This window comes from Sapientia aquatica, from assembly GCF_004358105.1.
Lineage (GTDB): Bacteria > Pseudomonadota > Gammaproteobacteria > Burkholderiales > Burkholderiaceae_D > Solimicrobium > Solimicrobium aquaticum.
Window position 1 is genome coordinate 731,971 of the sequence record NZ_SMYL01000002.1, and the last position, 57,671, is coordinate 789,641.

At 48.9% G+C, this 57,671-nt stretch carries 39 protein-coding genes and 2 tRNA genes; 20 read left to right on the plus strand and 21 right to left on the minus strand.

The features are described from left to right. The first annotated feature begins 11 nt into the window (after positions 1-11). Both E2I14_RS07300 and E2I14_RS07305 read left to right on the plus strand, forming a co-directional pair. Positions 12-5,090: a beta strand repeat-containing protein gene (locus tag E2I14_RS07300; RefSeq protein ID WP_227544651.1), complete on the plus strand. Its 5,079-nt coding sequence runs from the start codon at positions 12-14 to the stop codon at positions 5,088-5,090. A 108-nt stretch (positions 5,091-5,198) separates the two neighbouring features. Continuing rightward, a complete protein-coding gene (locus E2I14_RS07305; RefSeq protein ID WP_227544630.1) occupies positions 5,199-7,007 on the plus strand; it encodes an O-linked N-acetylglucosamine transferase, SPINDLY family protein in 1,809 nt (602 codons plus the stop codon). Positions 7,008-7,063: 56 nt separating this feature from the next. Here E2I14_RS07305 and E2I14_RS07310 read toward each other — a convergent pair whose 3' ends face one another. From E2I14_RS07310 to E2I14_RS07320, 3 genes are all read right to left on the minus strand, one after another. Continuing rightward, positions 7,064-8,164, minus strand: coding sequence for a DegT/DnrJ/EryC1/StrS family aminotransferase (locus tag E2I14_RS07310; RefSeq protein ID WP_133326904.1), 1,101 nt, complete (start codon positions 8,162-8,164; stop codon positions 7,064-7,066). Continuing rightward, on the minus strand, positions 8,161-8,574 hold the full coding sequence (locus E2I14_RS07315; protein WP_133326906.1) for a sugar 3,4-ketoisomerase: 414 nt from the start codon (positions 8,572-8,574) through the stop codon (positions 8,161-8,163). Before E2I14_RS07315 ends, E2I14_RS07310 begins: the two co-directional genes overlap by 4 nt. Before the next feature lie 223 nt (positions 8,575-8,797). Next, the gene (locus E2I14_RS07320) at positions 8,798-9,805 is read right to left on the minus strand and encodes a glycosyltransferase family 61 protein (protein WP_133326908.1); all 1,008 of its coding nucleotides are present in this window, start codon (positions 9,803-9,805) and stop codon (positions 8,798-8,800) included. Between the two features lie 114 nt (positions 9,806-9,919). Between E2I14_RS07320 and E2I14_RS07325 the strand changes: the two genes are divergently transcribed. Then, positions 9,920-10,795, plus strand: coding sequence for a glycosyltransferase family 2 protein (locus E2I14_RS07325; protein WP_133326910.1), 876 nt, complete (start codon positions 9,920-9,922; stop codon positions 10,793-10,795). A gap of 2 nt (positions 10,796-10,797) precedes the next feature. On the opposite strand, the gene E2I14_RS07330 is transcribed toward E2I14_RS07325, so the two are convergent. The 5 genes from E2I14_RS07330 to E2I14_RS19885 all read right to left on the minus strand — a co-directional run bounded on the left by E2I14_RS07330 (position 10,798) and on the right by E2I14_RS19885 (position 15,510). Further along, complete coding sequence (locus E2I14_RS07330) at positions 10,798-11,403, minus strand: glycosyltransferase family 2 protein (RefSeq protein WP_133326912.1); 606 nt, start codon at positions 11,401-11,403, stop codon at positions 10,798-10,800. Between the two features lie 29 nt (positions 11,404-11,432). Then, on the minus strand, positions 11,433-12,113 hold the full coding sequence (locus E2I14_RS07335; RefSeq protein WP_133326914.1) for a glycosyltransferase family 32 protein: 681 nt from the start codon (positions 12,111-12,113) through the stop codon (positions 11,433-11,435). 26 nt (positions 12,114-12,139) lie between these two features. Further along, positions 12,140-13,099 carry an NAD-dependent epimerase/dehydratase family protein gene (locus E2I14_RS07340; RefSeq protein WP_133326916.1) on the minus strand — a complete coding sequence of 320 codons (960 nt, stop codon included), beginning with the start codon at positions 13,097-13,099 and terminating at the stop codon, positions 12,140-12,142. 7 nt (positions 13,100-13,106) lie between these two features. Beyond that, positions 13,107-14,750, minus strand: coding sequence for a glycosyltransferase family 2 protein (locus E2I14_RS07345; RefSeq protein ID WP_133326918.1), 1,644 nt, complete (start codon positions 14,748-14,750; stop codon positions 13,107-13,109). A 259-nt stretch (positions 14,751-15,009) separates the two neighbouring features. Beyond that, positions 15,010-15,510: an acyltransferase gene (locus E2I14_RS19885; RefSeq protein ID WP_133326920.1), complete on the minus strand. Its 501-nt coding sequence runs from the start codon at positions 15,508-15,510 to the stop codon at positions 15,010-15,012. A 206-nt stretch (positions 15,511-15,716) separates the two neighbouring features. Between E2I14_RS19885 and E2I14_RS07355 the strand changes: the two genes are divergently transcribed. The 3 genes from E2I14_RS07355 to E2I14_RS07365 all read left to right on the plus strand — a co-directional run bounded on the left by E2I14_RS07355 (position 15,717) and on the right by E2I14_RS07365 (position 17,332). Further along, entirely contained in the window at positions 15,717-16,052 is a 336-nt protein-coding gene (locus E2I14_RS07355) for an ArsR/SmtB family transcription factor (RefSeq protein WP_206105592.1), read from the plus strand. Then, positions 16,045-16,521, plus strand: coding sequence for an SRPBCC family protein (locus tag E2I14_RS07360; protein ID WP_133326924.1), 477 nt, complete (start codon positions 16,045-16,047; stop codon positions 16,519-16,521). The genes E2I14_RS07355 and E2I14_RS07360 overlap by 8 nt, the downstream gene beginning before the upstream one ends. Before the next feature lie 316 nt (positions 16,522-16,837). Continuing rightward, entirely contained in the window at positions 16,838-17,332 is a 495-nt protein-coding gene (locus tag E2I14_RS07365) for a PEP-CTERM sorting domain-containing protein (protein WP_133326926.1), read from the plus strand. Between the two features lie 289 nt (positions 17,333-17,621). Here E2I14_RS07365 and E2I14_RS07370 read toward each other — a convergent pair whose 3' ends face one another. Then, complete coding sequence (locus tag E2I14_RS07370; protein ID WP_133326928.1) at positions 17,622-18,149, minus strand: hypothetical protein; 528 nt, start codon at positions 18,147-18,149, stop codon at positions 17,622-17,624. A gap of 645 nt (positions 18,150-18,794) precedes the next feature. Between E2I14_RS07370 and E2I14_RS07375 the strand changes: the two genes are divergently transcribed. The 4 genes from E2I14_RS07375 to E2I14_RS07390 all read left to right on the plus strand — a co-directional run bounded on the left by E2I14_RS07375 (position 18,795) and on the right by E2I14_RS07390 (position 26,288). Beyond that, the gene (locus tag E2I14_RS07375; protein ID WP_227544653.1) at positions 18,795-21,578 is read left to right on the plus strand and encodes an efflux transporter outer membrane subunit; all 2,784 of its coding nucleotides are present in this window, start codon (positions 18,795-18,797) and stop codon (positions 21,576-21,578) included. 85 nt (positions 21,579-21,663) lie between these two features. After that, positions 21,664-23,808, plus strand: a complete 2,145-nt coding sequence (locus tag E2I14_RS07380; RefSeq protein ID WP_133326932.1) for a peptidase domain-containing ABC transporter — start codon at positions 21,664-21,666, stop codon at positions 23,806-23,808. Continuing rightward, positions 23,805-25,223, plus strand: a complete 1,419-nt coding sequence (locus tag E2I14_RS07385) for an HlyD family type I secretion periplasmic adaptor subunit (protein WP_227544631.1) — start codon at positions 23,805-23,807, stop codon at positions 25,221-25,223. The genes E2I14_RS07380 and E2I14_RS07385 overlap by 4 nt, the downstream gene beginning before the upstream one ends. A gap of 42 nt (positions 25,224-25,265) precedes the next feature. After that, positions 25,266-26,288 carry a hypothetical protein gene (locus E2I14_RS07390; protein ID WP_133326934.1) on the plus strand — a complete coding sequence of 341 codons (1,023 nt, stop codon included), beginning with the start codon at positions 25,266-25,268 and terminating at the stop codon, positions 26,286-26,288. Positions 26,289-26,335: 47 nt separating this feature from the next. Here the strand turns inward: E2I14_RS07390 and E2I14_RS07395 are convergent, their stop codons facing one another. From E2I14_RS07395 to E2I14_RS07405, 3 genes are all read right to left on the minus strand, one after another. After that, a complete protein-coding gene (locus tag E2I14_RS07395) occupies positions 26,336-26,650 on the minus strand; it encodes a hypothetical protein (protein ID WP_133326936.1) in 315 nt (104 codons plus the stop codon). A 225-nt stretch (positions 26,651-26,875) separates the two neighbouring features. Further along, positions 26,876-26,951 (minus strand) — tRNA-Asn (locus E2I14_RS07400). A 142-nt stretch (positions 26,952-27,093) separates the two neighbouring features. Beyond that, entirely contained in the window at positions 27,094-28,104 is a 1,011-nt protein-coding gene (locus E2I14_RS07405; protein ID WP_133326938.1) for a site-specific integrase, read from the minus strand. Positions 28,105-28,893: 789 nt separating this feature from the next. Between E2I14_RS07405 and E2I14_RS07410 the strand changes: the two genes are divergently transcribed. Together E2I14_RS07410 and E2I14_RS07415 are read left to right on the plus strand one after the other, a co-directional pair. Then, positions 28,894-30,777, plus strand: coding sequence for a potassium transporter Kup (locus E2I14_RS07410; RefSeq protein ID WP_133326940.1), 1,884 nt, complete (start codon positions 28,894-28,896; stop codon positions 30,775-30,777). Between the two features lie 130 nt (positions 30,778-30,907). Then, positions 30,908-30,997 (plus strand) — tRNA-Ser (locus tag E2I14_RS07415). Between the two features lie 125 nt (positions 30,998-31,122). Here E2I14_RS07415 and E2I14_RS07420 read toward each other — a convergent pair. Continuing rightward, entirely contained in the window at positions 31,123-31,845 is a 723-nt protein-coding gene (locus E2I14_RS07420; RefSeq protein WP_133326942.1) for a PEP-CTERM sorting domain-containing protein, read from the minus strand. An 836-nt stretch (positions 31,846-32,681) separates the two neighbouring features. On the opposite strand from E2I14_RS07420, the gene E2I14_RS19890 reads away from it, so the two are divergent. Then, a complete protein-coding gene (locus E2I14_RS19890; RefSeq protein WP_133326944.1) occupies positions 32,682-34,238 on the plus strand; it encodes a methyl-accepting chemotaxis protein in 1,557 nt (518 codons plus the stop codon). Between the two features lie 110 nt (positions 34,239-34,348). Here E2I14_RS19890 and E2I14_RS07430 read toward each other — a convergent pair whose 3' ends face one another. Both E2I14_RS07430 and E2I14_RS07435 read right to left on the minus strand, forming a co-directional pair. Further along, a complete protein-coding gene (locus E2I14_RS07430; RefSeq protein WP_133326946.1) occupies positions 34,349-36,631 on the minus strand; it encodes an ATP-dependent DNA helicase in 2,283 nt (760 codons plus the stop codon). After that, complete coding sequence (locus E2I14_RS07435; protein WP_133326948.1) at positions 36,628-38,277, minus strand: VRR-NUC domain-containing protein; 1,650 nt, start codon at positions 38,275-38,277, stop codon at positions 36,628-36,630. The genes E2I14_RS07430 and E2I14_RS07435 overlap by 4 nt, the downstream gene beginning before the upstream one ends. Before the next feature lie 262 nt (positions 38,278-38,539). Here E2I14_RS07435 and imuA point away from each other — a divergent pair, with 262 nt between their 5' ends. From imuA to E2I14_RS07450, 3 genes are read left to right on the plus strand one after another with little or no spacing between them, the layout of a single operon-like run. Next, the gene (gene imuA / locus E2I14_RS07440) at positions 38,540-39,364 is read left to right on the plus strand and encodes a translesion DNA synthesis-associated protein ImuA (protein WP_227544633.1); all 825 of its coding nucleotides are present in this window, start codon (positions 38,540-38,542) and stop codon (positions 39,362-39,364) included. Further along, positions 39,297-40,766 carry a Y-family DNA polymerase gene (locus tag E2I14_RS07445; RefSeq protein WP_133326950.1) on the plus strand — a complete coding sequence of 490 codons (1,470 nt, stop codon included), beginning with the start codon at positions 39,297-39,299 and terminating at the stop codon, positions 40,764-40,766. Before imuA ends, E2I14_RS07445 begins: the two co-directional genes overlap by 68 nt. A 2-nt stretch (positions 40,767-40,768) precedes the next feature. Continuing rightward, positions 40,769-43,903, plus strand: a complete 3,135-nt coding sequence (locus E2I14_RS07450) for an error-prone DNA polymerase (protein WP_133326952.1) — start codon at positions 40,769-40,771, stop codon at positions 43,901-43,903. Positions 43,904-44,090: 187 nt separating this feature from the next. Here the strand turns inward: E2I14_RS07450 and E2I14_RS07455 are convergent, their stop codons facing one another. Next, complete coding sequence (locus tag E2I14_RS07455) at positions 44,091-44,471, minus strand: hypothetical protein (protein ID WP_133326954.1); 381 nt, start codon at positions 44,469-44,471, stop codon at positions 44,091-44,093. A 290-nt stretch (positions 44,472-44,761) separates the two neighbouring features. Here E2I14_RS07455 and E2I14_RS07460 point away from each other — a divergent pair, with 290 nt between their 5' ends. Then, on the plus strand, positions 44,762-45,808 hold the full coding sequence (locus E2I14_RS07460; protein ID WP_133326956.1) for a fatty acid desaturase family protein: 1,047 nt from the start codon (positions 44,762-44,764) through the stop codon (positions 45,806-45,808). A gap of 41 nt (positions 45,809-45,849) precedes the next feature. Then, positions 45,850-46,353: a DinB family protein gene (locus E2I14_RS07465; RefSeq protein ID WP_133326958.1), complete on the plus strand. Its 504-nt coding sequence runs from the start codon at positions 45,850-45,852 to the stop codon at positions 46,351-46,353. A 91-nt stretch (positions 46,354-46,444) separates the two neighbouring features. Here the strand turns inward: E2I14_RS07465 and E2I14_RS07470 are convergent, their stop codons facing one another. The 4 genes from E2I14_RS07470 to E2I14_RS07485 all read right to left on the minus strand — a co-directional run bounded on the left by E2I14_RS07470 (position 46,445) and on the right by E2I14_RS07485 (position 51,438). Next, positions 46,445-47,431 carry a GGDEF domain-containing protein gene (locus tag E2I14_RS07470; protein ID WP_133326960.1) on the minus strand — a complete coding sequence of 329 codons (987 nt, stop codon included), beginning with the start codon at positions 47,429-47,431 and terminating at the stop codon, positions 46,445-46,447. A 61-nt stretch (positions 47,432-47,492) separates the two neighbouring features. Then, on the minus strand, positions 47,493-48,545 hold the full coding sequence (locus tag E2I14_RS07475; protein ID WP_133326962.1) for a permease: 1,053 nt from the start codon (positions 48,543-48,545) through the stop codon (positions 47,493-47,495). Between the two features lie 169 nt (positions 48,546-48,714). Further along, positions 48,715-49,419, minus strand: coding sequence for a pirin family protein (locus tag E2I14_RS07480; RefSeq protein ID WP_133326964.1), 705 nt, complete (start codon positions 49,417-49,419; stop codon positions 48,715-48,717). A gap of 108 nt (positions 49,420-49,527) precedes the next feature. After that, on the minus strand, positions 49,528-51,438 hold the full coding sequence (locus E2I14_RS07485; RefSeq protein WP_133326966.1) for a flavin monoamine oxidase family protein: 1,911 nt from the start codon (positions 51,436-51,438) through the stop codon (positions 49,528-49,530). A 211-nt stretch (positions 51,439-51,649) separates the two neighbouring features. Between E2I14_RS07485 and E2I14_RS07490 the strand changes: the two genes are divergently transcribed. Then, positions 51,650-53,611 (plus strand): CocE/NonD family hydrolase, encoded by a 1,962-nt coding sequence (locus tag E2I14_RS07490; protein WP_133326968.1) that lies wholly within the window; start codon positions 51,650-51,652, stop codon positions 53,609-53,611. A gap of 53 nt (positions 53,612-53,664) precedes the next feature. On the opposite strand, the gene E2I14_RS07495 is transcribed toward E2I14_RS07490, so the two are convergent. Beyond that, positions 53,665-56,745, minus strand: coding sequence for an EAL domain-containing protein (locus E2I14_RS07495; protein WP_165967781.1), 3,081 nt, complete (start codon positions 56,743-56,745; stop codon positions 53,665-53,667). Positions 56,746-57,073: 328 nt separating this feature from the next. On the opposite strand from E2I14_RS07495, the gene E2I14_RS07500 reads away from it, so the two are divergent. After that, entirely contained in the window at positions 57,074-57,499 is a 426-nt protein-coding gene (locus E2I14_RS07500) for a CBS domain-containing protein (RefSeq protein WP_133326972.1), read from the plus strand. The last annotated feature ends 172 nt before the right edge of the window (positions 57,500-57,671 follow it).

The window sequence follows — 57,671 nt, forward strand, 5'->3', positions numbered from 1 at the left end:
ATACCGCTCAAGTGGCCGCATTGAACAGCAGCGAAGTCAAAGCCTTGACCACCGCGCAAGTGGCTGTGTTGAGTACAGCACAAATCACAGCGCTGGGCACTGCAGGCGTGGATGCGTTGACGACCAAACAGATTGCCGTCTTAACGACCAATCAGGTTCAAAACGGTTTAACCACCGATGAAGTGGCTAGCCTGAATTCGTCGCAAATCCAAGCGATTACGACTGCCGATGTGCAAGCGTTGAATACGGCTCAAGTTGCTGCCTTAGGCACTGCCGGTGCTGATGCCTTGACCACATCGCAAATCGTGGCCTTGACAACGAACCAGATCAACAATGGTTTAACGACAGCTCAGGTTAATTCGCTCTCGACAGCGCAAATTGCGGCCTTGACGACTAACCAAGTCCTCAACGGCCTCAATACCGCTGACATCGCTAATTTGACTAGCAGCGAAGTACGCGCCTTAACTAGTGCTCAAGTGAGCGTGTTGAGTACAGCGCAAATCACTGCCTTGGGTACGGCGGGTGTGGATGCGTTGACGACTTCACAAATTGCGGTCTTAACGACTAACCAAGTCCAAAACGGTTTAACCACCGATGAGGTCGCTAGCCTCAACAGCGCGCAGGTGAGAGCGATTACGACTGCTGATGTACAAGCGTTGAACACCGCTCAGGTCGCGGCCTTAGGCACTGCCGGTGCCGATGCCTTGACCACATCGCAAATCGTGGCGTTGACAACCAACCAGATCAACAATGGTTTGACGACAGCTCAGGTTAATTCGCTCTCGACAGCGCAAATTGCGGCCTTGACGACTAACCAAATGCTCAACGGCCTCAACACCGCCGATATGGCAGCGTTGACCAGCAGCGAAGTTAAAGCATTGACCACTGCACAAGTGGCTGTATTGAGCACAGCGCAAGTTACTGCTTTAGGTACAGCGGGTGTGGATGCGTTGACGACTTCACAAATTGCGGTCTTAACGACTAACCAAGTCCAAAACGGTTTAACCACCGATGAAGTCGCTAGCCTCAATAGCGCGCAGGTGAGAGCGATTACGACTGCTGATGTACAAGCGTTGAATACGGCTCAAGTTGCTGCCTTAGGTACTGCCGGTGCCGATGCCTTGACCACATCGCAAATCGTGGCGTTGACAACGAACCAGATCAACAATGGTTTGACGACCGCGCAGGTCAATTCCTTGTCCACTGCGCAAATTGCGGCCTTGACGACTAACCAAGTGCTCAACGGCCTCAACACCGCCGATATGGCAGCGTTGACCAGCAGCGAAGTTAAAGCCTTAACCACCGCACAAGTGGCTGTATTGAGCACAGCGCAGGTTACTGCTTTAGGCACTGCTGGCGTGGATGCGTTGACGACGTCGCAAATCGCAGTCTTAACGACAAATCAGGTCCAAAACGGTTTAACCACCGATGAAGTTGCCAGCCTGAATTCGTCGCAAATCCAAGCGATTACGACCGTCGATGTACAGGCCTTGAATACCGCCCAAATCGCTGCCTTAGGCACTGCTGGCGCGGATGCATTGTCCACGAAACAGATTGCTGTTCTAACGACTAACCAAGTTCAAAACGGTTTAACCACCGCTGAAGTCGCGAGCTTGAGTTCAGCCCAAGTTCAAGCGATTACGACAGTTGATGTGCAGGCGTTGAATACCGCTCAGGTCGCTGCCTTAGGTACTGCCGGTGCCGATGCCTTGACCACATCGCAAATCGTGGCGTTGACAACCAACCAGATCAACAATGGTTTGACGACAGCTCAGGTTAATTCGCTCTCGACAGCGCAAATTGCGGCCTTGACGACTAACCAAGTGCTCAACGGCCTCAACACCGCCGATATGGCAGCATTGACCAGCAGCGAAGTCAAAGCCTTGACCACCGCGCAAGTGGCTGTATTGAGCACAGCGCAAGTTACTGCACTGGGTACTGCAGGTGTGGATGCGTTGACGACCAAACAGATTGCCGTCTTAACGACCAATCAGGTTCAAAACGGTTTAACCACCGATGAAGTGGCTAGCCTGAATTCGTCGCAAATCCAAGCGATTACGACTGCCGATGTGCAAGCGTTGAATACGGCTCAAGTTGCTGCCTTAGGCACTGCCGGTGCTGATGCCTTGACCACATCGCAAATCGTGGCCTTGACAACGAACCAGATCAACAATGGTTTAACGACAGCTCAGGTTAATTCGCTCTCGACAGCGCAAATTGCGGCCTTGACGACTAACCAAGTCCTCAATGGCCTCAACACCGCTGACATAGCTAACTTAACCAGCAGCGAAGTACGCGCCTTAACCAGTGCTCAAGTGAGCGTGTTGAGCACAGCGCAAATCACTGCCTTGGGTACGGCGGGTGTGGATGCATTGACGACGTCGCAAATCGCGGTCTTAACGACGAATCAGGTTCAAAACGGCTTAACCACTGCCGAAGTCGCCAGCTTGAGTTCATCCCAAGTTCAAGCGATCACCACGCTCGATGTCCAAGCATTGAATACGGCGCAAGTAGCTGCCTTAGGCACTGCTGGTGCGGATGCCTTGACCACGTCACAAATCGTGGCCTTGACAACGAACCAGATCAATAACGGTTTAACGACTGCTCAGGTTAATTCGCTGTCCACCGCGCAAATTGCGTCCTTGACGACTAACCAAGTCCTCAACGGTCTCAATACAGCTCAAGTGGCGGCATTGAACAGCAGCGAAGTCAAAGCCTTGACCACCGCGCAAGTAGCGGTGTTGAGTACAGCACAAATCACCGCCTTGGGTTCTGCTGGTGTGGATGCCTTGACGACTAAGCAGATTGCTGTCTTAACGACCAATCAGGTTCAAAACGGTTTAACCACCGAAGAAGTGGCTAGCCTGAATTCAGCGCAAATCCAAGCGATTACGACCGCTGATGTACAAGCGTTGAATACGGCTCAAGTCGCGGCCCTAGGCACTGCTGGTGCCGATGCCTTGACCACATCACAAATCGTGGCCTTGACGACTAACCAGATCAACAATGGTTTGACGACAGCGCAGGTTAATTCGCTCTCCACAGCGCAAATTGCTGCGTTGACGACTGGTCAGGTCCTCAATGGCCTTAACACCGCCGATTTGGCAGCGCTGACCAGCAGCGAGGTCCAAGCGTTCACGACAGCTCAAGTAGTCGTATTGAACACTGCACAGGTCACAGCTCTGGGTACGGCGGGTGTCGATGCCTTGACAACCAAGCAGATCGCAGTCTTGACGACGAATCAGGTTCAAAACGGTTTAACCACCGATGAAGTAGCTAGCCTGAGCTCATCGCAAATCCAAGCGATTACAACGGCTGACGTGCAAGCGTTGAGCACGGCGCAAGTCGTTGCTCTAGGAACTGCTGGTGCCGATGCCTTGACCACTTCACAAATCGTGGCTCTGACCACCAAGCAAATTGCTAGTGGCTTGACCACGCAACAGGTCAATTCGTTAGCTACCGGTCAAATCGCGGCACTGACGACCAACCAAGTTCTTAATGGTCTGAACACAGCGCAAATCGCAACGTTGACCAGCAGCGAGGTGCAAGCCTTTACCACAGCGCAAGTGGTGGTATTAAGCACCACGCAAATTACCGCGTTGGGAACTGCTGGAGCGGATGCGCTGACGACAAAACAGATTGCGGTGTTGAGTACTGCTCAAGTTCAAAACGGGTTAACCACCGCTGAAATAGCGAGCTTGAGTACCACGCAAATTGATGCCTTGACGACCAGCCAGGTTATGAACGGTCTGAGCACTGCCCAAGTGGCCGCTTTGACGACCAGTCAAATTCAAGGACTCACCACGGCTCAGATAGCAGCGTTGACCACCAATCAAATCGTCAATGGATTGACGACCGATCAAGTGGCAGCGTTGACCAGTACTGAAATCCGTACATTGAGCACCTCTCAATTGGTGGCCTTGAGCACGGCGCAAGTCACGGCCTTGGGTTCGACTGGTGTTGACGCGTTGACCACCAAACAGGTCAATGCCTTAACCACTAATCAGGTTCAAAACGGGTTGACGACTAACGAAGTTGCGTCCTTAAGTACCAGCCAAATTCAAGCGTTGACGACCAACTCGATAGCCGCATTAACTACCGATCAAACTCTGTCTCTGGGTACGACTGGTGTGGCGGCGTTGACCACGGCTGAAATATCGGCGTTGACTACTAACCAGATACCAACTGGTCTGACCACCGATCAGATCGTGGCGTTATCAACCTTGCAGATCGCGGCTTTGAGCTCGGTACAAGTGCATTCGTTGACGACTGAGCAGTTCCACGTGCTGGGCTTCGATCCGTTAGTCTTGAATTTGACCGACACCAAAGTGACGACCGTGAGTGTGGCCGACGGTACTAAGTTCGACCTGTACAACACCGGCACGCAAGTCAGCACCGGTTGGATTACCAAAGGCGAAGGTATCTTGGTCTGGGATCCAAGCGGCGGGGCGGTGACTAACGGTAGCCAATTCGTAGGCAGCTATGCTGAGCTGAATGCCTTGACAGGAACCCAAAACGGGGTAGTCAATAGCAGTAGTTCGGGCTGGTCTAACTTGCGGGTCTTGGTCGATACGGGAAGCGGACCAGGTCAGTTATATACTCTGGATCAATTGGGTATTACCTCGATTAATACCAATGCGACTGGCGGACCGGTAACCGATCACGGTAACTTTATCGGACAAACCTCAACCTTCACAACGGTTGGCGGTGGAACGGGACAAATTGCCGATGTGGCCTTTGCGGCGGCGCATAACTCGACAACTAAACCAGTAACAATGGCAGCGCCAAGCAACACCTTGCAAAACAAGGTCGGGGCGATGGTACGAACGATGGCCAGCTTTAATGCTGAGCCAACGGTGGCTGACTCAACTCCGAAGTTAAAAACGGATTTGACAAGCAGTACTCTATCTCCTACTGTTCATGTGACAACTAATGTTTCTAGTATGGTAAATGTTCTGAATCAGTACGACTCACAAGGTCAACTGGCAGTCACAGGATCGATTGGCATGGGCGTACCGACGAAGCTCAATATTAACGATCCGCTAAAAGATCATCACTTAGCGGGAACCCTGACCACAGGAAAATCGTAGTAAAAAAGCTAGAAAATTAGAAGTCGGCAGTGGGCAAGGCGTGATGTGCGCTTTGCTGGCTGCCGACTTTTTTATTGCTCGATAATTGCCTAATGGAGAACTCGGATTGTGACGATAGAAGCAAAGTTTGCAGAAGGTATACGCCAAGCACTGCAAGGCACGATGGCCGTCATGGAGCTGTTTACCTTAGCGGCAGAACTAGACGCGGCGCAGCAACGCGGCTTGAGCATCGTGCTCTACCGAACTTGGCTCAAACACACCAAATCCGATTACGCTCATGCGGTCAATTTCAATCTCGGAGCGGCTCTTAGTAACGAAGGTGATCTAAGCGGTGCCGAAGAGGCGTACAAAGAATCGATTAAATTGTCGCCTGATTTTATTTATCCACGAGTTAATCTGGGCTTGGCGTATGAGCGCATGAAACGCCATGATTTAGCGATTCTGGAATGGAAAGCGGTTGAGCATAATATTGCGATGGATGAAAAAAATAAGCCGATGATTTTGACGGCGATTAATCATCTTGGTCGCCTATTTGAAAGCAATAAACAATTCTACGATGCCTTAGCCACGCTGACCAAAAGCCTGGACATCGAACCCAATCAACCCGATGCGATTCATCATTGGGTATCGCTGCGCCAAAAACAATGTGTGTGGCCGATCTATACCGATATTGCCGGAATTGATGCTGCCTATTTGCGCGACGCGACCTCGGCGTTGGCGATGATTAGCATTACCGATGATCCGCAAGAACAGCTACAAGCAGCGCGCAATTTTGTGAAGAAAAAGGTCGCGACTGACTTGCCCGCGCTAGCTAATCCCAAGGGCTATCAACACAAAAAAATCCGTATCGGGTATTTGTCGTCCGACTTTAGCTTGCATCCGGTATCGATGTTGACGGTACAAATGTTTGAGTTGCACAACCGCGACCAATTTGAAATTTACGGTTATTGCTGGAGCCCCGAAGATGGTTCGGATATGCGCGCCCGTGTGATCAAATCTATGGATCATTTTGAGCGTATTAACCTACTGGGCGACGATGCCGCGGCTCAATTAATTCGGCGCGATGAGATTGATATTTTGATCGACTTGCAGGGGCAAACGGCGGGCGCGCGCGCTAATATCTTGGCCCATCGACCTGCACCGATCCAGATTACGTATTTAGGTTTACCTGCCACTACCGGATTTCCCTTCATCGATTATGTGATCGCGGACCGTTTTTTAATTCCCGAGCATTTAACCCAGTTTTATTCTGAAAAAATGCTGTACATGTCTGACGTGTACCAAGTCAGCGATCAATGGCGACCAGTTGGTCCTGTGCCGAATAGAGCAAGCTGCGGTCTGCCGGAACAAGGCTTTGTGTTTTGCTCCTTGAATAGCTGCTCCAAATATACGCCGGAAGTTTTTGATTCGTGGATGCGGATTTTGCAGCAAGTGCCGGGTAGCGTGCTTTGGCTGCTGGCGGATAACGTCTGGGCGGAGAAAAATCTGCGCCGCGAAGCACGGGCGCGTGGGGTTGCTGCAGACCGTTTGATCTTTGCAGGACGGGTTGCGCCGCACGAATACTTAGCGCGTTATGGTGCGGCGGATTTGTTTTTGGATACCTTTCCGTTTAATGCTGGCACCACCGCTAATGATGCTTTATTCATGGGATTGCCGGTGTTGACCCGCGCGGGACAAAGCTTTTCTTCTCGTATGGCTGGCGCCTTGCTCACGGCGGCAAAGTTGGAAGAGTTGATCGTCTATTCCAGCAGCGACTACGAAGCCAAGGCAATCGCCATTGCGACAGACGGCACAAGTTGTGCCCGTTACCGAGCGCATCTCAAAGAAGTTAAAGAGAACGGTGTGTTATTCGATACGCCGCGATTTGTGCGCACGCTTGAACAAAAGCTAGTGGAGTTGGTGCAGCAGCTTAATTAGTTGCAAGTACTTTTAGGTGCTCGCCATACAATCGTTTGCAAAGTATTTGAGTAAAATTAGCGCGACGCTTTTTGAACGGCATCAATCACCGTGCCCACCTGCAGCGCATTGAGATGCGGCCCAATTGGCAGGCTAAGGACTTCACGATGAATGCGCTCAGAAATAGGGAATGAGCCGAGCGCATAATTGAGTTCCGCGTAAGCGCCTTGCCGATGCGGTGGAGTAGGGTAGTGAATGTTAGTGCCTATTCCAGCGTCAGCCAATTTAGCGATCAATTGATCGCGCTCTAAGCTGCGTACCACAAACAAGTGCCAAACCGGATCCGCCCAATCCGGCACCAACGGCAGCACCAAGTTGGTTTCGGACAAGGCCGCCAAATAGCGACTCGCCACCGCTTTGCGACGCTCATTCCACTCATCGAGTTTGCGCAGCTTTTCACGTAAAAAGGCCGCTTGTAATTCATCTAAGCGAGTATTAAATCCCTTGGTCTCGTGCTGATATTTAATCTGTGAACCGTAGTTGGATAAAGCGTGCACCTTCTTCGCCAACTCCGCGTCGTTCGTTGTCACCGCACCTGCATCACCCAAGGCACCTAAGTTTTTACCAGGATAAAAACTAAACCCGGCCGCGTCGCCCAAGCTGCCAACTCGTTGGCCTTTGTAATGCGCGCCATGTGCTTGTGCGGCATCTTCGATGACTTTGAGATGGTATTTTTTTGCCAGAGCGATGATCGGGTCCATGTCCGCTGGTTGGCCGTATAAATGCACCGCGATAATCGCTTTGGTGCGCGGTGTAATCGCTGCTTCGATTAATTCGGGATTGATGTTATAGGTACGCGCATCTGGTTCGACGGGAATCGGCGTAGCGCCCACAAAGCTAACGGCCAACCACGTAGCGATAAAGGTGTTGGACGGCACGATGATTTCATCGCCTGCACCGAACTCATAGGCGCGCAAAATTAAGTGCAAAGCATCCAAGCCATTGCCTACGCCTACGCAATGATTGGCGTGGCAATAGCGCGCAAACTCTTGTTCAAATTGGGTAACTTCTGTGCCATGAATAAACCAACCCGATTCCAGCACGCGCTCAAATGCGTTGTGCAGCTCATGTTTTAATTCTTGCAGTGGCGCTTTGAGATCGAGGAAAGGAATCGTCATTTTTTGCTAGTTACTTGGGCTAGAAATTCAGGGTAGTCGCGGATGTAATCTTGCTCATTATAGTGGCTGGACGCTAATACCATGCAAACCGAGCCGGACGAGAAGTTATCCAAATCACGCCACATCATCGGGCAAACATACAAACCGTTATACGAACGATTGAGGTGGAAGCGGCGGGTTTCGTGCCCATCATTGAGCACGACGTCAAAACTGCCCGACATGGCGATAATAAATTGATGCAGCGTCTTGTGCGCGTGCGAGCCGCGATCCGAGCCGCCTGGCACGTCATAGAGGTAATAGACGCGTTGGATTTCAAACGGAATGTGCTGACCGCTTTCGATAAACGATAAATTACCTCTTGGATCGGAAATCTTAGGTAGTTGAATTATTTTGCAATCATCTACGGGCATATCACATTCCTTTGGCGAATAAATCCACGATGTCACTCTCTAGGATAGGTGCTGGACAGGGCGACGAAAAGGACGATTTGTGTTGAAAATCGAATAACGGCGACCTGACTGCAATCACAGCACACTCTCGTACCGCTATTTACCAAGGGTAGCGCAATTGCCAACGAGCTAATTCGCTAAACAGCGCGGTAAAAGCACCTGAATTAGCGCAAATCAGGCAATGTTATTCGTTGAGTAGGCGGGTAAAGGTCGGCAGATCTACAGTAAAGTCAGAATGGATAGGTTGGTATGGATTGACTTTAAGGGCCTCGAAATAATGCTCGGTGACTGCTACATCGAAAATGCTGCCCAGTTTCCACCAAAACGAGACCGACGCTTTGCACGTGTGGGGATATAAAACCTTAACCTTGACGCCTGCGCGCACAAACAACAAATTAGCCAGCCACGCGCCAGTCGGGCCCACGATGATTGAGGCAGAGCGGAATAAATCCACTTGCTGAGCGAAGGTGAGCTTTTCTGGTTCGATCACAATAAAACCCTGTCCTTGGGCTGCTGCAATCAGCGCATCATTGTTGAGGATGTTTCGCTGCCCTGAGCGGCGCACGATGAATACTTTCAGTTGCGCTGGTGCTCGCATGGGAATGCGTTGCTCGAACAGCTCGCGCAGAGCCAGTAAATTCGCGTCGTTATAGTGAAAATTCTCGAGCATTTTGCCGCTAATCGGTTCATTGCCCACAAACGAATCCTTAGCCACAATCGTTTTGCTTGATTTAACTGCCGTCAACAGATTGAGTTCAGCGAGTTGAAAACGATTATCGGTCGCAATTTTAAAAGCGTGCAGCATATTGGCATGCAAAATACCGGAAATAATTATGTGATCGGGCGCGATAAATTGCGCGCGAATCAAGGCCAATAGCGACGGCAACGCCTCAATCAAAAAATGAAAATAGTTATACGGATGGATGAGATTAAACGGCACGCTCGTACCGCTAATTTGGAGCGTGGAATTCGGCTGGGTGGTGAAGTTGAATTCAAAATCGGCAGCACTGCGCTCAGGTACGCGACTAATGCGCTTAGCGACTTCTTCGGACAGGTATTCGGTCGTTGGGTCAAACGGATTTAAGTGAAAGGCCGCGCTAAAGTGTTCGTCGTAGATCAATGACGAACCCACCACCAAATTTGTTTGATTAATTGCATAGGCTTCATTGCCGCTGAGAGGAATTAGCTTCATTTTTTACGTTGGCCTTCCATTTTGCATAGAGATAAAAAGTCATTTAATTGAGGTCGACAAAGCAAGGTTTAACTTGTATTCTGGAAATCAATACTTGCTCATAGAAAGCGCACGATGACTTTGCCACTCGTTTCTATCGTTATTCCTAGTTACAAGTCAGAGTTTTTTGAACAAACTCTGCGTTCAGCTATAGGCCAGACTTATCCAAATATCGAGATTGTGGTCAGCGATAATTGTCCAACCGAAGCAATTAAAGATATCTGCGCCAAGTTCAACCATGTTGAGTACAGTCGCAATCCCGAAAAAGGCGCGGGTAACGTCATCAAGTCGCTATACGCGGGCCGCGGCGAATTCATTAAGCCGCTATTTGATGACGATCTATTGCACCCTTTTTGCATCGAAAAAATGGTCCGTGCGATGCAATCCAATCCCGCGATTCAACTAGTCTTTTCGGCCTCCGCCATCATCGACAACAACAATAACAAAACCAGCATCCGCAAACCGAATAACGGTAGCGCTTTAATTTCTGGGCGCGATATGCAACGTCAAATCGTATTGAGCTTTATTAATATGATCGGCGAGTTTTCGTCCGTGTTATATCGCCGCAACCGAATTCAACAATTCACTCCCAATGAATTATTTAATCTAGCCGGTAAAGACTATGCGCTAGGCCTGGCCGACATTGCTGCCTTCTTTAACTTAACGCGCGATAACAGCATTTATTACTACGACGAAGAGCTAACTTACTTTAGGCACGACACGCAACTGCAATCCAATTCCAACCCAGCCGCTAATAAAAACTTTGTCCATTGCGTCACCGAATGGGTCGATTTATTACTCCATGCATTCGATACCAACGCCATCAGTTTGGCTGAGCTGAGTAATGCGAACGCCGTGGTAACTAACTTTTTGAACAGATGGCGCAGTACTTATCCCGTGGTGGATCAATACCAAGCCAAATATCTACAAAAGATTGCCGATAATTCCTAAACTTAATTGTGGTAAAACAAAATCTGCGGCACTTTGACATACACCCCGTCACTCGCCACACGTAAAATATCTTCAAAATACGTCGCGTCTCCCGCGTAACCTTTATCCCTAAATCCGACCTGTTTGGCATAGCTCGTTTTGGTAATAAAGCAGCCGATATCAACCGAATTAATTTGTGGGAAAGTCTCAAAAAAAGTATGTGCTAATTGAGGCCGATTGCCCGGATTAGTGTGGCCATGCACCATGTCGCACATCGCAATCGATGCATTGGTTTGCTTGATGGCTTTGAACATGATTTCTAAAAAATCAGGACAATAATAATTGTCGTCGTTGGTGATTAAGATGTATTCCGATTCCGCCATTTTGATACCGATGTCGCGCAACGTGTGGCCGTAATCGTTGAAGCGTTGCTCAGAAAAATAATAATCAAACTTGTCGGGATGCTTAACTTTGAACTCATCCAGCAGCGTGTGCATTTGTTCATCGTAGCCATCGTGCAAAACCAGTAATTTAAAGTTTTGCAAGGTTTGCGCTAAGAAGCAATGTATCAATATCGGAATCAAATGATAACGTTTGTAGGCCACACAGACGATGGTGATTTCAGGCATGGTAGGTTCAATCCATTCAGCGGTTGCGGTCAACGGTAGTTTTCAAACGACGGTGCCATATCAGCATGCGCGATTTGGTCGGCGTATTGATAAACCAAAGGATGAAATAAATCACCGCCCACGGCAGTCCACGCAAACGGATATTCAGAAACACTGCCATCGGTAAAAGGTGCGCCGAAGCGATCTTGTGGGTGGCGCGCGGGATGTTGCAGTAATTGCTCGGCCTTGCTATCGATGAGCTCGGTCAACTTGCGAAACCATAGTTCGGTGAACTCGGTTTTGGGGCGAAAAATCATGGCGCATAAGCCGATTAATTTGGTGTAGTTCTGTTTCATTTCAATTTCAAGTTCGCCGCCCACCGTTGCCACGCCGTGTTCACCGACTTCGGTATAACCAACTCCGTAGGCTGCAGAGCGTTCTAATTGATCGAAGAACGGATGCCAGCTTTTTTGCGTATGTTTAACGTCGGCATATCCACCGCCATGCACATGCAGCATATAGCAGCGTAAATAGTCGCATTTATGCACGGCACTCAATAGATTAAATAGTGGATGAAACGGGTAGGCAGGATCTATCCAGTTAGCCAAGGTATTGGTGGTTAAATGCATTTGCGGACAGCCGGTATTACGCACCAAGGACAGCAAAGCTTGTGAGCGCGATTCTGTCATTTCATTGGGGCCCATCCAACCAGAAAAAATAATTCTACGCATGCTGTAAATCCCTTTTGTTCGCTTGATTAGTCTTTATTAGTCAACGCTAAAACATGCTGCCATGTGTCGTTTATTCCGTCGCTTAAGCTGATCTTTGGTCGCCAGCCAGTTAGTTGGTATAGCTTGTTGCAATCCAAAATATTGCTCGAAACGTCAAACGGTCGCAGCGGATGTTTGCTTGCGTTGATCTGATAGTCGGTGCCGATTGCGCCCTGTAATACGTCTAAAACGTCGGCATTATCCGAGCCTACTCCACTGCCAATGTTATAGGTTTCACCCGGCACGCCTTGCTCAATCAAGATCGCCAACGCATCGGCCAAATCATTGATATAGACGTAATCCCGCACCGTACCGCGCTCGCCAAAAATATCGATGTTGAGATTATTTAAAATCGCATACATCGCCACACCAATAAAACCTTGTGGGCTGGAGCCGTATTGTCCTAAGCCATATGCATTGCTAGGGCGAGCAATCACGACTGGTAAGCCTTTCATTTGAAAGAAAAAGCCGGCGTATTTTTCAGTCACCAATTTGGAAATGCCATACGGTGAAATCGGGTTATTTGGATGCAGTTCATCGATCGGAAGATACTTTGGCTGACCGTACACCGTTCCACCCGACGATACCAATACATACCGACTAATATTGCGCTCGCTGGCCATGCGCTGTAAGGACACGGAAGCGGGTAGGTTGGCAATGACATCCATCACCGGATCATCAAAGCTGGTTTTTGGTGTTGTGCCGTAGGCCAGATCAACCACTATTTGGGCGCGGTCCAGCAGCGGGCCGATGAAGTTCGTATCACTAATATCACCGGCGCAGTATTCCACCGATGTGGGCAATACAAATTTGGGTGAGCTGGAACGGCCAACGGCGATGATGTGTAGTTCTGGTTGGCTGATTAATTTTTCGATCAATGCATGACCAATAAACCCGCCACCACCGACGATTAAGATTGTTTGTTTGGATGAGTGTGTCGTTGGCATGATGGCTTTAATCCGCCGCTTTTACGAGTAAATCATCCAAATTCAATCCGATGGACGAGAACAACTCTTTTCGCAAGGTCGTGAGATGTTCATTGGGCGAAGGATGTTTGGTATAGATGGCCAAATAACATTCCAATAACGACGGATCGTTCGATTTGCCGCGCGGCGCGACGTCGGCGGAATTATTTTTGTGTATTCGCGGGCCGTTGATGGCTAAATGCCGCAACGGGATTTTTTTGCAGGCGCTTAGAATAAAGTCCCAATCTTCATAGGCAATCGTGCTATCAAAGCGGATTTCTTGCGCCAAGCGTTTGGGATAAATCAGGCAGTTATTGGGGATGAAATTTTTAACATAGACCCGGTCCGCGTCCTGCTCTGCGATATCTCGCGCATCAGTTTGCAAGAGCGTGATTTGGTTGCCGACCACCGCTTCATTAACGGTTTCAAAATTGGTGTAGTACACGTTGGCGGGAGAAAAATTACGCGCCAAGTTCTGTAATTGCTCGGTCAACTTTTGAAAAAAATCGGGCGAAAAACTATCATCATCATCAAGAAATAAAAAGTAATCGCCCCTGATTTGCGCCATGCCGATATTGCGGCTTTCAGACGGGCCAGCAACGCCGCTACGTTCAATAAATACGCCGCCCGCCCTTAACTGTTGCGTGGCAGCTTCGTAGGTGGCGCTATTGTGTTCGTCTGAAATAACGATGGTTTGAATATGTGGATAGCTTTGGTCGTGTATCGATTGCAGTGCGCGGCGCAATAAGACGGGGCGATTGTGGGTTGCGATGACCACGCTAAATAACGGCGCTTGGATTTTTTTGTCGAGCGACTCAAACACGGCTTTTAATAGCTCAGTTTGAGTGCGTTGTGAGAAGGCATTGCGGCTGCTTTCTTCCGCCACCTTGCGCAACTTCTCGTCCTTCACATAGCGCACCGTGGTTTCGATCAGCTTGTCGTATTCCACGCCGATAATCACACTGCGAATAAACGGATCAATATCGGTCTCGTAATCGACTTCAGAAATCACAACTTTGTGATTGTTGAGCAGATAGCTAACCCGCACAATTTCAAAAATCTTGGTTTCATGAAAATGCAAATTAAGAATGGTTTTGCTGCGCCCAATATAGTGATCCAACTCTGGCCCAAATACGCCAAGCAGATTAACCACATTTAGCCCCGCAGCTTTTAAGCCATCCAACACCTTTTGGCGACGTTCATTCAGTGCGCCATAAAACAGCACATCAATATCTTGGATTTCTGGTTTGGCAATGCGGGTGAGGGCGGGTGAGTAGCCGATGTGAATCAATACCGCATCGGGATTGATGCGATTGGACTTGAGGTAGTCGATATTTTTTTGACTGTAATCCCAGACCGTATGTGTTTTTAAGCAGTTGAAGTATTTTTCGTCGCAATAGCGCGAGTTGGAATCCAACTGCTCTAAATTAAAAATGATGCTGTTGGGTGGAATATTGCGTTGATCTTGGATTAGGTGCGCGCCAAACAAAATATTGGTCGCCTCCACAATTATCGTGCTTTGGCTCAAATGCGACTGAAAACCCAACTCCAGTAAACTGGCATGAATCGACCGAGCCACGTCTTCAAAAATAGGCAAGACATAACAAATATTAAACACGGTCGTGGTGTTCATCTTGATGTGCTGTCCTAGTTAAGAGAGTTGGTGGCGAAAGTTGCGGCTGCTTAGTCGAATTACAAAATTATTCCCTACTGAGTCTAAAGACCTTTGATAAATACAAAGCGCGTAGCAAACGCGGAAAAACACCTTAAATCCTTTTTAATGTTGCAACTGTTTAGGGATTGATGTGCAAATGCTATTTTTTTTGGTGGTGATCGAAGCGGACGATTTTTAAACCGATTAATGAAATGTTCGCGCCAGAAAAACTAAGCCGTTATTCGTTGAATGTGGCTTTTACCCGCGCCGCATCGCCGTACACCACCGCATTGTCCGGCACATCTTTAGTCACAATCGCGCCAGCACCGATCATGGCGTGTTCGCCTATGGTCACACCGGGAAGAATCACCGCGCCACCGCCTATCGACGCGCCCGTTTTAATCAGCGTCTTAGGAAATTGGCTAGGATAGACTTTGGAACGTGGACGTTTATCGTTGGTAAAAGTGACATTCGGGCCGACTAAGACGTTGTCTTCCAAGGTAATTCCATCAAACAAGGAAACCCCATTTTTGACCGTAACGTTATCCCCGATCACGACCTCGTTTTCAATAAAACAGTGCGAACAAATATTGACGTTGGCGCCGATCTTGGCCCCTTTGAGAACCACGCAAAACTGCCAAACCGTACTACCGCTGCCAATTGCCGTGCTTTGGACATCCGATAAATGATGAATAAAGTAGTCAATCAGTGGCGCTTGGTTGGGCGTATTGTTGGTCATCAAATTCTCGTGGTCGGTCTAAGGAGTCACCTTACAGGGTTCAAATTGGCTCTGACAATGCGCTTAACAAGTTGCCAGCATTGAGCTTTGTTTCAAAAAGAATAGGCGCTGCATAGCACTTTCGCAATGTAATTAAAGAAGGGCGGCTTAACTTTTATTTTTTTCTGCACATTGACACGGGCCTAAAATTCCACAACAATATGGTTGTGGATAATCTAGGAACTATCTTTTTGGCGTTGTCTGACCCAACCCGTCGGGCAATTATTGAGCGGCTTTCTCAAGGTCCTGCGACCGTGAACGAATTAGCCGCGCCTTTTGACATCTCGCAACAGATGATCTCAAAACATATCGCCTACCTAATCCGCGCTGACATCGTCGTCAAAACCAAGCGTGGCCGCGAAAGTGTTTGTCAATTGCAGCCAGAAGCAATCAAATTAGTGAGCGACTGGACGCATGAATACCGCCGGTTCTGGGATGAAAGCTTCGATAAATTAGATGCAGTACTAACTCAACTGAAAAAAACGGAGGCACGTGATGACTGAACGCACAACCAACCTGCTGGAGAACCTAGAAATAACCCGCATCTTCGACGCCCCGCGCGAATTAGTGTGGAAAGCGTGGACCGACCCCAAGCTCGTGATGCAATGGTGGGGCCCCAAAGGCTTTACTTCGCCCGCCTGCAAAATCGATTTCCGCGTAGGCGGTCAATACCTGTATTGCATGCGCTCACCCGACGGCTGGGAAGGTTGGAGCGGCGGTGAGTACACCGAAATTATCGCGCCAGAAAAAATCGCCTCGGTTCTTTTCTACGCCAATGAACATGGCAAACTCGAGCCGGCAGACAACAATGACGTGGAAGTGCGTGACGTCGTTACGTTTGAAGATATTGGAAATGGCCAAACCAAAATGGTCTTCAAACGCAGTCACTGGGATGAAGGCGAGGATGAGGGAATGATGCAGATCTGCGATAAATTAGTCGCGCTGCTGGTGGAGTTAATAAAGCGCGGTTAACAACAATAAGGCTGGGTTCAAACCAGCCTTTTTTGATGCTTGTTGGCCCACCTCAAACAGTAGGGCGATGCACTTCGAGCAGGAAATTCAATGTTCTCAGCTAGCTTGGAAGTCGCCAGCCTAGTTCAATCGGCTAGATTGTTTGATGTCGGATAAATTTACAATCGCCTCCAAAGGATTGGGGGTAATTTTCATTAACTCATTGTATTTAATGAGATATTTTATCTGGGCATACTAATTGCTGTTAAACATTAAAAATTGCGTTTGGCAATGATTTAGCAGTTTGATTAGTACAACTTAACCTGAGGAAATAGCAATGAAATTCAAATCTATCGTTGGCGCGTCAATTCTCGCAGCCTCCATGATCGGCAGCGCGTATGCTTCACCCGTCTATGTCGGTAGCTGGGAAGTCGATAATGGTCCAGATTGGGGTACAGTTCCACTGGCATACACTGGTCAAGAAGCTGCCGCGTTATTGTTCGGCGGTGTAGCGTCGGATTACGTGATCTCAACAGTTGATAGCTCGGTTGCTGATATCAATTACTCAAATTGGGTTAGCACTTGGGGTGGTGCTTGCAACGGCGTATCTCCATGCGGGACTATCGTTGCGGACGATTTTGCCATAAGCACTAACGGTCAATATGTGAATCCTGGTGACACCTCGAGCTATGTCAGGGATTGGGCTAATGGAAGCCAATTTACCAATTACGCTTTCCGTGTCGATGCCAACGATGTTCCAGAACCAGCAAGTATCGCGATTCTGGCGTTAGGCCTTGCCTGCCTGAGCTTGTCACGCCGCGCCAAGCGTTAATGGTTTGAATTAGTCAGTTCAGCAAAAGAATGGCCACGGATATATTCGTGGCCATTTTTGTTTGTAGTGGGAATACAGCGCATATCCAAACTGCGAGTTGGGACTAGCGCGGAGGTTGGTATGATGCTGATCTGCGAAAAATTAGCGCTCCGGATTTTGGGGTTGGCCTAGCGTGGTTGGAAGGGATTTGGTGGGGGTGAAATTAGGCTAGTTTTTTGTGGCTGTCTGGTTTGTGCCCTTTGGAGTCGGTCGAGGTTCTACATAGCAGTCAGTCAAATTATAAATACAGTTATTTGTTAAGCGATATTGGGTAGAGCTGGATATTTACTCTTTCTTGGAACATGGTTCCAACATTAGTTTGTCTATTCACTTTCGGTTCTTTGAGCGCCAAATATACGAAAATTTGAGAACCAAAAATATTAAAATAAAGATCGGTACCGTCGATGTTTTTAGGTAGTACCTGACGCAAATCAATATCCTTAGAATAAATTTCATGGGTCAAATCGTCTTGCCATTTCACATATAAATTAGTTGGTCTAATGTACTGGTAGCCCAAACCATTTCCATATGTACCTCGACCAGTATCGGCAAAATCAGGCGAAGGGGCGGCAATTATAGTTTTTTCTTCAGAAAAGTCTTCCTTTTCGCCGGAGAATCTATAGTCGAGAATGGTTGCATGTTGATCGTCATAACTCATATTAAATTCAAATCCTCTTGGTAACTGAGGCGACCAAAAAGGATTAAAGAAAAAAATAAAAGCGTAGGCCAATAAAAATAACACGCCCAAACAAATTGCAATTACTTTGAAAGATTTCATTTTGAGTTCGCTCTATTTTTGTAATTGCATGATCGATGGACATGAATAATCTCTGCTTTCATTCATGGTTGTCTAAGATTCCGAAGATATAACACTTAATTGAGTAGAGATTTCAGTTCATCGAAACTAAACGGGTAATTCTCTTGTGAAATTTTTCGCTGACTCAACTTAAATTGAAACACAGTCGCACTGACTGGTTTGTGCCGAATACTGCCAATCACCTATTCAAGGCAGCCAATAAGAACGCACAAACCGTTCCCACCGCAACAGTAGATTAAAACTTAATAATTGGCAACGTATTGCTTTCCATGCATGAATTTTGTCGTTTTAGGTGTAATTAAACTCCCACCCACACTCGCAAAAAATCGCCTCAATGACAGCGCTGACCGCCTAAACGTCCGCAATTGACCCGCGTTATTGAAATAGATCGACTGGTGACTTCGGCCGCTAATCCGTTGCTACCGAAGAAATAGCCGGTTTTTTCACCTCTAAAGTCAGCATGGCAATGTTGAAAAATAACTTACTGTGTAACGATCTGAGGCTGAACTTTGAAGGCGCATGTCATTTAACTATTACTTTTTCCATTCTCAACTTCAACTTCGGACTATCCAGTTGAATGGGGAAAGGGATGCGTATTTGAAAACTGTGTGGCGATTTTTGCTGTCGGCGGTGTTGCTGCTATTGCTCACGAGTTGTGCAATTAAGCGGTCGAACTACGACGTGCCGGTGTATCAATTGCCAGCCCAGTTTAAAAATCAGCTTCCGACTGAGCCGGTGTCTAAAGCCGCTTCGCAAGGTGAGGGCGCGGGAAGCGAGGCTACCAATGTGCAAGCGGACGCGATGGCACTGAGCGCATCGAAATCCGATGCAAAAGATGAAGTAAAGAATGACGCAAAGGGTAACTCAGAGGCCAACCCAACAGCAGAGGAAAACCCTAGCAGCAACGCCGTGACAAGTCCGGCCGCAACCCCAGCCGCAACCGCGTTTAGCATCAACGAATGGTGGTTGTTATTTGGCAGTGATGAACTATCCGCTTTGATTGATCGAGGTATGGCGAATAATCCTGACATCCGCATCGCTACTTTGCATATTTCGCAGGCCAAGCTGCGTTCTGAGCAGGCGCACGCGGGGCAATTGCCCACGCTCGATACCTCGTTTACTGCCGGACCGCAAAAGGGCAGTTCGCCCGCTTCCAGTGTTTCGGGCGCGAGTGTGAATTTGAATTGGCAGTTGGATGTGTGGGGCGAGCAGGCGGCGTTGTCTCAGGAAGCCGACTTTCAGTTATGGCAGACGATTTTTGACGCCAACAATATGAAGCGCAATATTGCCGCTAGCATTGCCACCAGTTACATCGAATATTTGCTCAGTTGCGAGCGCTTAAAAATCGCCCGCGATACCGAGAAAATTCTGAGCGATTTGCTCATCACGATGGAAAAGCGTGCTTCGGTGGGCGACGCCACCATGTTTGAATTAGAACAGCAACGCTCGGCGATTTATTCCGAGCGTTCCTTAATTCCCAATCTGGAACAGCAACGCGAAGAAGCGATTGAATCGTTGGCCTATTTGTTGGGAACGGTGCCCAGCGCCTTGACCCTATCCGACGCCGATTTAGACAGTTTGCATTTGCCGGACACAGTGCCGAATTTGCCGTCCACCATGTTGTTGCGCCGCCCCGATGTGCGTTCTATGGAGGCACGCTTGTTGGCGGCTGACGTCGATATCGATGTGATGCGCGCGCGCTTGCTGCCCCAGGTCGGTTTAACGGCGCAAACCGGCTACAGCGGATTGGTGTCGCAATTATTTCGACCTGAGACCTTTTTCTGGAACATGTTTGCCAACGTGACCGGTAATGTGTTTGACGCAGGCAAGCAATCGGCCATGGTTAAACAATCGGTTTTGATGCACGAAGAAATGGTCGAGAGTTACGCCAGAACGATATTGCAAGCGGTGCGCGAAGTGGAACGTGCTTTATATAGCATTCGCGTTTCTGGTCAGCGTACCAAGCTACAAAATGAGGCGATGTCATCCGCCCAAAAAGCGTGGGACATCAGTAATAAAGTCTACAGTGTGGGCGGGGTTGATTTCATGTCGCTGCAAGAAACCCAGCGCACGTATCGCCGCTATATCGAAGATTATCAACATGTGCGCGCCGATTATTACCACGCCTATATCAATCTATTTCAAGCGCTGGGCGGTGGCGAGGATGTCGATAGCGCGTTGCCCGGCAAAGGCGCACGCCCTGCAATGCCCGCGACCGTCTTGGCTAGCAACGCGACGCCACCAGTGTTTAGTTCGGCAACACAGACTGACAAGGCAAAGGTTAAGTGGCAAGCCAATATAAAGGACGACAAAAATCAGCAAGAATATTGGCAGGTCGCGTTGGCAGGGCATTACCAATTAAAAACAATAGACGCTGTGGCGCGCGATTTGCAAAAGCGCTTTCCAGCACAAATGGAGCAGCACGATATTTATCCAGTGTTAGAAGGCCAGTTGGGCGACGCTAAAGTCGGGCAGCAATCGTGGTACCAACTCAATATTGCTAAGTTTACTTCTGCCGAAAAAGCGCACGAGCTGTGCAAACTGCTGCGTGCCGATTTACAGCGGTGTTCGGTCACTTCTAGCCGCAACGTTGGACAAGTCGCCAATCAACCGGCAGAACGTCCCAAAGAATTAATCGTCGCCAGCGCAACACCTGTTGCCACTGAAGCGCTACAAGATAGCGTGGCAAGCGCGCCGCCCAAAGAGCCACCGACAACGTCCCACATTACCTTGGTTGACCTCACCAAAACTGAGGCAAAACCAGAGCTGCCATCGACTGCATTCGCGCCCGCGCAGCCTGAAGCTATCCAGCCGATTCAAATTTCAGCTTTACCTAAAAATGATAATGCGCCAGCAAGTGCCCCCGTCGTTGCAGAAACTGGCAAGCCAGTGCAGGCGGCAGAAATGCGTAAGCAAGTACCAAACGAATTAGCCAAAGTCGCTCAACAGCCGCTAGAAAATGCCGCGCCCAAAGAACCTGAAAAAGTCCAAGCGCCAGCGGTCATGAGCACCCCATCAGCTGAAATAGCGAAAGAACCAGAAAACTCAGCGCCGATGGAAGTTGCCGAACAATTCGACACACCAGAAAGCTGGACGATCGAGCTAACCGAGCGCGTGCCACGCAGACAAATCGGCGCTGTCTTGCGCGATTTGCGACTACGTTATCCAAGCCAAATGGCACAGAAAAAACTGTATAGCGCCGCCGAAGAACTACTTGGCGGCAAAAAGAATTTGCAACAACCGAATTACAAACTAACGTTGGATAACTTTGACAATGCCAAAGCGGCGGTCGATTTTTGTGCCGCACTACGAACTGATTCGCAAGGCTGTCACGTGTATTCCAACCGCTCGCAAGTGCCGCTGCCCGAAGCGGTTTTGGCAACGCAGTAGTGCAAGTAGAAATGATTATCTTGGTGAATGTGCTGTTTAACTTAGGCCGCGTTGCAGGTTTGCGCAACGATTAACGCAGAAAATTATGGAACCTAAATTTACTCATACCGTAGTTCAGTGTTTGACTGCAATCGCCCAGCATCACGGGGTGCAGATTAATCCTGACCGGATCATTCACGACTATGCGCTAAGCAATGAAGAACCGTCGTTTCCACAAGTTTTGCGCATCGCTGCCGAGATCGGATTAAAAGCTAAAGACTATGAATTTTCGTGGGAAACCTTGCTGGCCCAAAAAGGCGTATTTCCAATCTTGGCTAGGAAAAAAGACGGCACTGCCGTCATCGTGGTTGGAGTAAGAACAGAAGAATCCGTGCATCAAGTGGCGGTGCTAGATCCTCTGGGCGACATGGGCTCGCTCAATTTGATGGATAAAGCCAGCTTTACCGAGATTTGGGATGGAAGCGTGATTCTGCTTAAGCGCAATCACTCGGTAACCGACCCCAATCAACCATTTAGTTTGCGCTGGTTTTTGCCTGAAATTTTGAAACAGAAACAGGCGTTTAGAGACATTATTTTTACTGCCTTGGCGATGCATTTGTTGGGCTTGGCATCCCCGTTATTTTTCCAAGTGGTGATCGATAAAGTGCTGCTGCACGAGAGCACATCCACTTTATGGGTGCTTACCGTTGGTATTTTGATGGCGATGTTGTTCGAAACCGGCTTCAATTTTTTACGCCAAACATTGCTGCTGGCGGCGACCAATAAAATTGATATGAATTTAACGCGGCGGGTATTTAAGCGCTTGCTCTCGTTGCCGATTGATTATTTCGAAACTACTGCCGCCGGCGTGGTAACCCGACAAATGCAGCAATTAGAAGGCATTCGCAATTTCTTAACTGGACGCTTATTTTTTACCGCACTGGATGCAACGGCCTTGATTATTTTCTTGCCGATTTTATTCATGTATTCGTTCTCACTGGCCTTGATCGTGCTTGGCTTTACGTTGGCCATTACGGGAATTATTACGCTGTTACTGCCAACTTACCGCAATCGTTTAAATGAATTAAATATGGCTGAAGGTCAGCGCCAATCGCATTTGGTGGAAACCGTGCACGGCATGCGCACGGTCAAGGCGTTAGCGATCGAACCGGCGCAGCGTAAGCGTTGGGATCAATACTCTGCCAACTCAATTTCGCGTCATTTTAAAGTCAGTCAAATCGCCATTGCGGGCAATGCAGCCACCGACTTGCTCGGTAAATTGCTACCGATTGTGATTATCGTGGTCGGGGCGCAAAGCGTGTTTGATCATACTTTGTCGGTGGGTGTGTTGATTGGTTTTCAAATGATTTCGGGGCGCGTGATTAGTCCATTGATTCAAATTGTGGGCCTGATTAATGAGTACCAACAAACAGCGATGTCGGTCAACATGCTGGCCGATGTGATGAACCGGCCATCCGAGGGACGTCAAGGCTCTGCTGGTTTGCGCCCCGTGTTGCAAGGCGTGATTACGTTCGATAACGTGACCTTCCGCTATCCGGGCGCGACTATTTTGGCGTTGGACCATGCTTCCTTCACCATCGATGCCGGCAAAGTTATTGGGATCGTTGGTCGTAGCGGATCGGGTAAAACTACCTTGGCTAAACTGATCCAAGGCTTATATCCGGTTGAGGACGGCATTATTCGCTTCGATGGCGTCGACGCGCGTGAAATTGATTTAGCCTATTTGCGCCGTCATGTGGGCGTCGTTTTGCAAGAGAATTTTTTATTCCGTGGTTCGGTGCGTGACAATATTTCTATCGCTAAGCCCGATGCCACGTTTGACGAAATTGTCGAAGCCTGTCGGGTGGCTGGTGCGGATGAATTTATTGAGCGCCTGCCTCAAGGTTACGACACGATGTTGGAAGAAAATGCCTCCAACCTAAGCGGTGGGCAAAAGCAGCGGCTATCGATTGCGCGCTCGATTTTGACTAATCCGCCGATCTTGATTTTGGACGAAGCCGCCAGCGCACTTGATCCAGAGAGCGAAGCTATTTTTATTCAGAATTTATCCAAAATTGCTGTGGGTCGCACCGTGATTATGATTTCGCATCGACTATCGACCTTAGTCAACGCGCACAGTATTTTGGTGATGCATCAAGGACGTTTATCGGATGCGGGCAAGCATTCAGAATTGCTCGAGCGTAGTTCAACTTATCAACAGTTGTGGAACCAACAGACGAGTCACTTGTGAAACTATTCTTTACTGCTAAATCGAAGTCGAAATCCGCACCGACCTCGAAACCTAAATCCAAATCGAATTCGAAATCGAAGTCCAAATCGAAATCGAACTCGGAAGGCCCGATCGCGGACTTTTTGGCTGATGCCGATGAAATTGAGCTGCGTCCGATTCCTCCGTATCTGCAGCGCACCTTGCACATCATGTTGTTTGCCGTGGTGTGCTTTTTTACTTGGGCTACGTTTTCTAAGCTCGATATCAACGTCACCACCACGGGCCGCTTAATTACTCTGCAACCGAATATCGTGGTGCAGCCGCTGGACACGGCCATTATCAAAAAAATCAATGTTGGTGTCGGCCAGATCGTCAAAAAAGGCGATCAACTCGCGATGCTAGATCCGACGTTTACCGAGGCGGATGAAAACCAATTAAGAAACCGCTTACAAAGCTACGAAACCGAAATCGCGCGCTTAGAAGCTGAAATGGAAGGCAAAGGCGAGGGCGACAAAGCAGGTGCGGATTCAGACAGCAAATTACAAAACCGCTTATCACGCGAGAGCCAAGCGAACTACCAAGCGCAAATGCAGCGCAGTAGCGAAAACATTTCACGCTTAATGGCATCGATGGAAACCAATCGCCACGATCAAGAAGGCTTGGCTGCGCGGGTTAAAGTGTTGAAAGATTCCGAGAAAATGATTTCGGATTTGGTCGATCAAAAATACGCCGTTCGGGCGCGTTTATTGGACGCGCAAGATCGCTTATTAGAAGCGCAGCGTAGTTTGGAAATGAGTAAAAATCGTCAATACGAACTGCAACGTGAACTCGCTGCCGCGCAAGCAGATCGACGTTCCTACGATACAGGTTGGCGTCAAAAAGTGATGGAGGAAATGCTCAACGTGCAGCGTGACCGCGATGCTATCAAAGACCAACTGCAAAAAGCCGACCTGCACAATAAATTAGTCATCTTGACCGCGCCCGCTGACGGCGTTGTGTTAGAAATCGCCAAACTGTCGCAAGGCTCTATCGTGCGTGGCACTGAGACATTGATAACTTTGGTGCCCTTGGATTCTGAGTTGGAGGCCGAAGTGCAAATCGATGCGGCCGACATCGGTTACGTCAAGCTGGGCGATGTTGCACGCATCAAATTGGATGCTTATCCATTCCAAAAACACGGTACCTTGGAAGGGACATTACGCACGATCAGCGAGGATTCATTTAAACAAGATGTGACGTCACAGAAAAAAATGGATGGCTATTATTTAAGCCGCATTCATTTAAATACCGTAAGACTCAAGGGCATGCAAAAAGGAGCGCGCTTGTTGCCGGGTATGACTGTGACGGCGGAGCTTAATGTTGGTAAGCGTTCGGTGATGTCTTATATTTTGTGGCCGTTGACGAAGGCGCTTAACGAATCGATACGCGAACCATAAGGCGAGCGTCGGTTAATTGCTAGGAGGGGAGTTGCAAAAATCATGAAAAATTTAGCCAATAAATTGAGTCGAAAAACATTACTCAAATGCCTGATGTGTTGTGCGGCTTTGCTGTTCTCGTCGCTCTCATTGGCGGCAACTCCGGCGCATTGCATTAACAACGCGGATGATGTTGTGTTGCGCGGTACTGCCACCAAAGAGCCGTTAAAAATGAGTGATGGCAGAGTAATTTCGGTCTGGATTTTAACAACCGAGACCGCTGTGTGTATCTACGAATTTAACGATACCGATACGCTAAAAAAATCGCCGGTCAATGTCAGTCGCATTCAAATCCTCGGCGCGGCGCCGCCAACGGGCGTTTTGATTGAATTACACGGCATGCTGAGAACAGGCAATTTCACGCCGTATTACGCGGTGCCCAATTCCATTTCCGTCAGTAGCGGAATTCGAGTGCGTAAAAAAAGCGCTGACGAGGCAACAACGCCAAGCAGCAGTAAGCGCAGCGATGATGGCGACAACCGAATTGCGCTGGAAGCAATTGCGCTTCCATTGGAATTAAAACGCGCTGAAGAACCCAAGCTCAAAAAAAATACCGATAACGCCAGTAATGCGTTCACGCCCGATAGAACAGTGCGCCAGTCGCCCATTCCCACCCAAATCATGACGGCCTTAACGACGGCAAAACAAAAAGCCATGCTATTTAATGTGGATCTAATGGAAGTTGAATCTGACGACACGCCCGGCGCATCGGGCTATTCGATCTATATTCGCTATAAAAAAGAATCGTTCACCGGCAATTGGCTGGGACGGGAAGCGGTGGTGTCCTACGACGATCAATACAATTTGGCGACCGAGATCGTCAAACAGCTCGTCAAAATCGATCAAGATCCAGGAATGAAAGCGCATTCCAGATATGTCAGCGTGTGCAGCGAATTGGATGGCGCAACTTCGGCGGCGGGTAAGCCAGTAGTAGAGTTTTTGGGCTGCGCCAATTACAGCCCAGACAAAGATGTGGTGGATAGAGATTTCACCAAAGTATCCACCAAGTTCGCTTCCGCGCGCTAAGGAAGAACTCCGCACTGATCAAATACGCTGCGCAAATCGACGCGGCACTAATTGGCAATCATTTCGTCCTGAGCTACGCGCCTGAATTCAGGGAAGCACATCGAAATCTCGCTCCAAGCTCCTCTGCGCCACAATTCCAGAAAAACCAAACCATCTAGCCCTTCCATATTGATGGCGAAGTCAATCGCACTGCAATATTGCGCCGCGGTTCGTTGCGAGTAGGGCGCGCCTATCATCGTGGATGCTTGGTACAGCGGCGGCAATTTTTTATTCACCAAAGGCAGATTACCCACCTCAGTCCCATCAGGCCGCACCGCTTGCTGCGCCGACAACCAGTCGCCAGTATCTTTATTAATCATCATAGTTCCTCGCGTAGATGCACAATTGCTGAATAATTTAGCCGCTAATTTGTTGAAGATAGTTAGCTGTTTGGGGCTTATTGCTAGCAATGTAATTTAATGCGGGAATGGCTTATTGATTTGGCTTAAAGTTTGGCCGTTTGAGGATTAGGCCGGGGATTTTTTAACAAAGAACTTAATTCGGAAATAAAAAAGGGGCTGCAATCGCTTGCAACCCCTTTCGAATTTTGGCTCCCCGACCTGGACTCGAACCAGGGACCTGCGGATTAACAGTCCGTCGCTCTACCGACTGAGCTATCAGGGAATAGTCTTAAAAATCAATGTGTTAGAAATCGTGCTTGCGTTGATTTGTCTAACTGATTTTCACAACAGAACGAATTATATCAGAACTTTTTGTCACGAAGTGGAAATTTATCGTCACTTTTTGAGGGATAACGCAGGTGTATTTAGCTTTGGGGTAAATTCAAGAAGCGTTGTGTACTTGCCATGGTTGAGTGGCCGAGCAAATCGTGCACGATTTCGATTGACGTTCCGGCGGCGATTAAATCCAAGGCGCCTTTGATTTTGATGTCTTGCAAACCGAACGAGTTGACTTGGGCGACTTGCTGATAGCGGTGCAACATCGCTGCGATGCCGCTGGTGGTGTAGGGCTTACCTAGGCGGGACATTAAGATAACAGCAGAATCGGTGATGCTCGATAAGTCGCTAAGGCCAAGTGCGGCTTTTAATTGGTCTTGCAATTGCTGGTTGAGCGCAATGCTGAGCGGTTTGCCTGATTTGGGATGGGCGAATTTTAAATACACGCTGTCGTTGTCCGTCTGAATTGCAGTGCGGCGCAGCTTGATAATGTCAGCCGGATTTTGCAGTGTGTAATAGGCTAAATCCATCGCTAGTTGAATTGCGGGAATGGCTTGTTGGCGCACGGATTGAAATTGCTCATTACTTATATAGCGACGTTGAGGCGATTCCTGATTGCGGGCGATGTCGCGGCAGGGATTGGCGCTGACGTTGCCTTTGTTATTCGCGATCAACCATGAAAAAACGGCGGACAATAAAGCTTTCTCGCGGTTGGCACGCACGCCGCGGCCTAACTGTTGATTGCTGGTCAGGTAGGCTTGAATTTGTTTGGCTTGAATCTGTTCGGGCAGTAAATCGCCAAATGCCGCTTTGAGTTGCTTGGCGTAGTTCTGATAATCGAGCAAAGTGCGTGGTGCTTTTTGCTGGAGTTCGACTAGTTTTTCAAAATGAAGTAGGTAGGCATCGATATGCCAACTCATTGCCTGATCGGTGGCCGAATCGCGATTGTAGTGCTCGGCTTTGAGGCGCGCTTTGTTGACATCCGCACCAAGATTTTCCCATTTACCAGTTTGTGCATGGATGTACCAAAACGCATTGTGTTTAAAGTGACAGCGCGCCGGTAGGTTGAGGGGATTGCCGTCTTTTCGCTCTTTTTGCATGGGTTGGTCGATCAACAAGGTGTTAGGCGTCCGACCGAATTATCTTCACTAATTCTGTGCGGTGCAGCATCGATATTCGGCAATTTCTCACATTAATAGTGCATTTGGTCATTGTAACTTTCTATTTGCGAACTATAGTGAATTTATCCCGAATTCCGAATAAGGTGAATCTGGGGTATAAAAATAGTGTTAACTTAACTTTTTGGTGACTTATTAATCAAGGTTGCCGAAAGTTATACCTGTCTGCTGAAAATTTAAGCTTTTTATTAAAAGCGCTATGAATCAATGATTTACAGAAACTTTTTTGTTGGAAATGGCAACTTATCCACAAATAGTGTGCAAAACTTTGAATTCGCAAAATGATCGATTTTTACATTCACCAATACGGGGCGAACTTAAAAAACACGTGTTCAAAATAGTGCGGCTTGCGTCATCATCGGGTCATAATGTCATCCTATCATTGCCATGTATCCACATTCTTTCCAAAGAGAATTTGCCCGTAATCGCGAAGTTACGGGTTTTTTTTTGCCAAAAATAATGTGTTAGCGATTAATACTGTTGCGTATTGTTAACTTTAATCGATGCTATTTGGCCAGGGCAAAATTGAATTTTCATCGGTTTTACGCGGTTTTCAAGGCTAAATGTTTGAATTTTCACAGCTTTATTTTGTGATTGTTTTTTTGGTCAACTAAGAGGATGCTGCAAGATGTAAATTTTGTATAAACAACGCTTGATTTGGGTTTCTGATTAGCATATTGTGCATTGCACTAATTACTTCAGGGTATTCAATTGTCATCTCAATTTCAGTCTACGAAAAGTAGCACGGCAGCTCTCACCATCGCTGCACTCGGTATCGTGTACGGAGATATTGGTACTAGTCCGCTGTACACCATGCAAACCATTTTTTCCCAAGAATACGGATTAGAACTAACGTCCTTTAATGTGCTGGGCGTGGTGTCGCTTATTCTGTGGGGCTTGTTCACTATTGTTGCGCTTAAATATGTCACCCTGATTTTGCGCGCGGATAACCGCGGTGAAGGCGGCATTATGGCTTTGATGGCCTTGGCGTTGGAGTCGGTCGGCAAGCAATCGCGCTGGCACTATATATTGCTGTTGCTTGGCTTGTTCGGCGCGGCATTGTTCTATGGCGACGGCGTCATCACGCCCGCGATGTCGGTGATCTCGGCTATTGAAGGTTTGAATGTTGCCACGCCAAATTTCAGCACCTATGTTGTGCCAATTACGGTGGTGGTATTGATCGCGCTGTATTCGTTTCAGCACAAAGGCACGGCCGGTATCGGAATATTTTTTGGCCCAATCATGTTGCTATGGTTTGCTGCCTTGGCTGTGATGGGAGTGATTAATATTGTTAAAGCGCCGGTGATTTTGATGGCCTTAAATCCGATGCATGCGATTGACTTTTTGTTGTTCCATGGTTGGATTGCCTTCGTTGCGTTGGGCGCTGTCGTGCTCGCTTTTACCGGTGCGGAAGCCCTGTACGCCGACATGGGGCATTTTGGTCGCAAGCCAATTCGCTTTGCTTGGTTTGGTGTAGTGTTCCCGGCATTAATGCTTAATTACTTGGGGCAGGGCGGTTTGTTGTTGACCAATCCTGCTGCGGCCGAAAATCCGTTCTATAACCAGTTAGGCGCGTGGAGTATTTATCCTTTGGTGGCGTTATCGACTGTGGCTGCCGTGATTGCGTCGCAAGCGACGATTTCTGGTACGTACTCGATGACTAAAGAAGCGATCTCGCTGGGCTTGTTGCCACGTTTATCGATCATTCATACTTCCACCAAAGAAATCGGGCAAATCTATATGCCGATGGTGAATTGGATTCAATTGGTGGTTGTTTTGGCGGCGGTCGTCGGCTTCGGTTCGTCGGCAAATTTAGCGGCGGCATACGGAATTGCGGTGACCGCGACGATGTTAATCACCACGATTTTGACCTTCTTTGTGATTCACTATAAGTGGAAGTACAACCTGTTGTTGTGTGTCGCTTCGACCGGATTTTTCTTTGTGATCGACGCCTCGTTTTTCTCCGCCAATGCGCTCAAAATCTTGCACGGCGGTTGGTTCCCGCTGGTGTTAGGCGCCTGTATGTTTACGGTGATGTTGACTTGGCATAAAGGTCGCGAATTGGTGTTCTTTAATTTACGCAACCACGCGATTCCATTAAAAGACTTCCTCACGTCCTTATTCGTTGCGCCTCCGCACCGAGTGGGCGGAACAGCGATTTTCTTGCGCAGCGCTTCAGAAGGCGTTCCTCACGCGTTGCTGCATAATTTGTCACACAATAAAATCCTGCATGATCGCGTGATTTTCTTAACCGTCTATAACCAAGAAATTCCTTGGGTGCCGTTCGATGAGCGTGTCCGCGTGACTTCCTTGGGAAATGAGTGTTATCAGTTAGACGTATTTTATGGTTTCAAAAATGAACCTGACATTCCGCAAGCACTGGAATTAGCGGCCAACAAAGGCCTCAAGTTTGAAATCATGGAAACCTCGTTCTTCGTGACCCGCCAAACCATCGTCTCGCGCCCTGAACATCAAATGTCGGCCTGGCGTGAATGGTTATTTGTTACCATGTCGCGCACCGCACGCGATGCCGCGGATTACTACCGTATTCCAAGTAATCGGGTGATCGAAGTCGGTTCGCAAGTTGAAATTTAATCGATTTGGTAATTGCATTTAAGCACCCAACTCCGTATAATTGCGCGCTTCGGGCTGATTCGTGAATACAAGCGTTTCAGTCCAAGCAGCAAGCAATGTAGTTTAAGGCTTATGCAAATTTGACCAAAACGGAGAGGTGGCAGAGTGGTCGAATGTACTTGACTCGAAATCAAGCGATGGGGCGACCCATCCGAGGGTTCGAATCCCTCCCTCTCCGCCAATATTAGGTTTTTAGAAGTTCTAGAAACACCGCAAAACCCGCATAAAACCCAGTGTTTATGCGGGTTTTTTTGTTGCCAGTAGCATTTTTAAGGTTTGTTGCCACCGACCACGTTTGAATTAATGCTACCGATCGCGTTTGCGGCGCACTGCGGCGAAGGCAAGCAATGTTGTTGCAAATAACGCGAGTGTGCCAGGTTCCGGCACCGTTGATTCGCTGCTGTGGGTTGATATGCTGGTTAAGCGGCCGCCGTCGAAACTGCCAGAGCTGAAGAATACGGTGCCGTCTGATCCATTAATCTCAAAAGTGGAAGACCAACTTTCGCTCCCTGTTGGTATGTAGGACCAAGTTTGATCAAAATCTAGCGTTAGCCCAAAGTCGGCAACCCCGAATATCCATTGGTATCCAAGTAGATACGAGCCATCCGCTGTGTAGCCATATTGGTCTTGCTCGGCAAGATTGTCACCGTTACCGCCGTACACCTGTCCGTAAGTATAAAGATAGCTGCCAGAGAAGGTGGTGACTCCATTAAATGTCTTTGTGACGTTATTCAAAGTCACCGTTTCTGAGAAGGGGATAGGGTTGTTGCCATAGTCAGAGTTGTAGCCTATTCCATGCGCCGGGTTTGGTTGCAACATTGGGTCAATTGTGGTGACCATGGTGAAATTTAATCCACTTAGATTGTTATATGTACTGCCATTGATAAATGTGCCGGTCCAATCGGTTCCCTGTCCAATAATGCCGGATGTAGTGATTGTCCATGGCGTCGCATTGGCTTGAGTGGAGTGGACGGTTCCAATCAAAGTGAGCACTGCAGTAAGTAATATTTGGGCAATTTTCGAGTTCATTTTATTTCCTTTAAATAGCCACTTTTGGAATGTTTGAATTTGAAGCAAATCCTATCCCGAAAATATTTTACTTAATAAAAACAATCGCTTACGAATATTTTTTGCTGGCTAATTTTGTGGAATGTAAAATTTTTCGACAGCCTAGACGTTGATTAGGTAGGAGTAAAAGTCGTGCGGTTAATGTGCTATGAATAAGCGCACAAAACAGGATCCTGAGCGGGTGGCCTAAATGTCAGAAAATCGCGTTAATGTTTGAAGCTAATAAGAGCAGTGCGCGCGCAACGACAAATCACCGGTTCAAGATTGGGCTTAGGATTGATTATTGGCGGTGCCAAACGACGGAGCTGTGACCAGAGCACTGTGCCTATTTATTATGCAAATATCCTTGAAGAATTTAGGGTTAATTCTCATTGCAAATTTTTTCACGCCAGAAATGTGGCGTCGCAAATCAAATTCCTCCTCCTTGATTTAGACCAGGTTGTTCTTTTTGAATAGCTTGCAGTCGTAGAGGTGTCAGCGGTTCAATTTATGTGCCAATAAAGCGCTAGAAATATCAATTTTGTGTACTAGACTAAATTGGTAGTTTGAATTTGTGCAGTGCATAAATATCGGTTCGTTTTTTGCCCCGTATTGACCGCCTCAGTTAATTTTATTTCGGTGATTGGCTTCGGTACATTGATCTGTTTGTGCGTGTTTCATAGCTGGCAATCGGGCGAATGGGCAAGTCAAACGATCAACGGCAAGATTCGTCCCTAACTATTTTTAGATCATCCGGCATTGTGCAGTGATGTTTAGATAGCTCTACTTACATGACTCAACTGTTTTAAGGAAAAAAGATGAATCTTTCTAACCTAAAAATTGGGGTTCGATTAGGGATGGGCTACAGCGCAGTACTTCTCTTGCTGGTCGTCGTGATGGTGGTCAGCATTATTAATTTAACTAGTTTGAATACGGGAATTAATTCCTTGGTTAAGGACCATTGGGTCAAAGCAAAACTAGCCAACCAAGCGCTGGATGCAACCCGTGGAAGTATGTCGCGGGTATTTCAATTAACCATAGCCACGGAAGCAAATGAGGTGGCGGTGGCATCAAAACGTTTGCGTGAAAATACGGAAATTTTTGACGGCGCGCTGGCAAAGTTAGATGCCATGCCACAGTCCGATGAAAATCGGGCGGTACTGGATAAAGCTAAAGCAAGCCGGAACGCTTATGTGGCGGCGTATCAAAAAATATTGGTGTCAGTGGAAGCCGGAGATCGTGCTGGCGCTGGTAAATTAGCAGGTAGTGAAGGGTACGCTGCGATGCGTGCGTTTGCTCAAAATTTGCGTGATTTAGCGGATATTCAAGAAAAGCGGTTTGAGGAAACGGGTGAAAATAGTATTCAAACTTACTTATCAGCCAGCAGAAACACGATCATATTGGGCATCGTTGCCGTGGCCATTGGTATTTTCGCCGCGGTGGTAATTACCCGTTCAATTGTATTGCCGATTCGTGCTGCGGTAGTGTTTGCCAAATCGGTAGCCGCTGGCGACCTTACCAATGACCTAGATTCTGCAAGTGGCGACGAAGTCGGGCAGCTATTGCATTCACTCAAAGAGATGAATGAAAGTCTGGTTAATATCGTCAGCCAAGTGCGCGCAAGTACTGAGACGATGTCAACGGCGACTTCACAGATTGCGACCGGAAATATGGATTTATCTGCACGTACCGAAGCGCAAGCGGGAGCGTTGGAAGAGACCGCATCATCGATGGAAGAACTCACCAGCGCGGTGCAGCAAAATTCGGATAACGCACGTCAAGCAAACCAGTTGGCGACATCGGCTTCTGACGTTGCCGAGCGCGGTGGGAAGGTGGTTGCAGAAGTCGTCACGACGATGAATTCAATTAACGAATCCTCAAAAAAAATCGTCGATATTATTAGTGTCATCGACGGTATTGCGTTTCAGACCAATATTCTGGCGTTGAATGCCGCAGTCGAGGCAGCGCGTGCTGGAGAGCAGGGGCGAGGATTTGCCGTGGTGGCTTCCGAAGTGCGTAACTTAGCGCAGCGCTCAGCCACTGCAGCCAAAGAAATTAAAGAGTTAATCGGTAACTCAGTTGTGCAGGTCGAGGCCGGCACCAAACTAGTCGATCAAGCTGGTGTGACGATGGGTGAAGTGGTGGAGAGTATTGCCCGAGTCTCGTCCATCGTGGCTGAAATTAGTGCTGCCGGTCGAGAGCAGACGACCGGCATTCAACAAATCAATGTCGCTATTGTCGAGATGGATAATGTGACTCAGCAAAATGCAGCGCTGGTAGAACAGGCCGCCGCTGCTGCTTCGTCGTTGGCTGAGCAAGCGCATGGTCTGACTGAGTTAGTCGGAGTCTTTAAATTAAAGACCGCAAGAAATTAAAACGTCACAAGAAGCACCGCTCGCAGCGATGCTGCATCCCTTGATATGGATGATGCAGAGTTTGCTCTGTAGCTCGACAAATTAAGTCAAAATTCTGATCTAGCTCGGGGCTATTTTTTACCTAATTCCCACCAAGTTGGCATCAATTGCTGAATCTGCGCTTGCCCAAAGCGATCATCAATTAAATAAATCACGCCCCGATCATTAGTCGTGCGTATTACACGACCAGCCGCTTGCACGACTTTTTGAATTCCCGGATATAGATAGGTGTAGTCGTAACCCGCGCCAAACAATTGCTGCATGCGTTGTTTGATTTGCTCGTTGATCGGATTAATTTGCGGCAAGCCCAACGTGGCGATGAAGGCCCCGATCAAACGTGCGCCGGGCAGGTCGATGCCTTCCGCGAAAGCGCCGCCCAATACGGCAAAACCTATTCCTTGGCTGTGGTTGGTGAAGTTAGCTAAAAACTGTCGTCGCGCATCTTCATCCATACGTCGGGTTTGCGGCCACAACGTGATGCTGGGGAAGCGTTGTTGAATCACGTTTGCGACCTGATCCATGTACTCAAAGCTGCTGAAAAAAGCCAAATAATTGCCGGGCTGCTGTTGGTATTGCCCAGCGATTAATTCTGCGATTGGCGCTAAGGAATGTTGGCGTTCGGTGTAGCGGGTTGAGATGGTGTCGACCACATTGACCGCTAACTGATCGGCGCTAAACGGTGAAGCAACATCGATCCATGCGGTCTGGTCGGGCATGCCGAGTAAATCGGCAAAGTAATTCCACGGACTTAGCGTGGCCGAAAATAGCGTGCTGCTATGGCTTGCGGCCCAGCGCGGCTTGAGGAAGGGCGCGGGGACGATGTTGCGTAGGCACAGCGTTGTGTCGCTGTGGGTTCGGCTCAGATCAACGATGGAGTGATCGCCAAAGCTCTCCGCCAAGCGCGTGAATAACAAGGTGTCGAAATAGAATTGCTGCAAATCTGGGCTAACTAGCGTGGGATTGTCGGCGAAGTAGCCGCCAATGTCGGCACACAACGTGGTTAATGCTTGGATAAATTTATCGGGCAATTCGGGCAATACAGCGTAGTTATTTTGCGCAAGGTGCGTCTCATCCGCGGTTTTATCAAACTGATTCCATTGCCGATTAACTCGATCCAATGATTTTTTTAACACGCTCGGCGCGAGCTTACGCACCGCCTTAAATGCGCGCTGGCTGAGTTGCGCGGAATACATATCGCGCGCACGTGACACCATGTTATGTGCTTCATCCACCAAGACGCCGATCTTCCACGATTCACTCAACGTTAGCCCATACAACATCGCATTCAAATCAAAGTAATAGTTGTAGTCACCCACAATCACATCGCACCATTTCGCCATTTCGGTGCTGAGATAATAGGGGCAAACTTGGTGCGCTAAGGCGAGCGCGCGTAATTGGTTTTGATCGAGTAATGGCGCTGCAGCGGCGGCTAGACGGGCAGCGGGCAGGCGATCATAAAAACCTTTGGCTAGCGGGCAAGAATCCCCGTGACAAGCGTTTTCGGGGAATTCGCAAGCATTGGCTTTAGAAACTAATTCTAAGGATCGTAAGCTGGTCGGTGGCAGTTGCTCTTGTAGTGTTTGGATGGCGTGCAGGGCGAGTTGACGACCGGATGTTTTGGCGGCCAAGAAGAAAACTTTGTTCAGCTTATGTTCCGCGCTGGCTTTGAGCATAGGAAATAAACTGCCTATCGTTTTGCCGATGCCGGTCGGTGCTTGGGCTAATAAGCTGCAAGCGCGATTGCTGGCTTTGTAGATTGCTTCCGATAATTCACGTTGTCCGGTTCGGAAGTTTGGATGTGGAAAACGCATTTCCTTAAACGCCGCATCGCGCCGCTGTCGATGCGCCATCTCTTGTTTAGCCCACGCTAAAAATTGCTCGCACAATTGCTGAAAAAACTCTTCTAATTCTTGCGCGCTATGTGGCTCAACCAAGACTGTTTCTTTTTGCGTATCTACCTGAAAGTAAATCAGCGCGACCTTAATCTGGGTGAGCTTGAGCTGCTGGCACAACAAATGTCCATACACTTTGGCTTGCGCCCAATGGAGTTGGCGGTGATTGGCTGGCATGTCGCTGAGTTCGCCGCGATAGGTTTTTATCTCTTCGATTTGCAGGTTTTGCGGGTCAAAACCATCGGCGCGGCCTTTGACTTGTAGCTCGCCGTGCATGCCTTCTAGCTTGACTTCACGTTGATAATTGGCGCCACGCCGCGCTGTGACTTGAGCATGTCCTTCGATGCCTTCTTGCGCGCTTGGAGCGGGCGTAAAGCGTAGATCGAGGTCGCCCCTTTTTGCGGTGAATTCGCATAAGGCGCGCACGGCGACGCTGTACTGACTCGGCGTTGCGCTACTCACTGCGCTTCCTCAAGCCATTCCAAATAGCACACCGAAATCGGCATGTTATGCAAGACGCAGTAGTCAATGAGGCGCAGCTGATTGTCTTGTAGCCTGTCACCCGGGCCTTTGACTTCAATCATGTTGTAGCGCTTTTCGTTCGGCCAAAATTGGATTAAATCGGGAAAGCCATTTCGATTGGCTTTGATGTCGGACAAAATGCGGTTAAACCAATGGCGCAGATGGGCAGCGGGGATGCAGCTTAGCGCAAGCTCTAGTAATTGCTCGTCTAGCGCGCCCCAAAACACAAAAGGCGATTGAATGCCTTGCTTAGTCTGGTAGGTGTCGCGGATTGCGCTCAAATAGTCCAATGAATCTAATTGCGCCAAGCACGCCGCAAAATCGTCTACACGCCGCGCATGAAAATCCGCGCTGGTTAAATCCACCGGTCCGCGATGAAACGGATGAAAGAATGCTCCCGGAATCGGCTTAAAAATCGCGGGCCAACACAGCAATCCAAACAGTGAATTAATCAACGTGTTTTCCACATAAAACACCGGCACATCGTCGTGCGTTAAATGATCGCGCACCACACCTTCGACAAAGAAGGCTTCGGTCGGATAGGGCAGGCGTAATTGAATGGTGTTGATTTGAGTGGTGGCTGGTTTAGCCGGTTTTTGAACCCCAAGCTTACGGTGAATGCGCGGTGCGCTGCGTTGTAGTTGTTGAAGTTCGGCTTCGCTTTCGGGGTCTGTTAAGGCTTGCGTGAGCAGTTGCAATGCGGCGGCGCTGTCGCCTAATTTTTCTAAAACGCGGATGGTGCGTAGGCGGGTTCCGGGGTAATTGGTCGTGGCGTAAATCGCTAAGGCTTGCGGCCAGTCTTTGTTCTTTTCGGCTTGCTGACCGAGTTGGAATAGCAGCTTGGCGCGACGCCGTGCGATCCAATCGTTAGCGATACAGGTTTGGGTGAGTTGATGCAGGATTGCGTCAAGCGGCTCTTGGTTGTGCAACATGTCGCGACATACTTGCAGCGCAACGTAATCGTCAATATCGCGCCGCGTGCGAAAGCCGCGTGATTCTGGTGTGAAGGGGATGACCTCGTAGCGATAAATGCCAAGGTCAGAGAGCACAAATTCCGACCAATCTTGGTGCCAATTGCCAAAGAAAATTAAGCGTAGCCGCTCACACAGAGCTTTGTTGGTGATGTGGATGACGCAATCGCTCGATGCGTTAAACCAAGCCGAATACGGTTTAGGCTCAGTCTCGCGTTCGAGCAAAATAGTTAGCTGCTCGGTTTTGCGTAATTGCTTTTGTGCCGGCGTTAAGGCGAAGGCGCGCGCGATTTCGGGCTTTTGTAATAGCTCAAATAGCTGTTCTAAGCTCAGTAGCGGATCAAGCGTTAGCCAGCCCATTTCAATTAATGGCGCAAGCGCGGCATGCGTGTCGCCGAGTTCGGGATAGTTCAATTTGCTGACACGGAAATAATCGCCTTTACGCATCACCATGCGCACAAACAAGGCGCGGGAAGTTTCTGGCAAGCGCGCAAAGTCAGCGATAAAGCGGCGCTCTTGTTCAATCAACACATCGTCGTAGCGCTCGCCGACCCAATCCAGCACCAATTGAAAGTTATGGAGGTAATACAAGGGATTGGGCAGTACTTGATTCATGGAAGGCGTGGTTTAGAGGCGCGGTAAGGGCGGTTTTGCTGACTGTGATTTTATACAGTATATCAAGCTGCTTAAACCTTTCATAGGGAAAAGTATTTTTAGCGCTTTAAGCGTGTCTTAAACCGGCAAAAAATGCCAAATTGCTATATTTCATGCGCTTTTCGCCACGTTAAATTCTTTCTTTGATTGTTCCTTGACGCGATCTAAATGCATCAATATACTGTTTATATATACAGTATATTTTACGTGCAGGAAATCAAATATGTTACCCATACAACAAGAACTGGGAGGCTTCGCTGCCCCCGCAATTGTTTCTGCCGGAGCCGCCGCCATGGCATCTGAAACGGCTGCCGCAGTCAATCCCGCTGCGCCCATATTTAACCCCGCAGCATTGCCAGAATTGCAGGGCGTGTGGCGCGCCAATCAAATGGCCGTTAGTAGAACCGCGACCTGTTCCACCGGTTTTGACATCATCGACGACGAATTGCCCAGCCGTGGTTGGCCGCGTTCGGCTTTGATTGAATTACTGCTGCAACAGTCCGGCATTGGCGAGATGCAGTTATTAAAACCAGTGCTATCGCAGTTATCGGTCAAGCAAAAAATCGTGCTGGTGCAACCGCCGTATTTGCCGCAAGCCATGGCCTGCAAAAGCTGGGGCATTGCTACGCACAATTTACTGTGGATTAAAACCGCTAGCGCCGCCGACGCTTTATGGGCGACCGAGCAGATTTTAAAAAACGGTTGCGGCGGTGCGGTGATTTTGTGGCAATCGAATGTGCGTAATGAATCGCTGCGACGCTTGCACTTAGCCGCGCAATCTACCGATACCTGGTTGTGGTTAATGCGACCGTTGACGGCGCGCATGGATTCTTCACCGGCGCAGTTGCGTATTGCTCTGCGACCGGCAGCGGGCGGTATTTCGCTCAAAATCGTCAAACGGCGCGGCCCACTTTCTGGGCAACGCTTGTTTATTCCGCTGGTCACCATGCCAGTATCCCGTCACCCTTTGGAACAACAAAATGCGCCTGTGGTTGTGCGTACACGTCCCGTTGTTGGCACTCGAAGCGATACGTCCATCTTGGTCTGAGCCCGGCTGTTACGCGGTGCTGCACCAAGGACGGATTTTGGTCGCCTCGCACGAGGCGCTGCGGTGTGGCGTGCGCAGCGGGATGCGTGCGGGCGGCGTGTCGGCGGTTGCTCCCGATACGGTGATCTTGGATCGGAATATTGATAAAGAAAATTTAGCTTTAGATGCCATTGCGATGGCGTTGCTGCAATTTACGCCAGAAGTCGTCAACGTGGACGATGGCTGTATCGTGCTCGATGTGTCGGCTAGCTTAACGCTGTTTGGTGGGCCGATTGCGATTTGTCAGCAAGTACTTAATAGCGTGCGCCGATTGGGATTTACCATTACTTTGGGCGCTGCGCCAACCGCCACTGGCGCATGGTTATTAGCCCGCCGCCCGCGTGAAAAATCGCGCGTGCTGCGTCGCCGCAGTCTGAGCATGAAAACCCTCACTTGGCTATTAGATCGTCTGGTCTGCACTATTTTGCCGCAAGCGCATAAGCACGAAGAATGGCTCACCGGTATCGGTGTCGTCACGTTGGGCGACATCCGCAAACTACCGCGTCCCGGATTGTTACGCCGCACCGATCAATATTTGCTAGAACAACTCGACCGCGCTTACGGCCAAGTGCCGGAATTGTTTGAGTGGATACAAGTGCCGACCATCTTCTCAGCGCGCTTGGAAACCTACGACCGGATTGAACACGCCGATGCCCTAATGTTTGGCGCAACCCGTTTGATTCTGCAACTCACTGGCTGGTTAGTGTCGCTACATAAAGCCGTCTGTAATTTTGAATTATTGCTAGAACATGAACGCGGTCGCAACGCGATTGAACCGACCGTGATTGAAATTGGCCTAGCCGAACCCGCTTGGCACGAACAGCATTTACTACGCTTATTGCAAGAGCGCTTAGCGCGTACTGAACTGATCGCACCAGTGATTGCGATTCGCTTAGAAGTCAGAAAATTAGCCGAAATGCTGCCGCCGACAACCTCACTTTTTCCCGAGCCGGGTGGCACAAGCGCGGATTGGAATCGCTTAATGGAGCTGTTGATCGCGCGCGTCGGCAAAGAGGGCGTCTTAACGCCGGCGTGCGTACACGATTATCGGCCTGAAATCTGCAATACCTGGGTGCCAGTGACCGATCAACCCGACAATAAAAACGACGAAGGCCAAATCGTCGAACGGCCTTTTTGGATATTAGCTAAACCGATCGCCTTACTAATGCGCGACGAGCGGCCTTTTTACGGTTCGCCCTTAAAGCTAGTGCGCGGGCCAGAACGGATTGAGGCTGGTTGGTGGGATAAACAAACCACGGCGCGTGATTACTTTGTGGCGCAAGACAATAACGCGAGTTGCTACTGGATTTATCTAGAACGCACGCGCGAGCCGCGTTGGTATTTGCATGGACTATATGCCTAACCATGTCGTCCTTCACATCCAATATTCCGGAGTACGCCGAACTCCAGTGCTTTAGTCACTATACATTTCTACGCGGTGCATCAGCTCCAGAGCAACTGGTGCAACGTGCTGCCAAACTCGGCTATCACAGCTTAGCCATTACCGATGAATGCACGTTGGCTGGCGTGGTGAAGGCGCATGTCGAAGCCAAGCGGCTAGGCTTGTCACTCATCATCGGCAGCCAAATCTGCATCACACCGGAAGACGGCAGTAGCCCCTTTATGCTGATTATTTTGGCGATGAATAAAAACGGCTACGGCAATTTATCCGAACTTATCACGGTAGCCAGAACCCGCAGCGACAAAGGCACGTATTTAGCCAGACCGCGCGATATTGCTGATCCGATAGGCGATTTAGCGCATCTAAAAGGTTTGCCTGATTGCCAAATCATCTTGGCCCCAGAATACGGCATTAGCCATGACAAGCTAGAGCGCCAAGCGGCGTGGCTGATCCAATGCGCACCGGGACGCGCACGCATTGCCTTAACCTTGCATCACCGCGTGCACGACGAAGCTCATAAAGCCGTGGTGTCTTCGGTGGCTGAAGAATACGGTTTGCCAGTTACCGCCACCGGCGACGTGTGCATGCATGTGCGTTCGTACAAAACCATTCAAGATACGATGACCGCGATTCGACATGGGATTCCGGTGGCGCAATGCGGTTATCGACTCGCGCCCAATGCCGAGCAACATCTGCGCTCGCGCCTGCGACTTGGCAATTTATATTCACGTTCCGCACTCAATGAAACCATTTTGGTCGCTAGTTTATGTACCTTTTCGTTGGATGAATTGAAGTACGAATATCCTGATGAACTCGTACCACCCGGCGCTACACCGGCCAGTTATCTGCGCCAAGAAAGCTATATCGGCGCGCATTGGCGCTATCCCGGCGGCATTCCCGCTAACGTGCAATCTCAGCTTGAACATGAATTGCAACTCATCGAAGAGATGCGTTACGAGAGTTATTTTTTAACCGTCTATGACATCGTGCGCTTCGCCCGCAATCAGCGCATTTTGTGCCAAGGGCGCGGATCGGCGGCCAATAGCGCGGTGTGTTATTGCTTAGGTATTACCGAAGTCGATCCATCACGCGGCACGTTATTGTTTGAGCGTTTTATTTCCAAAGAACGCAACGAGCCGCCTGATATCGACGTCGATTTTGAACACCAACGGCGCGAAGAAGTAATTCAATACATCTACAACAAATACGGTCGGCTACGAGCCGCCTTAACTGCTGTGGTCATTACCTACCGCCCGCGTAGCGTGTTGCGCGACGTGGGTAAAGCTTTGGGCGTGGATTTGTCCATCGTCGATAAAGTCGCCAAAGCCAGCCATCGCTGGGCCGGCAAGGCCGATTTGAAGAAGCGCTTAAGCGATTGCGGCTTTGATCCCGATTCGGATATTGCCGAGCAATGGAATGAATTGACCGAAAAGCTCATGCGCTTTCCGCGTCATCTAAGCCAGCATCCGGGCGGCTTCATCATTTCGCATTCCAAATTATCGCGCTTGGTGCCGATAGAAAACGCCGCCATGGTTGATCGCTCGATTGTGCAATGGGATAAGGACGATATCGACGCGGTGGGATTGATGAAGATTGATATTCTGGCGCTCGGCATGCTTAGTTGCATACGCCGCGCTTTAGCGATTGTGTCCGAGCGGCGCGGCGAGCCGTTTGAGTTGCAAGACATTCCCGCCGAAGACGCCGCCACATACGACATGATTAGCAAGGCCGATACGGTCGGCGTATTTCAGATCGAAAGCCGCGCCCAAATGTCGATGCTGCCGCGTCTGCAACCTCGGCAGTTTTATGATTTGGTAATCGAAGTCGCCATCATCCGCCCCGGCCCAATTCAGGGTGGCATGATTCATCCGTATTTGCGCCGCCGCCAAGGCATTGATCCGGTGGATTACCCTAGTCCTGCGATGGAAGCGGTCTTGTCGCGCACGCTGGGTATTCCGATCTTTCAAGAACAAGTCATGCAGATTGCCATGGTGGCTGCTGGTTTTTCTGCCGGCGAGGCCGATCAATTACGCCGCGCCATGGCCGCATGGAAGCGCAAAGGCGGTTTGGAACAGTTTGAAGATAAACTCATGTCCGGCATGGCCGAACGTGGCTATAGCACCGAATTTGCGGTTGGCATCATCGGCCAGATTCGCGGCTTTGCCGAGTACGGCTTCCCCGAATCGCATGCCGCCAGTTTTGCCTTATTGGCCTACGCCAGTAGCTGGCTGAAATGCCACGAACCGGCGGCTTTTTTAACTGCGCTACTAAACAGCCAACCGATGGGTTTTTACTCAACTTCAGCACTGGTTCAAGATGCACGTCGCCACGGCGTGGTGGTGCTGGCGGTCGACGTGATGATTAGCAATTGGGAAAGCCGCTTAGAGCCCGATGGTGCAGTTCGACTCGGCATGAATAACGTTAAAGGCCTAGAGCGCGAAGCCGCTTGGCGCATCGAAGAAGCCCGCGCTATTCGCCCGTTTGCCCACACGCGCGATCTAGCAGCACGGGCCCAACTTAACGCCGGCCACATCAAAGCCCTAGCTGCTGCCAACGCTCTGTTTTCCATGAGCGGCAATCGTCGTCAAGCACTCTGGCAAGCTGTCGCCAGCGTGCCCGACAAAGGATTGCTGCGCATGGCCACCATTGAGGAAGAGGATTTGCAACTCGAAGCCCCTAGCGAAGGCGCCAATATCGTGGCCGATTACCGTCATCTAGGTTTAACCCTAGGCCGACACCCGCTAGCCTTGCTACGTCAACGCCTACGCGCCATGCGTTTTTGCGCCGCCGACGAGCTCAACACTTTCCCCGACGGCAAACTAGCGCGTGGCTGCGGCATCGTCACCGTTCGCCAGCGTCCCGAAACCGCCAAGGGCGTAACCTTTGTCACATTGGAAGACGAAACCGGCAACGTCAACGTAATCGTCTGGCCCAATCTAATGGAAAAACAACGCACCGAATTATTACGCGCGCGTTTGTTAGGTGTGTACGGCAAGTGGCAAGCCCAAAACAACGTGCGCCATTTAGTCGCAATGCGCTTGGTGGATTTGTCGCATTTATTGGGCGAGTTGGAGACGCGGAGTCGGAATTTTTCGTAAGGCCAAGGAGTGCGCGCAATGCTAATTGTAGATAACACCAAAGCCAATCTTAGCCTGGCGGCATAATCCGCTCGGCGCGTTTCTTTTTAGGGACAACAATCGCCTTCATTCCATTCGCGACTGCAGCTAACAATAAAAAAATGGGCAACTCGCAAGTCGCCCATTTTGCTCATGTTTGCACCGCGCATTATTTGCCCGTTGCAATGCCTGCCTTGTTAGATTGAATATCCGCGCTGCGTTGAGCATTTACCGCATTTTCTTGTTGGTTCAACTGTTTCTGCTCACTCTTGGTGATGCGTCCGCCACCCGCTGCTGCGTCGGCGCGTTCTTCGCGGCGAATACTGTTATCTTCTTTGTTCAACTGATGCGCTTGCGCTTGGGTCAAACTGCCATTTTTGGCGTCTTTCGCATTAGTTGCTTTTTGATGCTTTTCACGTTGAATGACTTCAGCGCGACGTGGATGATCTTTGGCAAAATCCGTATCCCGTGCATACGATGATTGAATGGATAATGCGGCCAGACCAGTTAAGATTGCGATCGAAGCGAGTTTGCGTGACATTGTAAACATGGTGTTCTCCTAAATAATGATGGGGTGTTTGAGTTGTACGGAGCGGTTAATTTATGCAGCTCTGTGCGACTAATAACGCGACGTTCTTTAAATTGGATTACAGCGATTTATGCACAAAATCGTTTATCTGGTTACCAAATGTATCGAATCGATTGCCAGTGACGACAGCAATAAAGTTGTCTTGGACGGAAAAATAGCTCAAGATAGCGCCGCTAAGTTGAGTAAAACGGCAGTAATAAAATAGTAAAATTTAATTAAAAAAATAACGATGTAGGTTCAGGGAGATTGTTTTGACTAGCGCTAATAATTCCGCACACGCACAAGCCGCCAACCAGCCCGCTGGCGGTGCATCATGGGACGCCATCCCGCGTGACAATTTAAAGCCGTTTTTAGAAAAGCACACATTGACCGCCTTACGCATATTGGCGGTCAATTGGATCTTGGTCGCGTTCAGCTTTGCTATCGTGATCTTCCAACCTGCTTGGTACACGATTATTGTTGCGATGATTATTCTGGGTGGTCGGCAACTCGGTTTAGGCATCTTGACGCACGAATGCGCGCATCGCTCGTTTGTCGCGTCACGTCCCTTGGGCGAGTGGTTAGGCAATTGGTTGTGCGGCGCGCCGGTCATGGTGGATTTAGAAATATATCGTCAATATCACATGACGCATCACGTTAAGACCGGCACCGCCGACGATCCTGATCTGGTTAATTACCGCCATTATCCGGTTTCCACTTCATCGCTGTTACGCAAATTTGCGCGTGATTTAGTTGGTATTACTGGTTTGCGTTCGTTGGTGGCGTTGGCCTTTTTGTATGGACAAAAGCCGTCAGAAAAGTCGATTGCAGGCTACAGCTACAAACCGGTTTCAAGCACTGATTCAACTACTGCACCTGCAATGCGGATAGCTCCGTTGCGCCTGCTTTGGAATCTGCGTCGCAGCGTCATCGCTAATGCTGGCCTGTTTGCCGTCTTCGTTTGCTTGAATCATCCCCTGGTTTATTTGTTGTGGCCTGCCTCGTGGATGACGACTTATATGGTGTTTACCCGCATACGCAATGCAGCTGAGCACGGCGCACTTGCAGGCACTAGTTCTAACGATGTTTGGGGTAATACGCGCACCGTCGAGGCGAATTGGTTTGAGCGCTTAACCGTAGCACCCAATTATGTGAACTACCATTTTGAACATCATTTGGCCCCAACCGTGCCATCCTACAATCTGCCTAAATTGCACCAATGGATGATCGAGCAGGGCGCTTTTCAACGCGCACCCTTGGAGCTTGGCTACGGTCAAATTTTGCGCCGTTTAGTGGGGCAAACGAAACCTGGTGTCTGACAGGCGGACATTTTCTGCAATCAAATTAGTTTTTAAAAGCGATGAGCCATTCAACAATTCTTACCTCTCTGTTCAACTACAAGGCGTGGGCCAATCAAGAAATTTTCGCCACTGTCAAAAAGCTGAAGCCTGATGAACACAAACAGGAGTTACACGCGGCGATTCGTATCTTGAATCATATCTATGTTGTCGATCGGATCTTTCAGGCTAATTTGCAAGGTCTAAAACATTCATTCACCGCGACTAATACGCCAGAGACGCCGAGCTTGGAAGCGCTTCTTGCTGCCGTAGTCGAAACCGATAATTGGTATGTCGCCTATGTCGCACAACTGGGCAGAGATGAGTTGGAAGAAGTGGTGAGATTCAATTTTGTGGATGGCGACAAAGGGCAAATGTCGCGTGAAGAAATGCTCATGCACGTCGTCACGCACGGCGGCTATCATCGTGGTGCGGTGGGACGAATTTTGGCGCAACTCTCGATTGCTCCACCTAGGGATATTTTTACCAAATATCTACATGAATCCGAACCGGCTAGACGCACTTGAAGTGGTGGAGGCGCGCCGAGTTTATTTTTTGCGTCGCAGATAGATTTCTTTATCTGTACTCTGAGTAAGCCGCCCAAGCCCGAAGGCGCTGTTATCTAATTTTAGACTTATACAATTCATCATCTGCTTTGTGCAGCAGCACTTCGCTCGATGAGTCGTTCTCTGCCGCGGTGGCAACGCCATAACTAATGCCAACTTGGACTAACTCACCGGTGGAGAGTTGGATGGGTTGTTCAAGTGATTTGGCAAAGCGCACGGCGATAATTTGGGCTGTTTTAGGATCGCAATTACGCGCTACTACGCCAAATTCATCGCCACCCAAACGCGCTAATAAATCACCCGAGCGTAGTTGCTTGGATAACCTGCCAGCCACGATGCGCAGCACTTGGTCACCGGCGTTATGACCGTAATTATCATTGACGGTTTTGAAGCCGTTTAAGTCCATTGCGATAATGCTGTAGGGCACGCCGGTTCGGCTGAAGTTACACATTTCCGTCGCGTTAGCTTGGTCGAAATGGGCGCGGTTGCCGATGCCGGTTAGGTAGTCGGTCAGTGCCAAGCGACGCAGTTCAATTGCACGTTTGCGTGCATTCATGGCTAGCATCGTGAGCGAAGCAAAGTCAGCCAGCGTGTGGGTTTGGCTGTCATTAAAGGTACGAGGGGCGGCATCAATAATGGCGATTGTGCCCAATGCCATGCCGTTTGAATCCAGCAAAGGCGCGCCGGCATAAAACCGCAAATGCGGTGCTTGTGACACCAATGGATTGCGCGCAAAACGAATATCACTGCTTAAATCATTCACAATCAGCGGCGCATCGGGCGTATTGATGGTGTGGGCGCAAAAAGCGATCTTGCGATCTAGCTGCGGGATGTCTAAGCCAATGCGTGACTTAAACCAAAGGCGGTCGCTGTCCATCATTGCTACAACCGCAATCGGCGTATTGAAGGTGTGCGTCGCAATCCGCGTTAATGCATCAAATTCCAGTTCGGGATCGGAATCCAATATTTCGTAAGAGCGCAACGCATCGAGACGTTGATCTTCGTTTTGCGGAAGAGGGCATGCCAATGTTGAGCTCATGGTTGTTCTCCAATCGAGTGCCGTGTCCAAATTTAGTCAGGCACTCGTCTTTCTGGTCGAGTTAAAACCCTAACGCAATTGCAATTAAGCCAGTGATAATTCCAATACCAATTACCGCCGCGGTGATTAACGCTAACAATGTCGGTTTAAACGAGCGCGCCACCATCGCCACTGACGGCAAACTAATCGGCGGCAATGTCATCAACAACGCGCCTGCAGGCCCGACGCCTAAGCCTAGTGCCAACATTGCTTGGATAATCGGTACTTCGCCAGCAGTTGGGATCACAAACAATGCGCCAGCCAAAGCAAAACTGATAATCCAGAAAATGCTATTACCGATTTCTGGGCCAATGTGTGGGAATAAAAACGCCCGCGCTGCGCCAAGCAACAGAATCAACACGATGTATTCTGGGATTAGCTTGATTGCCATTTTTCCAAATATTTTCAACCACCGCACGAACATGTTTTCGTTCGAGTTGGCTTCGCTTAATTGGTCAATTTGGATTTTTGCAGACTGAGCTTCTTCCGGTGTAATCAATTTGTTCGCCAGAAAACCCAAGCCAAACACCAGTATTAATCCCATCACCAAACGTAATACAGTCCAGTTCCATCCTAGTACAAATCCCATAAATACCAAGGTAGCAGGGTTTAACACGGTGTTGCCTAACCAGAATGAAATCGCCGCACCCGGGGATGCTTTTTGTGTGCGCAAACCAGCCACAACCGGCGCCGCGCAGCAAGTGCACATCATGGTCGGAATACCCATCAAGCCGCCAGCGGCGACGCTACCAAAACCGGTTCCACCCAAAGCCTTGGCAACCCAGTTTGCGGGCAGCAAGGCTTGCACGCCCGAGCCTAGCAGCAAGCCTAAAACCATCGCTTGCCAGATCGCTTTGCCGTAGGCGAATGCATAAGCTAACGCGGCGTCCAGCGAAGCAGGCGGCGGGCTGGCATCTTTGCCCATCAAAATTGAATTGCCGATGGCGTGATTGGCCGCAGCCAAGAAAGCCTTGTGGTAATAGGGCGACCATTTCACGTAAAACAAGCCAGCAATCAAAATCAGCGCGAAGGTGATCAGACCTAATTTGTTGCGTTGTGCGGGTGTGGAAGTCATTTTCAGTTGAGTTAGTTAGACGTTTAAATAGCACGTTGAGTGCTTGCTTACAAAGCTATGAGCAAGATACACCTTGTACAAAAATAAGAAAGCGCAGAATGCGGGGCAGGGCCCGTTATCTGGCTTTCTGTTTTGTTTATTGTTGGTCAAATTACCTGACTTGATGTCATTAAACCAATGCTAGGTCAAAGACCAAGACTTCGGCATCGCTACCATTAGCAATAGTGATCTGGGTTTCGTCTTCGATTAGCAATGCATCGCCAGCGTGCAGCGTAGTGTGGTTAACATCGAGTTGACCGCGGATTAAATGCACGTAAGCCTTGCGCGCTAGGCCAAGAGTTAAATGAGCCGCTTGGCCAGCGTTGAATACGCCCGCGTACAGCGAAGCATCGGCATAGATTTTTACCGCGCCTTCGTTGGGATTGTTGGAGGCGATTAAGGTTAGTTGTCCATCTTTGGCTGCCGCAGCAATAGCTTTTTGCTCGTAGCTTGGTGCAATTTCAGCCACATTGGGCATAATCCAAATCTGCAAAAAATGCGTTTCTTTGCCTTCGGCATGATTGAATTCACTGTGCGTTACGCCCGATCCTGCGCTCATGCGTTGTACGTCGCCCGGTGGAATACCTTTGACGTTGCCCATGCTATCTTTGTGCGCCAATTCGCCGGACAGCACATAGCTAATGATTTCCATATTGCGGTGGCTGTGGGTACCAAAGCCCATTCCGGGTGCGATGCGGTCTTCGTTGATGACTCGCAAATTACCCCAACCCATGTGCTGTGGATCGTAATAACCCGCGAAGGAAAACGAATGGAAGCTTTTCAACCAGCCATGATCGGCATAGCCGCGATCTTGCGATTTTCTTAAAGTAATCATAATTAATTGGGCTAAATGTAGATGGACAAAGGACTTTTACCAGTTTGTTGAAATACTGTTAAAAGTCCTTTTGCTCTTCAATAAAAACCGAAGCCTACACCATTTTTTCTAACCGTGAAGCAACTCATTGACGGCGCGGTGCGCTTGGTCGATGGCCGAATCCATATACGCTTGTCCACCCGAATCCGAATTGGCAATGGCAATGGCGCCAAAGCGGCCACGCGCAATGACAAACGGCTCTTGGCCTTTAGCCGAAGGAGGGCCCAACATCGGATCGTATTCGTAAGCGTAACCATGCGGCCAGCGGTTGACTGTCATGGCCAAAATATCGGTGCTGGAATTAAATCCGGCGGAACCCAACATGCCATCGAGTTGTTTACGGATTTCTTGCTGATAGGTTTCGAGTGAGGTCGCCAACATTTTGGCGCGACCAATACGTAATTGATCGGTACCGTTTTGGCCGGGCGCGCAGGGTGTATGCACCATGTGCAAAATGATGGGCTGATCGGACGATTGCGGCGTGTGGTAGCTGCCGATTGAGAGCCATTCATTGAGCCACACATCCGAGAAAAAAGCCGCTGGCGAATGAATCCGAGCGACACCGAGTTTCTCAAATGCTTTCCAGTTTTTAAGCGCGACACTGGCGTAAATCAGCGGTGCTTTGACCAAGGATTGCAGAGCGGCTTTTTGTGGCTCTGGTAATTCTGGGCAAAGATACGGAATTACCATATTCCAGCACGCCAAGATGCATTGCGTTCCCTGAACAGCGTAGCCTTGACCGTGCGAGATGTATTCAATCCTAACCGCATTTTTTTTGTCCTCGCTCACGGTGTTTTGGGCGCTTACCACGATGGAATTGAGGCGAATCTGGGTCGGATTGTCGGGCTTGTCGAGCAAGCTGTAATCAACTTTGGAGGTAATTAAATCGTCGATATTGTGACCCGGCACGGCGGCAGGAATCAGTGCTCTGACCAAGGAACGCGCCACCGTCGCGCCACCGTCCGGCAAATGCACATCGACCGATCCGCCTGTATCGGCAAAGCCTGCGCAGGTTGGGCCCATGCGTGGAATTGAGCCGGCGGGCAGTTTTAAACCTTGGAAGCCTGGCAAACCTAAGCCCCAGCAATCTAATGCGGTAACCGCGTCGATGCCGATGCAGAATTCGCCGTGCGTGCGCTGTTGGTAAAACTTCACTGCATCAGGATCGGCTTTAACCACATTTTTGAGGTAATCCAAATACGACATGCTGCTCAGCAGTTCTTTTTTCTTGCTGCCGCTAATTTTGGGGAAGTAGTCTATCTGTGCTTCTTCAATGCGCTCGATGTCAGCGCGGGCTTGTGGGCTTAAGGGGGCATCTTTTAACGCTTGTTTCCACTTGGTTTTAGCCGTTTTGCGAATGATGGCATTGCTGCCGTAGGCGTCGGCGTCGAGATAGACACCGTTGCTTAAGCCGTGCTTTTCATAAAATTGGCGATTTTGAATACGGGTGACTAAATTGTGTGAATTGATTCCTACTGATAGCAACAACGATTCCGCCACTTTGCTGTATGGACGCGGGCTTTGGATACTGAGCGTGCCGCCGTTCATTAAATGCATCTGGCCGTTGAAATGGAATTCATTGCGCTTGGCATGTCCACCAAAATCATCGTGATTATCGAGCACCAAAATTTTTGCATTAGGGCGCTGCTGGCGATACATCCACGCCGCCGATAATCCGCTAATGCCCGCGCCAACAATGACCAAATCGTAATGTTGACCAGTTTCTTGAATGGGAACAGCTTGCAGTCCATCGCGCAGCGCATGAGCTGGCTCAAATGCGCCGACGTGGGTTCCGCGCAGTCCAGTGCGCGTTGGTGGGTAGTAGTCGGCAGCGCTGGGGTCGGTGGAAGTATTGGGCGCAGGCATATCGGCAGCTTGCTGTGCGCTGGCGTTATTGGCCAATAAATTAGGCGCCGTGATTGCTAGCGCCATACTTTGTAAAACATCACGTCGTGTAATACCGTTATTTTTCTTTGCCATACCTCAGCTCCCCGTTGGATATTTTTTATGTGATTGAACCGCTCAGATTAAAACTGCTGCCTTTTTATTTCTATAAAGAACTATTTTAAATGCGAATTGTGAACTTTGTCCTTGAAATTCGTATTGCTGGGAAAATTGTTCTGTGACAACATATGAAACTGCTTTTAGCCACCCATCCTAGACACACCCTCTGCTGTTGAAAAGGAATCCAATGACTACCTTTAATTTTAAACTGGCCTTGCTCGCCAGTATTTTCGTGATTTCGCAAGCAAGCTTGGCACAAACCGACACTGTCAAAGCGCAATATCCCGCATATCCCAGCGAAACACCTGCGAACTTTGAGCCCCCGACTGACTATTTTGATTATGTTAAGCGTGTTGTGGCGATTCCGATGCGCGATGGCGTCAAACTCAATACCGTGATCGTGTTGCCCAAGGGCGCTAAAAATGCGCCGATCTTGTTGACGCGCACGCCCTACAGCGCCGGCGAATTGACTGGCCACGCTGAAAGCCCGCACATGGCTTCCATCCTGCAAGGCTACGATAATGCGACGGATGTGATCGTTGATGGCGGCTATATTCGTGTGATCCAAGATGTGCGCGGTAAATACGATTCTGAGGGCGACTACGTGATGAACCGCCCACTGCATGGCGTGCTCAATCCAACGCCGGTGGATGATTCGACCGATGCTTGGGACACCATCGATTGGTTGAGCAAAAATATTCCTGAGTCAAACGGCAAGGTCGGGATTATTGGGATTTCCTACGATGGCTATTTGCCTTTAGTTTCTTTAATCAAACCGCATCCTGCGTTAAAAGTCGCTGTGCCGATGAACCCGATGGTTGATGGTTGGCGTGGCGACGATTGGTTTCATAACGGCGCGTTCCGCCAAATTAATTTGTCCTACATCCTAGAACAAGTCGCCACCCGCAAAAATGAAGCGAAATGGATTACCAGTCATTTTGACGATTACGACATGTTTATCCGTGCTGGTTCTGCCGGTGAATTAGCGCATCAACGCGGTTTAGACCAAATCGGTTTTTGGCAAAAAATCATCCAACACCCAAGCTATGACCAATTCTGGCGCGAACAAGCGATGGACCAAATCCTCGCCAAGCAGCCGCTGACCGTGCCAACCTTGCTGGTGCATAGTTTGTGGGACGCCGAAGATATTTATGGTGCGATTGCCGTGTACAAAGCAGTTAAGCCCAAAGACAGCAACAATAATCTGTTCTTAGTGATGGGCCCATGGGTGCATGGCGGTGGCATTCAGGAAGGCAGCAGCCTTGGCGCGCTTCACTTTAGCAGTGACACCGCGCTGCATTTCCGTCAAGAGATATTGCGTCCATTCTTAGATCGTTACTTAAAGGACGATAAAACCAGCGCTCAGATTCCTGCCGTGTCGGCGTTTGAGACCGGCACTAATAAATGGCGTAGTTTGAATTCCTGGCCGTCGGGTTGCGCCAGCGGTTGCACCATCAAACCAACTGCATTGCATTTAACGCCAGATCAAAAAGCTAGCTTCAAAGCTGCAACGGCTGCCGGGTTTGAAGAATATGTCTCCGATCCAGCCAAGCCAGTGCCATTCCGCTCACGCCCAATTCCACCCAATGGTTATGACGAGTTAAAAGGCCAAACATGGCCGCGCTGGTTGGCGGACGATCAACGCGAAGCATCTGGCCGTACCGACGTCTTGACCTTTACTACCGATGTCTTGATAGCACCACTCAAAATTAGCGGCGAACCCGTTGCGCATTTAATCGCATCGACTAGCGGCACCGATTCGGATTGGGTAGTGAAAGTGATTGATCTGTATCCAGATGAAGTAGCCAGCCAACCGGCGATGGGCGGTTATCAATTGATGATTTCTGCCGATATTTTCCGTGGTCGTTACCGTGAAGGCTTTGAGGCCGCCAAGCCAATCGCGGCCAACAAAGCCTTGCCGTTCACCTTTGCTTTGCCGACTGCAAACCATGTGTTCTTGCCGGGGCATCGCATCATGGTACAGATTCAATCTAGCTGGTTCCCGCTGTATGATCGCAATCCACAAACGTTTGTGCCAAATATTTTCTTAGCCAAAGCAGGGGATTACAAGAAGGCGACGCAGCGTATTTATTACGGTGCGGGCAGTGATAGTTATGTTGAATTGCCGATTGTCGAAATGGGCAAATAAGACTGGCTAGTTGTCCTGTAGGCCGATAGGGCATCCGATGTGGATGCCCTACATTATTCAAACAATTGCGGTGCCGATGCGGCAGATAGCAGTTCTTCAAACTGATCGATATAAATTGGCCGACTAAATAAATAGCCCTGATATGCTTCGCAACCGTGCGACTTCAAAAAGTTGAGTTGTTCTTCGTTTTCCACACCTTCAGCAATCACGTTTAGATGGAAGTTTTTAGCTAAATCGATGATGGTTTTGACCATCACCGCATCGTTCGGGTCGCTCGTGATATCGCGCACAAAACTTTGATCGATCTTGATCTGATCGAGTGGTAATTGCTTCAAATAAGACAGCGAAGAATAACCAGTTCCAAAATCATCCATCGACAGTTGCACGCCAATTTCTTTTAAGGCGTGCATTTTATTGACCACGTCATTGACGTCATTTAACACCACGCTTTCAGTCAGTTCTAACTTTAAACGCTCAGGTTTTACCTGATAAATATTAAGTGTTCTGAGCACCACATCGACGAAATCAATTTGCCGGAATTGCTGCGCGCTGACGTTGACCGCAATAGTGAGTTTTTCCGTCATTTCAAACTTAGCCCAATGCGCTAGCTGACGGCAGGCTTCTTTAATGACCCAACCGCCAATGTCTAAAATCAAGGAGCTTTCTTCCGCGATGGGGATAAATTGCATAGGCGATACCAAGCCGCGCTTGGGATGCACCCAACGGATTAACACTTCCGCGCCGAGCGGATTATGTTGGTTATCGACTTGAATTTGATACATCAAACAGAGTTGATTATCGGGAATCGCGTAGCGCAGATCGGCTTCTAACAATGCGCGCGTTTCAACGGCTGATTGCATTTCTGGATTAAAGAAGCGGAACGCGTTGCGACCCGAATCTTTGGCTTTGTACATCGCCATATCGGCTTGGCGCAGTAAGCTTTCTGCCGAATCCTGATTGTCATAAAACATGCTTACGCCGATGCTAGGCGAGCTGTGCTGTTCGTTGCCTTTGATCTTGTAGGTGCTGGACAGTGATTGGCGGATTTTGTCGGCAATCATCGCGGTTTTTTGGGTTGCAACCGAGGTTTGTTCGTCTAAGTCCAGCAAAACCACCACAAATTCATCGCCGCCCAAACGCGCGACCGTATCGACTCGGCGCACACAGGCTTGAATCCGCTTGGCGACTTCTTTCAATAACAAGTCGCCAAAGTCATGTCCTAATACATCGTTGATGGTTTTAAAGCGATCGAGATCGATAAACAATACTGCGCCGTATTTCTTGTTGCGTGCTGAGGTGGCAAGGGCCGAGTTAAGTCTATCCATCAACAAACGCCGATTCGGTAATCCGGTTAAATCATCGAAGAAGGCCAAATGATGAATTTGCTCATCGGCCTGTTTGCGCGCCGTGATGTCATCAAAATGGACAATGATTTGGCGCAGCGTGCCTTCTTCGTCGAACTCAGGAAAGGCATTGGTCGACAGCCACACAATATCGTTGGCATTCGTCGTAATTACTCCCAAGACGTGCGATTCAAGCGGCGTCATTGTGGAGAGGACTTTATTGACCGGATATTCTTCGATTGAGACCACCGAGCCTTGCTCATTGATAAAACACCAAGCCGGATCGAAAGCAACTCTGCCTTGAAGTTGGTCGGGCGTTAAGCCCAATAATTCGGATGCGCGTGGATTACTGTAAGTGATGCTGGTGTCTGGATTGTGAACAATAATGGCGATGTTAAGGTTGCTGAGCAGTTCGCGGAATTTTTTTTCATTGGCGATTAATTGGCGCTGCTTTTTGTGTAAATTGTCTTCAATTTTTTTACGGGCGCTGATGTCGCGGGACGAACTGAATAGAACCGGTTTGCCATTCAATTGCAACGGAAAGCCACTAACTTCGACGTTGAATATCGTGCCGTCTTTGCGTAAATGTACTGTCTCAAATAAGACGCGCTTTTTTTGTGAGAGTTGGTGAGTTAAGTTTTCATCTAACTCTTTTTGCGAGAGCTGGCCTTCCCAGTGCGAGACATTCATGCCTATCATTTCGGCGCGGGTATAGCCCAGCATTTCGCAAAATGAATCGCTTACTTCAATCACATTACCTTGTTCATCGAGAATATGAATTCCATCGCTGGCGTTATGCAGTAGGGCGAGATTTTTTTCGTTCTCATTCATCAAGGCGACTTGCGCTTGCGTGTTTTGCAGCCGGGTGCGTAAGGTCTCAATGCCGTAGGAAAGTATTTTGGCCAATTCCTCCAGTAACTCCACCTCGGGCTTACTGAACGCAAAATCTTCGTCGGCATAGGCGCTAATAGCCCCGATGACTTGATTATTGACGTTTAATGGCAAGCCAATGCTGGAGCCAAAACCGCTTGCCGTAGCCCAGTCACGCCACAAAGTCACCCTTGGGTTGTTGACATAATCCTGATAGACGATAGTTGAATTGGTGCGAATAGCAGAGCCAATCGGGCCTTGCCCAGTGGGCGTATCAGACCAAGTTATTTGTACTTGCTGGCAGTATTCAAGGTCAATTCCGTAGTGCGATTGAATGACGACAGATTTATTCGCGTCGTGCTGCGCGTAACCGACCCACGCCATTTTGTAGCCACCGATGGTTGTGGTTAGGGTGCAAATCGAATCAAGTAATTCTTGCTCGGTGTGCGCTTCGATTAACGCATTGGTGCAAGCGTTTAACAACTTGTGGGTGCGCAGCAGTACAGTTTTTTCTTTATCGCGATTCCTCTTCTCATGAATGTCGAGCGTTACCCCGACAAAGCGACTGCCAAGTTGGGTGGCATCGCGATCCAATACTTTGTTGTGGTTGGCATACCAAATCCAATCGCCATTCTTGGCGCGCAAGCGAAATTCGCAATGGTATTGGTCGGTGACGCCCGATAACAATTCGTTGAGGAGTCGTTGGATGTTGGGAATGTCGTCCGGATGAATAAAATCCCAGATCGAATCAATATCAGGCGCGATTTCGTCGGGCGTGTAGCCGAGTGCGGCAAAGATGCGGTTGGACTTATGGATGAAGCGACCCGTGGATAAATCGTTTTCCCATATGTCAAACACGCCATCCTCGTTGGCGTAATTAATGCTCGGTTGTAGATTGTTTTTATTCTCACCGCCGGACATGCCTATCTCCATAAATTCAGCAGATATTTTTGAAATCGTTGATTCAATTGCGGCATTGATTTCGACGTTTTTAGAAAAATTTACGTTGATTAAAAATACAAAGCAAAAGCCAAACTCGCTAGGTTTGGTGGCGATCTTTTATTTTTATTAATTTATTAATAATAAATTCGTGATGACTTAGGAATATCGGTTTACTAGCTTTTTTAGTATAGGAGGTAAATTTTATTTTGCCGAAAATTGTGTAACACCATTCACTTTTTTAGCGCCTAAACTAAAGCTACAGGAACGGCGTAGTTTGGTTTTGCTAAATTGCTATGGAGGGAGCGTGATGAGCGTTACTAAAATTATGACGCAGCGGGTGGTAACGATAGGAATGGACGACAAGTTATCGACTGTGAAGGATATTTTCGATCACTGCCAGTTTTCGCATTTGCTGGTGGTGGATGGCGGGGTGCTGGTGGGCGTGGTATCGGACAGTGATTTGTTTAAGGCGCTAAGTCCTAATATTGGAACGGCGACCGAGAGTTATAAAGATGCGGCCACGTTAAATAAGCGGGTGCATCAAATCATGACGCGTAAGCCCTTTGTGCTTAATGAACAGGCGAGTGTGGACGATGCGATTGATTTGTTTAATGCACATCGGATTTCTTGTATTCCGATTGTTAATTTGGGGAATAAGGTGGTGGGGATTGTTAGTTGGAGGGATGTTTTGAGGAGTATTAGGAAGGGGAATGATGGGTTGGCGACAAATTGAGCTAAATCATTTTTTTTATCGTCAAATTTTTGTTACTGATTGAGCTTTGTAAGCCAATATTTAGTTGGGGGTTGTCGTGCATTGTAGATCGCGGGGCGGTGGGGGCTGATGGCTAGAAACCGTTTTCGCTGTTTGTAGTTGATCTAGGACTTGGGGTCGGGGGTAGCCCGAC

Bases quoted from the DNA above. Each gene is read 5' to 3' on its own strand.
- E2I14_RS07310 (WP_133326904.1), bottom strand. From the start codon at position 8,164: ATGACGATTCCTTTCCTCGATCTCAAAGCGCCACTGCAAGAATTAAAA.
- E2I14_RS07315 (WP_133326906.1), bottom strand. From the start codon at position 8,574: ATGCCCGTAGATGATTGCAAAATAATTCAACTACCTAAGATTTCCGAT.
- E2I14_RS07320 (WP_133326908.1), bottom strand. From the start codon at position 9,805: ATGAAGCTAATTCCTCTCAGCGGCAATGAAGCCTATGCAATTAATCAA.
- E2I14_RS07325 (WP_133326910.1), top strand. From the start codon at position 9,920: ATGACTTTGCCACTCGTTTCTATCGTTATTCCTAGTTACAAGTCAGAG.
- E2I14_RS07330 (WP_133326912.1), bottom strand. From the start codon at position 11,403: ATGCCTGAAATCACCATCGTCTGTGTGGCCTACAAACGTTATCATTTG.
- E2I14_RS07335 (WP_133326914.1), bottom strand. From the start codon at position 12,113: ATGCGTAGAATTATTTTTTCTGGTTGGATGGGCCCCAATGAAATGACA.
- E2I14_RS07340 (WP_133326916.1), bottom strand. From the start codon at position 13,099: ATGCCAACGACACACTCATCCAAACAAACAATCTTAATCGTCGGTGGT.
- E2I14_RS07345 (WP_133326918.1), bottom strand. From the start codon at position 14,750: ATGAACACCACGACCGTGTTTAATATTTGTTATGTCTTGCCTATTTTT.
- E2I14_RS19885 (WP_133326920.1), bottom strand. From the start codon at position 15,510: ATGACCAACAATACGCCCAACCAAGCGCCACTGATTGACTACTTTATT.
- E2I14_RS07360 (WP_133326924.1), top strand. From the start codon at position 16,045: ATGACTGAACGCACAACCAACCTGCTGGAGAACCTAGAAATAACCCGC.
- E2I14_RS07365 (WP_133326926.1), top strand. From the start codon at position 16,838: ATGAAATTCAAATCTATCGTTGGCGCGTCAATTCTCGCAGCCTCCATG.
- E2I14_RS07370 (WP_133326928.1), bottom strand. From the start codon at position 18,149: ATGAAATCTTTCAAAGTAATTGCAATTTGTTTGGGCGTGTTATTTTTA.
- E2I14_RS07380 (WP_133326932.1), top strand. From the start codon at position 21,664: ATGGAACCTAAATTTACTCATACCGTAGTTCAGTGTTTGACTGCAATC.
- E2I14_RS07390 (WP_133326934.1), top strand. From the start codon at position 25,266: ATGAAAAATTTAGCCAATAAATTGAGTCGAAAAACATTACTCAAATGC.
- E2I14_RS07395 (WP_133326936.1), bottom strand. From the start codon at position 26,650: ATGATGATTAATAAAGATACTGGCGACTGGTTGTCGGCGCAGCAAGCG.
- E2I14_RS07405 (WP_133326938.1), bottom strand. From the start codon at position 28,104: ATGCAAAAAGAGCGAAAAGACGGCAATCCCCTCAACCTACCGGCGCGC.
- E2I14_RS07420 (WP_133326942.1), bottom strand. From the start codon at position 31,845: ATGAACTCGAAAATTGCCCAAATATTACTTACTGCAGTGCTCACTTTG.
- E2I14_RS19890 (WP_133326944.1), top strand. From the start codon at position 32,682: ATGAATCTTTCTAACCTAAAAATTGGGGTTCGATTAGGGATGGGCTAC.
- E2I14_RS07435 (WP_133326948.1), bottom strand. From the start codon at position 38,277: ATGAATCAAGTACTGCCCAATCCCTTGTATTACCTCCATAACTTTCAA.
- imuA (WP_227544633.1), top strand. From the start codon at position 38,540: ATGTTACCCATACAACAAGAACTGGGAGGCTTCGCTGCCCCCGCAATT.
- E2I14_RS07445 (WP_133326950.1), top strand. From the start codon at position 39,297: ATGCGCCTGTGGTTGTGCGTACACGTCCCGTTGTTGGCACTCGAAGCG.
- E2I14_RS07450 (WP_133326952.1), top strand. From the start codon at position 40,769: ATGTCGTCCTTCACATCCAATATTCCGGAGTACGCCGAACTCCAGTGC.
- E2I14_RS07455 (WP_133326954.1), bottom strand. From the start codon at position 44,471: ATGTTTACAATGTCACGCAAACTCGCTTCGATCGCAATCTTAACTGGT.
- E2I14_RS07465 (WP_133326958.1), top strand. From the start codon at position 45,850: ATGAGCCATTCAACAATTCTTACCTCTCTGTTCAACTACAAGGCGTGG.
- E2I14_RS07470 (WP_133326960.1), bottom strand. From the start codon at position 47,431: ATGAGCTCAACATTGGCATGCCCTCTTCCGCAAAACGAAGATCAACGT.
- E2I14_RS07475 (WP_133326962.1), bottom strand. From the start codon at position 48,545: ATGACTTCCACACCCGCACAACGCAACAAATTAGGTCTGATCACCTTC.
- E2I14_RS07480 (WP_133326964.1), bottom strand. From the start codon at position 49,419: ATGATTACTTTAAGAAAATCGCAAGATCGCGGCTATGCCGATCATGGC.
- E2I14_RS07485 (WP_133326966.1), bottom strand. From the start codon at position 51,438: ATGGCAAAGAAAAATAACGGTATTACACGACGTGATGTTTTACAAAGT.
- E2I14_RS07490 (WP_133326968.1), top strand. From the start codon at position 51,650: ATGACTACCTTTAATTTTAAACTGGCCTTGCTCGCCAGTATTTTCGTG.
- E2I14_RS07495 (WP_165967781.1), bottom strand. From the start codon at position 56,745: ATGTCCGGCGGTGAGAATAAAAACAATCTACAACCGAGCATTAATTAC.
- E2I14_RS07500 (WP_133326972.1), top strand. From the start codon at position 57,074: ATGAGCGTTACTAAAATTATGACGCAGCGGGTGGTAACGATAGGAATG.